The organism is Burkholderia sp. Bp8963 (assembly GCF_003854275.1).
Taxonomy (GTDB): Bacteria; Pseudomonadota; Gammaproteobacteria; order Burkholderiales; family Burkholderiaceae; genus Burkholderia.
The window spans coordinates 1-51692 of record NZ_QTQP01000052.1 but is presented as its reverse complement, the minus strand read 5'-3'; the positions used below and the strand labels follow the sequence as shown (position 1 = coordinate 51692).

The following is a 51692-nucleotide window of genomic DNA, read 5'->3' as shown; positions in this document are numbered from 1 at the left end:
GGATGGCCAAGGGGCTGTATCTCGGCACGCTGATGGTCGGGCTCGAGCAGAAGGTGATGGGCGGCAACGTGCCGTGGACGCTGCACCACAAGCACGCGGACCACGAGATGCTGAAGCCGGCGTCGCAGTGCGAGCCGATCGAGTATCCGAAGCCGGACGGCAAGCTGACGTTCGACCGGCTGTCGTCGGTGTTCATCTCGAACACGAACCACGAGGAGAACCAGCCGGCGCACCTGACGCTGAAGGATGCGAACGTGCCGGTGAACGTGAACCTGCGCACGTACGCGGGGCCCGAAGGCCGGTTCTGCCCGGCGGCGGTGTATGAATTCGTGAAGAACGACGACGGCAGCGACCGTCTGGTGATCAACGCGCAGAACTGCGTACACTGCAAGACCTGCGACATCAAGGACCCGACGCAGAACATCGTGTGGGTCACGCCCGAAGGCGGCGGCGGGCCGAATTACCCGAACATGTAACCTGCCGGAACGCGCCGCCACGAGCGGCGCGTTTTGCGTTGGTCACTGCGAAGCGCCGCAAACGAAACCGGGCGCTGCGTCACGCAGCGCCCCGCTTGCATTCATCGTTCGACGGTCGGGCGCTCCAACATCGAACCCGAATTCCCTGCATCGCCCGTTGCCAGCCTTGGCGACATGCCCGAGGCTGCAGGCTACTCGCACCCTCAGTCCTGGTTTCAACCCTTCTTCCCACCCCTTGTCGCCGAGAAAATCATCCTTTTGGTTGATTCAATCAATTTCCGCGGCTACCTAGAATCGGCTCGATCCTATTCGACAACACGATTCGAAGCACCCGTCGCTCCCTCCCTGGTCGCGCGTCGCCCAAATATCCGTTTCCCGTAGCGGGATCGATTGTGCGATCGAACAGGCACGTGCAGCGATTTCTACTTCAAGGAGGCCCCGTCATGGATTACAGCATTACCCAAGCCATCGAGAACCATCAGTTCGTTCCCGTCGAGCAATGGCCGACGCTCGAACAAATGGCCGACGGCTTCGCGGAGCACAAGTATCCGCGCACCTCGGTTCTGGCAGGCGTACGCGAAGTGTTCCGCTTCGACAATGGTTGGCTCATCGAGCACCACTTCCTTGACGAAAACACGCTCTCGTGGAAGCTGCTCGAAGGCGAAGGCGAAGGCGAAGGCGCGGGCGCGAGCGGCACGCACTCGTACGAAGCCATGGAAATCCGCCCGGGCGTGGTGTTTGTCGAATTCTTCAAGGACGGATTCGACGAAAGCGTGACCCTCGTCTGGAAGCTCGAGAGCGGCAACCTGTTCGCCGCGGTCTCGGGCTTCGTCGATCGGAACGGCGAGAAACGCACCACTACCGCCTATCAGACCGCGACTGTCGATGGAAAACCCGGCGACGCGCCTGTTCGCCAGTCCTCCTCCCTGGTCGGCAAGCGCGTGCTCTATCGCTACAGCTCGGACGACTGGTACGAACACGTCTATTTCGGCCGCGAGGTGATGGCCTGGCATTGCGTCAACGGCGCCGAAGTCGGTGTGGCAGACGTCGAGAAGTGCGCCTACTTCGATGTCGCACCGGACCTCTACATCCTGTTCTGGACAGAAACCATCATGCCGGTGGAATCGATCGTGGTGATCGATCTCCAGCACATGCGTTCCACTGGCCGGTTCTTTTGCTGGGATCCGAAGCCGAACCGGATGGTCCACCTCACGTTCGGCTCGAAAGCGACCGTCCTCAACGACACGGCCTATCCGACCACGTTCGCGGAGTGAGACTCGGGAACCGGCAGCGGCCCCTCGCGAATCAATGAACCGGTTCACCCGCCCGCTAACGTAAAGCGAACAACCCATACCATGCATGTAGACGAAACCGCGACCTACTACACCGCAACCACCAAGTACGCATTGAGCTTCCCGTCGCTGGAAGCCGATTTGGAAACCGACGTGGTCATCGTCGGCGGCGGGTTCTCGGGTATCCACACGGCGCTCGAACTCGCCGAGCACGGGCTCACGAATACGGTCGTGCTGGAAGCCCGCCATCTCGGATACGGCGGCTCCGGCCGCAACGGCGGCCACGTCATGGTCGGAGTCGGGCACGACCTGGACGGTATCAAGCATGACGTAGGCGAAGATGGCCTGAAGGCGATCTTCGCACTCAACGATCTGGGGCCGCAGATCATGCGCGAGCGTATCGCCAGGTACGACATCCAGGCTGACATTCGCAGCGGTTACGGTTATCTGGCCTTCAATGCGCGCCAGGCCCGCACACTGCAGCAATGGCAAGCCGAATTTTCGTCACCGGGATCGCCGCACGAAATCCGCTACCTCGAAGGCAGCGAAGTGAAGCAAATCATTGGCTCGGACGTCTATCATGCAGCGCTCCTGCATAATGGCTGCGGCCACGTTCATTCGCTGAACCTGCTGCTGGGCGAAGCACAGGTCGTATCGGAGCGCTACGGTGTGCGCATTTTCGAACACAGCCCTGCCCTGCAAGTCACCTATGGCGATCGTATCCATGTTCGCACAGCGAAGGGCAGCATTCGGGCGAAGCAACTGGTGTGGGCCGTGGACGGCTTCAACAACCGCATCGAGCCCGAACTGCATGGAAAAACACTCGATGTCTGGGCGTTCAATTCGGTTACCGAACCGCTGCCGGCCGCGCTGATCGAGCAAATCAGCCCGATCCGTGGTGCGTACAGCGACATCCGGCCCGTCATCGATTATTTCCGTGTCACCAACGACAACCGGCTGATGTTCGGCACCGCGCACCAGTTGCTCGAATACATGCCTGGCGACCTGTATGCCTTCTGCCGGGCTCGCATGCTGAAGATCTTCCCGTACCTGACCGACGTCAGGATCGACATGGCATGGGGCGGCCCCCTGCCCTGCAGCCTGAAACTCTTTCCGCAGCTCGGCACACTCGTCGATCGCCCCAATGTCTTCTACGTACAGGGCTACTCCGGATTCGGCGTCACGCCCAGCCAGCTGCTCTGCAAGATCCTGGCGGAAGGGATCATGGGCGGCTCCGACCGCTACCGCCTGCTGAGCTCGATCGGCCATGCGTCGATCCCCGGCAAGGATCATTTCCGCGCGCTGCTGGTCAGCCTCGGCAAGCTCGCCCATCAGACGTCCGGCTATTTCCACGGGCGCCGTTGAGCACCACTCGAACCTTTCCGTTCAGGAGTACAACATGTCCATGATTCCTCTCCAGCAAGGCAAAACCATCGCCGAACTCGCTTCGCTCGGCAGCCTGACGGCCCTCGGAGGCGAGATTCTCGAAGGCGGCGACGTGCAGGCATACGCACACAGTACCTACGGCACCTTCACGGACCCCGTCAATGCAGGCTATTTCGGCACGAGCAAGGGCAAGTACCGCCTCGTCTACCCGTTCTCGGAGCAGGCGACGATCATGCATGGCGAAGTGCGTATCACCGATGAATCGACGGGTGAGACCCGGCACTTCAAGGCCGGCGACTCCTGGTTCGTCACGAAGGGCACATCGACTGTCTGGGAAGTGCTGGGCGACAGCTACACGAAGCATTTCCTGCTGTTTGCCTGACGGCACACCGGTTCTTCGCACCCTTCATCAACATCCATTTTCGATGGGTTCCCATGACAGCGATTTCAACTCTGCCTGAAGTCACGGCCTTTCTTTCCCGCCCTCACGGGCACTACATCCACGGCCGTGCCGTCGAAAGTCGAGGTGACCGCATTGCGGTCGTGAACCCCTCGAACGAACAGGAAATCGCCGATGTTGCCGACGCGACGCGTGACGACGTCAATGCGGCGGTGGCGTCGAGCCGCGCCGCGTTCGAAGGCGCATGGGGACAGACTACGCCGGCCGGACGGGCGAATGTCCTGCTGCGGCTGGCGGATCTGTTCGAGAAGCATCGCGAGGAACTCGCGCAGATCGAAACCCTGCAGTCGGGGAAGATCATCCAGATTTCGCGCGCGTTCGAAGTCGATCAAGCGATCAGTTTTCTCAAGCATTATGCCGGCGCCGCCACGCGCATCCACGGCGAAACCATCACGCCCTCGCTGCCGTCGTTCAACGGCGAGCGATACAGTGCATTCACTCGGCGCGAGCCGGTTGGTGTGGTGGTCGGCATCGTGCCGTGGAACTTCTCGATCCTGATCGCAGTCTGGAAATTCGCGTCAGCACTGGCGACCGGCTGCACCGTCATCATCAAGCCGAGCCAGTTCACGCCATTGACGCTACTGCGCATCGCCGAACTGGCTACCGAAGCCGGTGCGCCGGCCGGAGCCTTCAACGTCGTCAGCGGCGGCGGCAATCCCGGGCGCTGGCTGATCGATCACGCAGGCACGGCCAAGGTCAGCTTTACCGGCTCGGTGCCGACCGGCATGGCAGTTGGCCGCAGCGCGATGGACGCCAAGCTCACGCGTGCGACGCTCGAACTCGGCGGCAAGAATGCCGTCGGATTTCTGAAGGACGTCGATGCCGACAAGACCGTGGCCGGCATCCTCGAATCGGGCTTCGTTCACCAGGGGCAAGTATGTGCCGCCGGCGAGCGTTTCTTCGTGCATCGCTCGTGTCTCGACGAGGTGCTCGAAAAGCTCAAGAGTGCGCTGGCAGGCCTGCAAATCGGCGATCCGATGGACGAGCGCACCCAGTTCGGTCCGCTCTCGAACCGCGCCCACTTCGACAAGATCGTCGGCTTCTTCGATCTGGCACGCAGCGAAGGCGGCACGATCGCATTCGGCGGCCAGCCGCTCGACCGCACCGGCTACTTCGTGACGCCGACCGCAATCCTCGTCGACGATCGCCGCGCGAAGATGCTCGGCGAGGAAACCTTCGGCCCGATCGCGACATTCCTGGCCTACGACGATGAGGCAGAACTCGTGGACCTGTTCAACGACACGCCGTACGGGTTGGCGGCGAGCCTGTGGACCGACGACCTGGGCAAGGCGATGAACCTGATTCCTCGCATCGAAGCAGGTACCGTGTGGGTCAACATGCACACGTTCCTCGATCCTGCGCTGCCTTTCGGCGGCGTCAAGGCATCGGGCATCGGCCGCGAGTTCGGCTCGGCCTTCATCGACGATTACACGGAACTGAAGTCGGTCATGATCCGGCACTGAAGAACACCGGGCATCATCCATTCAAGGGCCGGCGCGGCGAGGCGCCGGCCCTTTGCATTCGTGCCGCGATCAGAACATGTGCTTGATTCCAACCGATACGGCCACTTGCGACGACGCATTTGCGCTACCCACATAGGCCAACTGTGCGTAGTTGCGCATCGCGCCGGTCAGCGGGTCGATGCCCAGACCATCGCCGGCCATCTTTTCATAGTTCACCGTCGCGTACAGTGCGGTCCGCTTGGACAGGTTGTAGATGCCGCCCACACTCACCTTGTGAATATCGGTCCGCGAATCGGTGGTTGATATCTTCGCGAGCGTGTAGCTGTACGCGATGCCTGCCTGCAGCGCGGGCGTCACGTTATAAAGCGCGCTGGCTTCAGCCGTGTCGAATCGAATATCGCTGACCGGCCCTGCAATCGCCGTCAGGTAGCGGCTGCCCAGCAGCTTTGCCTGCGTGACTGTGGCCGACAGGGTCAGCTTGTCGAACGCATAGCTGGCGCCCGCTCCGAACGTGCGCAGCTCGTCGCTGTCGTGCATCCCGCAGTAACTCGACGGACTTTGCCCGCAACTCAGTTCGCCGATATACGCGGTATCTCCGCGCAGCCCGGCTGTCAGCGGATTACGCATCGACAGATAACCGGCCGCGGCCGAGAATGGACCGTTCGAATAGTTGATTGCCAACGCCCACGCGCGGTTTGTCGCGAATGCACCCGCCTGGTTGCCGAAGCTGAACGTACCGCCAAACGACAGACCGGAAAAGCTCGGGCTCAGGTATTTCACGGCATTGTTGACGTTGAAGGCTGCATTGAGATTGTCGATATCGCCGAAATGCGCGCCGGCAGGCCCCGCCCAAGTGTTGCTGACCGCGAACGGCGCCAACGCATCGGTATACGAATCGAACTGTCGCCCTAATGTGAGCGCACCCCATCGGTCCGATTGAATCCCGACGATGGCAGTCGCGTCGAACAATGCATTCTGCTCGAACAGCGCACCATTATTCGAGAGGAAATAGTTCCTCAGGTCGAAGACGGCGTTGTATCCCCCTCCCAGGCTCTCGGTACCTTTGAAACCGAGCGTAGTAGGGGCGACGTTTCCGCTTGTCATGCTCCACGCACGCTTTCCGGCGACGCCAGCCGCCACCGATTGCTGCTGATTGTTGACGTACGTGATGCCGGTGTCGATCACACCGTATAGCGTGACGCTGCTTTGTGCGTAGGAACTGCCGCAGGCAAGCATTGCCGCAACCGCGATCGCCCCACCCCTTCCTCCGTGACACGCCAGATCGAAAAGACATGCTTTCATAAGTAGTTATCCTTAACTTTTTTGGCGCGTGCCTGACAGCTTTTTGCCAGCCCCCGCCTGTCTGACTTTGCGGATTGACCGCACTATCTCGCGGCTAGCCGCCGGTTCCGCGGAACGGATAATCGTCCTGCCGAATCGATTGTCCTGCACCGATCCACAACGCCAACATCAACCGTTTGGTTGATTTCGCGACCTGGGCGGGTAAACACTTAAGGGGAATGGCGCGGAGAAGACCGCGAAAGCGGAAAGCCGATACAAACGTAGCGGAATGATGGAGCGCGGAAACTGATGAGTTGCATGTTGCTGCCGGGCGGCATGGGCCGCGGCAGCGAAAATCAATGGAAACCGTACTCGGACAATTTCGACACGAGTGTCGAACGATTCGACACCCCGACCTTGTGGAAGATCTTCAGTACATGGGTCTTGACTGTCGCCACGCTGATATTGAGGCTCGACGCGATATCGTTGTTCGTGGTCCCCCGCATCATCAGGTCGACCACATCGATTTCACGCGACGACAACAGGAAGCGTTGCGCCGCCTCCCGCTTGCGAGCCGGCGTACCACGATTGCGCGCCCGGCAAAGATTGAACTCGATGTACGGCTGCATCGCATCGACTGCGGACAGGATCGCCGCGTCGTCATCGCACTCGTGAAGCAGCAGCGACATGCCGCCAACCACGCGTCGTTCATTCCGAAACAACATCTCCACGACATCCGTATAACCATGCGCGCGGAGGAATCGAACATAGTGCTGATCCTCCGGACAGTGACCGACGCGCTGCGTCAGCCTCGCACTGCGCAAATCCGACAGGGCGACCCGATGAATCTCGAACGGGTCGTACTTGCACATACCGGTTTCGTATTGGCGATGGAACGTCTCGGGCACCTCGTGGCGCTGGAAATCGCAGTAGCCGGTATTGTCGTCGACGAAATAGAACGCCACCGTCCTGACCCCGGTCGTCCGCGCCACGAAGTGAATGGTCTCTTCCGCAAAGCGCGAGTCCGCCGAGAACTGATTCCGCCGCTCCGCATTCGTCAACTCGCACTCGCGCATTTCAACTAAACCTCGCTCAATAAACGCCCCAGATTCGCGTACAGCGCCGGGCGAGCCGACCTGAGCCACATCGCAAATGCGGCACCGACGACCGCAACCGCCAGGGTCGCGAACGGCACCAGACGCGCCACGATCGAGTCGCTGCCGCTGAGCAAGTCGATATGCGCAAATATCTGCCACAGACAGAAAAACAGCCCCAGCGACGCCAGCGCAGGCGCCACGAGACGCTGCCAGATCGACACGCCACGGCTATTCTTCCAGAAAAATCCCAACACGGCCAATGAAGCAAATCCCTGAACCGCAACGATGCCGACCGAGGCCACAACGCTCGACCAGGGGAGCACGCCCAGCAGCGGATCGACATGATTCACAGCACAAGCCGCCAGTACCACCAGCGCACAAGCCGTCTGCACCGCGCTGGCGACATAAGGCGTTTGCTGAGTTGCATGGGTACGCGCCAGGACGGGCCAGATCACGCCCTCGCGCGCGAGCGAGAAGAAGTAACGGGAAATCGTATTATGAAAGCTGATCAACGCGGCGAGCAGGCTCGTGATCATCAGCACGCCCATTACATCGGCCGCCCATCCGCCCACCAGCTTTCCCGTCATCGTGAACCACATGTTGCCCGGATCCTTACCGGATTGCACGATCGCGTCGGCCGGCCCGTAGGCGGTGATGATCATCCATACCGAGACGGCATACAGGCACATGATGGCGGTGATCGCCATGTACGTTGCGCGCGGGATACTGCGCACCGGATCTCGCGCCTCTTCAGCGTAGATCGCCGTGGTCTCGAAGCCCATGTACGAGCCGACGACGAATACCAGGGACGGTCCGAACCCTGCGGTGAACACTGTCGACGGGGCAAACGAACTCAGCGAGAATCCCTGAGGCCCTCCATGGCCGACAACCGCAGCATCGAAGATCACGATGATGGCGATTTCGCATCCCATGAGCACACACAGAAACTTGCCGCTGAATTCGACGTTGCGGTAGCCAAAGTAGTGCACGACAAGCACCACCGCTGCGGCCGAGACCCACCATGGCACATGCACCGCTAAGTGGGCTTCCAGCGACTGACTGATGAAGAAACCGACCAGCGCATAGCAAGCAAGCTGCATCGCGTTGTAGGCCAGCAGCGCGAGAAATGCGCCACCGACGCCTGCCGGCCGGCCAAGGCCCGTCGCGATGTAGGCATAGAACGCCCCGGCGTTTTTCACGTAACGGCTCATGGCGGCGTATCCGACACTGAATAGCAGGTAAATCAGGCCAGCGAATACGAATGTGCCGGGAACGCCAATCCCGTTGCCGAGACTGATGCTGACCGGTATCACGCCGACAAGTGCGGTCAACGGGCCGTTGGTTGCAATGACAAGAAATACGATCGACAACATGCCGAGCGCGTTTTTCCTGAGCGCAGGCTTGCTTTGGACGTTTCCATTCATTTTCGACTGTCTCCTGAATTCACGACCCTCTCAGCGAGGTCGGATGAAGACAATTCTTCAGAACCAAATCACCGTGCACAATCAACCGTTCGGCTGATTCTTTCTTTCAATTTCTATACATCGACCACCACCGCCCGCCTTCGTCAGTGGCAGCGGCAGCGCGCGAGCGATCAAAACGCGAACGACGACCAACCACCGGTCATACATTGGCGCGTTCACGACCCCGCACAACCCAGGCAAGGCCCCGGAGATTGTCTGAGATTTCGATCGGATCAGGACCGGGAACTGCTCCATAGCCGCTCTCCATCGTGTCAGGTGACCTGCCCCCTTCGGCAGCACGACGCGCGTAAGGAGCAAACCAGGCCATCGCGCGGAATCCGTGTCCGGTTATTTCTGTACATGTGTCGTAGCCGCGCCGACGCAGCGCGGCATTGATAGCGGCATCGCTCATCGGGTGATTCCGATCGCGCGCGCCAGGAAACAAGTAGCGACCGCCTCCGGTCAGCGAGTGCAACTCGCGGAGAATCGCGACTGCCTGAGTCGCAAGCGGCCCGAGAGAAATTTCCAGGTACAAGCCGCCACAGTCGAACAAGCGCGTAGGCTTCGCGGCAGGCTTGGCATTCTTGATAGCTGTATCGGTCAGCGGCATGGGGGCACCGAGACTCAGACAGGACACACTTCCATGTTGTCCCCAACTTGCCCCCAGCTTCAATCGGTACTACCCGGAACATCGCAGCATGAAAAAACCCGCGAAGCCTTTGGCTATCGCGGGTTTCAAGAGTTCTCGGGAACAAACCGGAACTTGAGTTGGTGCGTGAGGCCGGACTCGAACCGGCACACCCTTGCGGGCGTCAGGACCTAAACCTGGTGCGTCTACCAATTTCGCCACTCACGCGCATGCTCTGTCGCCTGACCGCACGGCGTGCATCGAGTGCTTGCGCCGCGCGCCCGGGACATCACGCCGGCATCGAAACCGGCTCAGCCCGATCAGGCGAGCGCGAGATTCTACCCGATCTGCGACGCGTTGTCTCCATCGGCAGGCGGCATTCACGTGCCGATGCTAGAATTCCGCGCTTGATGCTTCCGGCGGTGCGCAACCGCGCGTCCCCCCGATACCGCCTCCCCGACACGATCCCGCACGTGAATTTCGACGACTATTGTCAGCAGAAAGCCGCCCCCGCCGGCTCCAGCGTCTACTACGCGTTGCGGCAGGCGCCGTTCGGCGTCCAGCCGCGCCTCACGGCCCTCTTCGCGCTGCGCCGCGAACTCGAGGAAACCGTCAAGGAAACCAGCGACCCGACCGTCGGCCACACCAAGCTCGCGTGGTGGCACAAAGAACTCGCGGCGCTCGCGGCCGGCGAGCCGTCGCATCCGGTGACCAAGGCGCTCGCGCAGCATCACCCGTCGATCGCGGCCGAACACGACGCGCTACGCGCACTCGTCGGCGGCTACGGCATGGATCTCGAACAGGCGCGCTACCTCGACTTCGCGAACCTGCAGCGCTATATCACGCTGGTCGGTGGCGGCTTTGCGGCGCTCGTCGCGCGCGCAAGCGCTGCGCGCCCGTCAGAGCCGCAGCCGTGGGCCGAGCCCGTCGGCCACGCGCTGATGCTCGCACAGTTCGTTCAGGAACTCGGCAACGATGCGCGCCATGGCCGCATCTATCTGCCGATCGACGAACTGCAGCGCTACAACGTGACGGCCGCGGATCTGCTGAACCGGCGCTACAGCCCCGCCTTCACCGAACTGCTGCAATTCCAGACTGCACGGGCCCGCGACGCACTCACGGGCGCCGAAGCCGCGATCCCCGCCGCCGAGCGCCGTACGCAACGCACGCTGCGCGCACAGCTTGCGCTCGCGCGCGCGCTGCTCGACGAGATCGAACGCGACGGCTACCAGGTCCTGCACCAGCGCATCGCTCTGACACCGATCCGCAACCTGTGGATCGCGTGGCGCGCCGCGCGCCGGCGCTAACGCGCGGCTATGCCTTCAGCAGCGGCAGCGGCTCGAAGCGCTGCTGCAGCACGTGCGTCGCGTCGAGCCCCCACCAGGGCCCAAGCACGGTCGCATAGAGCTGACGAAAATCGACCGCGACCGGCAGATTGCCATTGCCGTCGAGCTGCCCGAGCGCGGGCGGCGCCCCGTACAGCCCGCCGGCGACGCGCCCGCCCATCACGAAATGCGGTGCAGCCGTGCCGTGATCGGTGCCGTTGCTCTGGTTCTCGCGCACGCGCCGCCCGAACTCCGCATACGTCATCACGAGCGTTTCGTTCCACCGTCCGAGCTCGATCAGCGCACCGCGCATCGCGCTCATCCCTTCGGCGAACTGCTTGAGCAGCGCCGCCTGCTGTCCCGGCTGGTTCTGGTGCGTGTCGAAGCCGTTGAGCGTGAGCCGCAGCACCGCCACGCCGTCCTGCGCACCCGGCCCCGACGCGTCGCACGCGGCGAGCACCTGCATCGCGGTCTTCACCGCGGTGCCAAACGCTCCCGCCGGAAACGCCGTCCGGAATTCGCGCATGCCGCCGCGCGGTCGCAGCCGGTCCGCCGCTTTCACGATGTCGTTCTCGACTTCGATGATGTGCGCGAGCGCCGGGTTCTGCTCGCGCAGCGACACAGGCTCCGCGAGCCGCGCGGCGCGGATGAACTGCGCCGGATTGACGAGCGCGATCGCGCGCGCGCCGTTCGCGAGCGGCCCCATCTCGGCGCTGCCGAGCACGACGCCGTCCGCCGCGAAGCCGGCCGGCACCGGCGCCTGCGCGAACGTGCGCGTGAGCCAGCCTTCGCGCAGGTATTGGTCCGAGCGCGATGCGGTGTCCCAGATCTCGATCGAGCGGAAGTGCGACAGGTTCGGCTGCGGATAACCGACGCCCTGCACGATCGCGACCTGCCGGTCGCGCCACATCGGCAGCAGCGGCGCGAGCGACGGATGCAGCCCCGTGCGCTCGTCGAGCTGCAGCACCTGGTCGCGCTTGATGCCGATGCTGCGCCGGAATAGGTAGTACTGCTGATCCGCATACGGCACCACGGTATTGAGGCCGTCGTTGCCGCCCTTCAGCTCGACGAGGATCAGCACGTTCGAATAGCCGGCCCTCGCCTTCGGCGCGGCGAGCGTGGCCGCGAGCGCACCCGGCTGCCAGAGCGACACGCCCGCCGTCGCGGCGGCGCCCGTGAGCGCGAGGAAATCACGTCGGTTCATCGTGCATCCTTTGCCGGCCGCGTCGCATGCAGGCCGCGTCGGCGACTCGTGTTCGGGTTCGTGTTCATTTCAATTGATAGGCGGGATCCATCAGCAGCGCCTCCAGATACGCGCTGCCGGTCGATCCGGTGTCGATCGCTGCGACGGGTGGCACCGCGAGCACTGCATGCTGCAGCTGCAGCTCGGTCGACAGGCCCGCGATCGCCTGCGGCCGCGCGCGATATTGCGCGAGCCAGCGCTCGAGGTCGAAGCGCAAGCCGCCGCGCGCGGGCTTCGCCGGCGTCGCGGCGGGACTGCCGTTGCCGGCCGCCGCCATCCCGCGGGAATTTCCGCTCGCCGCCACCGGACGCATGCCGGCCGTCTCGGTCGCCCGGAACAGCTGCTCGACGAACTGCTTGCGCGCAAGCAGCGTCGAGCTGTTGATCCACGTCGGGCCGCCCGGCCAGCCCTTCACGTTCGGCGGGTAGAACAGGTTCTGCCCGAGCGTGCGCACGGTGTTCGCGAGCATCTGCGGATCGCCGTAGCCGACGTCGAACAGCCGTACCGATCCGACGACGAATTCGGCCGGCGACTTGACAAGCACGCCGCGATTGCGCGGATCCCAGAACGCATCCGTCGACCACAACGCGCCGAGCGCCGCGCGAATCTCGTAGCCGCTTGCGCGAAAGCGGCCGGCAACCGTGTCGAGCGCGTCGGCGTCCGGGGTGTCCGACACGAACTCGCGCCACAGTTTCGTCGCGATGAAGCGCGCGGTTTCCGGTCGTTTCAGCAGGATGTCGAGGAACCCGTCGCCGTCGAACGGGCCCGTGTCGCCAAGGATCGTCTTGTCGCCGGTATCGTGCCATTCCGGACGCACGACGAAACGCAGCGTGTCGGGATCGATCGTCCAGCCGGTCATCGCGCGCGCGGCTTCCGTCACGTCGTGCTGCGTGTAGTGTCCTTCGCCGAGCGTGAACAGTTCCATCACCTCGCGCGCGAAATTCTCGTTCGGGCGGCCCTTGCGATTGCTCGCGCCGTCGAGATACTGCAGCATCGCCGGATCCCGCGCGACCGCATGCAGCAGCGTGCCGAAGTTGCCGAGCGCCTCGCTGCGCAGCAGCACGTTCTGCGCGAACATCGTCTGCGGGTACGGCACCTTGTCCTGACCCGACGTGAAGTGGCCGTGCCAGAACAGCGTCATGCGCTCGGTGAGCGGCGACGGCGTCACGACCATCTCGTTGACCCACGCAGCGCGTAACGCCTCGTAATGCAGGTTGCGCGTGCGCTGCTCGTCGCGCCGCTGGTCCGGCGTCAGCGCCTGCCGTTGGGCACGCGTTGGCGGCAGTTCGGCGAGCCACTCGGGCCAGGTCGTAGCAGGCTCGCGCCGGACGTTGCCGAGCGCGTCGGCCACCGCCTGCGCGCGCGTCATGCCGACGAGCCGCGCGACGTCGGCGGGCGCAGGCGTAAAGCCGGTGCGGCTCAGAAAAAACAGCGCATCGTCCACATCGAGCGGCATCTGCATCGCAGGCGATGGCGCCCGCGCAGCGGCGGCGTTCGCTTCACTCATCGTCTTCGGCTCCCGAAGCGCGCAATGCGCGCATGTGCCGATTCAACGGCATCCGGCAGGCGCAAGTTGACTGCAAAATTGCTACGGATTTTTTCGGCGTGGCGCGCGGGTCAGCGCTTGTACAGCTCGCGGACCGCGTCTTCGATGTGCTGGCGCAGCAGGTGGCGCTCCTCGGGCGTCATGTGCCCGTCGCGGCGGTGCTGCTCGAGATCGGGAGGCACGGCGGAGCGGGTGGCGACGTCGGCGCCGCGGTCCGCTTGCGGCGTCTTGCCTCGCGGCAGCTTGCGCGACGGAGCGCCCGGCTCGGCGCGTTGCGCATACGCGAAGTTCGACGCATACGGACCGGCGAGCACGATCGTCAACATCAGTGCAATCCGGGCAGATCGCATGACCGTCCTCGCTTCTTTGGTCGATTTGTTCCCTTCGTCACGCGGCAACCGGCTACCTCTGGTACTTGAAAAACCCTGCGGAAATCGGGTGTGCAAACCATGAAAGATTAAGTGCAGGGGAGTATCTACCGAATTTCGGTTTCGAGTAAAGGAATCTCTATAGCGTGCCTTTACTCCGCGCCACACCACGGGTAAATTTTGTAACTGACTGTAACGCGTCAAATTACCCGGCCGCGCGCCATTTCCCATTCGCGATAAGATGCCGTTCATGGAAACGAAAAACCCCTCCAAGATTCTCGTCGTCGACGACGACCCGCGCCTGCGCGACCTGCTGCGCCGCTACCTCGGCGAGCAGGGCTTCAACGTGTACGTCGCGGAAAACGCGACCGCGATGAACAAGCTCTGGGTGCGCGAGCGGTTCGACCTGCTCGTGCTCGACCTGATGCTGCCGGGTGAAGACGGCCTGTCGATCTGCCGCCGCCTGCGCGGCAGCAACGACCGCACGCCGATCATCATGCTGACGGCCAAGGGCGAGGACGTCGACCGCATCGTCGGTCTCGAGATGGGTGCCGACGATTACCTGCCGAAGCCGTTCAATCCGCGCGAGCTCGTCGCGCGCATCCACGCGGTGCTGCGCCGCCAGGCGCCGGCCGAACTGCCGGGCGCGCCGTCGGAAACGACCGAGGTGTTCGAGTTCGGCGAATTCTCGCTGAATCTCGCGACCCGCACGCTGACGAAGTCCGGCCAGGAAATTCCGCTGACGACCGGCGAATTCTCGGTGCTGAAGGTGTTCGCACGCCATCCGCGCCAGCCGCTGTCGCGCGAAAAGCTGATGGAGCTCGCGCGCGGCCGCGAATACGAAGTGTTCGACCGCAGCCTCGATGTGCAGATCTCGCGCCTGCGCAAGCTGATCGAACCGGATCCGGGCAGCCCGCGGTTCATCCAGACCGTCTGGGGCCTCGGCTACGTGTTCATCCCGGACGGCGCGGCCTGATCTTCCCCTCCTTCGGTTTCGCCCGTCTACGACCCGTCCCATGCGTATCGACCGGCGCCTTCTGCAGCTCGCCTTCGGCGGGCTGTTCTGGCGCACCTTCCTGCTGATCGCGCTGCTGATCTCGGTCAGTCTCGCCGCATGGTTCCAGAGCTTTCGCGTGATCGAGCGCGAGCCGCGCGCGCAACGCGTCGCGCTCCAGCTCGTCGCGATCGTGAAGCTCACGCGCACCGCGCTGCTCTACTCCGACCCCGACCTGCGCCGCGCGCTGCTGCAGGATCTCGAGAGCAACGAAGGCGTGCGCGTGTATCCGCGCGAGAAGACCGACAAGTTCAAGCTGCAGCCCGACGAGTCGCTGAACCGGCTGATCGAGCACGACATCCGCAGCCGGCTCGGCGACGATACGGTGATCGCGCAATCGGTCAACGACATCCCCGGCGTGTGGATCAGCTTCAAGATCGACGACGACGATTACTGGGTCGCGCTCGACCGCGACCAGCTCGACACCGTCACGGGCCTGCAGTGGGCCGGCTGGGGCCTGTTCGCGCTCGCGCTGTCGCTGTTCGGCTCCGCATTCATCACGAGTCTCGTGAACCGGCCGTTCTCGCACCTCGCGCTCGCCGCGCGCCAGGTCGGCTCGGGCCACGCGCCCGAGCCGCTGCCGGAGCGCGGGATGGGCGTCGCCGCCGAGACGAACCGCAGCTTCAACCAGATGGTGCGCGACCTCGAACAGCTCGAGGCCGACCGCGCGCTGATGCTTGCAGGCATCTCGCACGACCTGCGCACGCCGCTCGCGCGGCTGCGCCTCGAAACCGAGATGAGCCCGTCCGACCAGGCGACCAAGGACGCGATGGTCGACGACATCGAGCAGATGGACCGCATCATCGCTGCGTTCATCGACTACGCGCGGCCGACGCAGCGCAAGCCCGAGCCGATCGACCTGTCGACGATCGTGCAGGAAGTCGCCGCGCGCGTCGCGGGCGAGGACGGCGTGCAGATCCACACCCGGCTCGCACCCGCCGCCGTCATCGAGGCCGACGAGACCGACATGCGGCGCGTGATCGGCAATCTCGTCGAGAACGCGCGCAAGTACGGCCAGAGCCGTCAGGACGGCGTCGCGCGCATCACGCTCGAAACGCGCGTGTCGCACGCGCGCGTCGAGCTGTCGGTCAGCGACGAAGGCCCCGGCATCCCCGAGGATCAGCTCCCGCTCGTGATGCGGCCGTTCTACCGCGTCGACACCGCCCGCACCAAGGCGGACGGCACGGGCCTCGGGATGGCGATCGTGCAGCGCCTCGTCGGCCGCTATCGCGGCGCATTGCGCCTGCGCAACCGCAGCCCGGAACCCGGGCTCGAAGTCACGCTCGAATTCCCCGGCGGCAAGGCGCGTGCGGCCGCATGACGCGGGCACGCGGGTGTGCCGCGCGTCACACTATCGCGGCGGTTGAAAAAATCTATCGGCCTCGTTAGACAAAATCTATTGGTGCGCTCATTCAATAGTGTTAAGATTCGGCTCATGCTGTCACATCAACGTTGCAGCACCGAGGTAGCTTGACTCAAGTCTTCTTCCCAACTCACACAGGAGTAACCGCATGAAAACCGTCGGCGATAAACTCGAAGCCTTCACCGTTGGTGCTGCGAAGCCCGGCTTCAACCACCACGAAGAAAACGGTCAGTCGGCTTTCGAGACGATCACCGAAGCGTCGTTCCCGGGCAAGTGGAAGATCATCTACTTCTACCCGAAGGACTTCACGTTCGTGTGCCCGACGGAAATCGTCGAGTTCGCGAAGCTGGCGAAGCAGTTCGAAGAGCGCGACGCGATCCTGCTCGGCGGCAGCTCGGACAACGAATTCGTGAAGCTCGCATGGCGCCGTGAGCACAAGGACCTCGACAAGCTGAACCACTACGCGTTCGGCGACGTCAAGGGCGAGCTGATCGACCAGCTCGGCGTGCGCGACAAGGAAGCCGGCGTGGCCCTGCGCGCAACGTTCATCGTCGATCCGGACAACACGATCCAGCACGTTTCGGTGAACAACCTGAACGTCGGCCGTAGCCCGGAAGAAGTCCTGCGCATTCTGGACGGCCTGCAAACGGACGAACTGTGCCCGTGCAACCGTGCAGTCGGCGGCGCAACGCTGTAAGCGCATCGATGCACGAAGCCCGCGGCGCATGCCTGCCTGCGGGCTTTTTTAACGGCCAACCCATAGGAGATATCAATGGAATTCATCGACTCGATTAAGGCGCGCATTCCCGACTATGCGAAGGACATCCGCCTGAACCTCGACGGCACGATCTCGCGCTCGTCGCTCGAAGGCACCGACGCGGTCGGCGTCGCGCTCGCCGCGGCGGTTGCGGCGAAGAGCACGGTGCTCGTGAAGACGATTCGCGAAGCCGGCGTGCTGTCGCCCGAAGAGACGAACGCCGTGCTGACGGCGGCCGCGCTGATGGGGATGAACAACACCTGGTATCCGTATGTCGAGATGGCCGACGACGCCGATCTGAAGACCCAGCGCGCCGAGTTGCGGATGGGCGCCTATGCGACGCACGGCGGCGTCGACAAGCGCAAGTTCGAGATGTACGCGCTCGCCGCGTCGATCGTCGGCAAGTGCCACTTCTGCGTGAAGTCGCACTACGCGCTGCTGAAGAACGAGCAAGGCATGACCGTCACGCAGTTGCGCGACGTCGGCCGCATCGCGTCGGTGATCAACGCCGCCGCGCAGGTGATCGCCGCCGAAGGCGAGTAAGCATTGCCGCGCGCGCCGCACGATGCGCGCAACCAGCAAAAACGCCACGCGGGCCTGCCTCGCGTGGCGTTTTTCATTGCCGCAAGCGTTGGTGCGCGCGGCGCCAACCGGCACCATCCGGGGCACCATCCGGGGCACCATCCGGGGCACCGGCCACCGCCCGGTCGCGGCCCGTCAGCCGCCCTGCTTCACGAGCAGCGCGGCGGCCTGCGCCTCGATACCTTCACCGCGGCCCAGATAGCCGAGCTTCTCGTTGGTCTTCGCCTTCACGTTCACGCGCTCGAGCGGCAGGCCGAGATCCGCGGCGAGGTTCGCGCGCATCCCGTCGATATGCGGCGCGAGCTTCGGCGCCTGCGCGATCACGGTGCTGTCGACGTTCTGGATCGTGAAGCCCGCGGCCCTTACGCGCGCAACGCATTCGCGCAGCAGCACGCGGCTGTCGGCGCCCTTGAACGCGGCATCCGTATCGGAGAAATGCCGGCCGATGTCGCCGAGCGCCGCCGCGCCGAACAGTGCGTCGGTGATCGCGTGCAGCAGCACGTCCGCGTCCGAGTGGCCGAGCAGGCCGCGCTCGTACGGAATCGTCACGCCGCCGATGATGAGGGGGCGCCCCGGGACGAGCTGGTGCACGTCGTAGCCTTGTCCGATTCTGAAATCCATGCGTGTTCCGATTGAGATTGAGTGTGGGTCAGGACGATTGCGGCGCGCGCGCGAGGATCGCTTCCGCGAGCGCGAAATCTTCCGGATACGTGACCTTGAAGTTGCGCAGGCTGCCCTGCACGACGCGCGGCGTATGGCCGGCCCATTCGATCGCGCTCGCCTCGTCGGTCAGGTCGTGCCCTTCCCGCTGCGCCTGCAGGATCGCTTCGCGCAGCATGCCGATGCGGAACATCTGCGGGGTCTGCGCCTGCCACAGCGCGTCGCGCGACTCGGTGCGCGCGATCGCATCGCCGCCGGCCGGCACGCGCTTCAGCGTATCGGCCACCGGCAGCGCGAGGATGCCGCCGACCGGGTCATCCTTCAGCGTCGTGACCAGCGTGCGGATCAGCTGCGGCGTGATGCCGGGCCGCGCGGCGTCGTGCACGAGCACCCAGTCGCGATCGGTCGCGCCGAATTCGGTCAGCTCGAGCAGCCCGTTCAGCACCGACGCCTGCCGCGATGCGCCGCCGCAACGGCGCACCGCGAAGCGCAGGCCCGCGAAGCGGCGCGCGTCGAAATGCGTGTCGTCCGGCGCGAGGACGACGAGCGTCTGCGTGAATTCGCTGCACGCGTCGAACGCGGCGAGCGTGTAATGCAGCAGCGCGCGGCCCGCGACCGTGCGGTATTGCTTCGGCACGGCCGAGCCGGAGCGGCTGCCGGTGCCGGCGCAGGGAATCAGGGCGAAGAGTCGGGGAGTCACGAAGGGAAACGCCGGAAAGATGAAATCGAGAAGCGGATTTTATAATAGGTCTTTCGTCTCCACCGGCGCACTGCGATGCGCCTGCGCACGCCACCTCTGCCGTCCCTATGCCAGACAACGCTTCCAACCCGTCCGCCTCGCCCGTCGCGCGCGTCAAGCCCGGCCAGCGCTTCGCCTTCGACGGCACGCACGGCTCTGCCGACGCGCTCGCCATCGCCCGCTACCTCGCCGCGAATCGCAACGACGTGCCGCTCCTCGCGGTGATCTGCGCGAACGCGGTCGACGCGCAGCGCCTCGCCCAGGAAATCGGCTACTTCTCGCCGGACGCGCGCGTGCGCCTGCTGCCGGACTGGGAAACGCTGCCGTACGACACGTTCTCGCCGCACCAGGACCTCGTGTCCGAGCGTCTCGCGACGCTGCACGACCTCGGCGAAGGCCGCTGCGACATCCTGCTCGTGCCCGCGACGACCGCGCTGTACCGGATGCCGCCCGCGTCGTTCATGGCCGCGTACACGTTCGCGTTCGCGCAGGGCGAGCGGCTCGACGAGGCGAAGCTGAAGGCGCAGCTGACGCTCGCCGGCTACGAGCACGTAAGCCAGGTCGTGCGGCCCGGCGAATACTGCGTGCGCGGCTCGCTGATCGACCTGTTCCCGATGGGCTCGCCGCTGCCATACCGGATCGACCTGTTCGACGACCAGGTCGACTCGATCCGCGCGTTCGACCCCGACACGCAGCGCAGCCTCTATCCGGTGCGCGACGTGCGCCTGCTGCCGGGCCGCGAGTTTCCGTTCGACGAAGCCGCGCGCACCGCGTTCCGCAGCCGCTGGCGCGAGACCTTCGAAGGCGACCCGAGCCGCGCGCCGATCTACAAGGACATCGGCAACGGCGTGCCGTCGGCCGGCATCGAGTACTACCTGCCGCTGTTCTTCGACGAGACGGCGACGCTGTTCCACTACCTGCCGCAGGATGCGCATCTCGTGTTCACGGGCGACCTCGACGCGTCGATCCGCCGCTTCACCGCCGACACGAAGCAGCGCCACGCGTTCCTCGCGCACGACCGCGAGCGGCCGATCCTCGAGCCGCAGCGCCTGTTCCTGTCCGACGAGGATTTCTTCGCATTCGCGAAACCGTTCGCGCGCGTCGTGCTGCCCGCGCAGCCCGCGGGCGGCTGGGCGACCGGCCTGCCCGAACTCACGGTCGACCGCCATGCCGACGATCCGCTCGCCGCGCTGCGCACGTTCGTCGAATCATCGGGCAAGCGCGTGCTGCTGACCGTCGAATCGGCCGGCCGCCGCGAGACGATCCTGCAACTGCTCGCCGAGCACCATCTGCGGCCCGCGTCGAACGACCACTTCGCCGGCTGGCTTGCGAGCGACGAACGCTTCGCGCTCGGCGTCGCGCCGCTGTCGAGCGGCTTCGCGGTGCCGGGTGAAGGCTACGCGATCGTCACCGAGACCGAACTCTACGGCGCGCTCGGCCGCCGTGCGGGGCGCCGCCGCCAGGAGCAGGCGAGCAACGTCGACGCGATGGTGCGCGATTTGTCGGAGCTGAAGGTCGGCGACCCGGTCGTGCACGCGCAGCACGGCATCGGCCGCTACATGGGCCTCGTGTCGATGGATCTCGGCGAAGGCGAGACCGAGTTCCTGCATCTCGAATACGCAGGCGAAAGCAAGCTCTACGTGCCCGTCGCGCAGTTGCACGTGATCTCGCGCTACAGCGGCGCCGATCCGGACAGCGCGCCGCTGCATGCGCTCGGCTCCGGCCAGTGGGAGCGCGCGAAGCGCAAGGCCGCGCAGCAGATCCGCGATACCGCGGCCGAGCTGCTGAACCTGTACGCGCGCCGCGCGGCCCGCGAAGGCCACGCGTTCGCGCTCGAGCCGCGCGACTACGTGAAGTTCGCGGAAAGCTTCGGCTTCGAGGAAACGCCCGATCAGGCCGCGGCGATCGCGGCCGTGATCGGCGACATGACGAGCGGCAAGCCGATGGACCGCCTCGTGTGCGGCGACGTCGGCTTCGGCAAGACGGAAGTCGCGCTGCGCGCCGCGTTCATCGCGGTGATGGGCGGCAAGCAGGTCGCGCTGCTGTCGCCGACCACGCTGCTCGCCGAGCAGCACACGCAGACCTTCGCGGACCGCTTCGCCGACTGGCCGGTGCGGACCGTCGAGCTGTCGCGCTTCAAGACCGCGAAGGAAGTCAACGCGGCAATCGCGCAGATCAACGAAGGCAGCGTCGACATCGTGATCGGCACGCACAAGCTGCTGTCGTCGGACGTGCAATTCAAGCGCCTCGGCCTCGTGATCATTGACGAGGAGCACCGCTTCGGCGTGCGCCAGAAGGAAGCGCTGAAGGCGCTGCGCGCTGAAGTCGACGTGCTGACGCTGACCGCGACGCCGATCCCGCGCACGCTCGGGATGGCGCTCGAGGGGCTGCGCGACTTCTCGGTGATCGCGACGGCGCCGCAGAAGCGGCTCGCGATCAAGACCTTCGTGCGCCGCGAGGAAGAAAGCGTGATCCGCGAGGCGATGCTGCGCGAGCTGAAGCGCGGCGGCCAGGTGTACTTCCTGCACAACGAGGTCGAGACGATCGAGAATCGCAAGGCGATGCTCGAGGAGCTGGTGCCCGAGGCGCGCATCGCGATCGCGCACGGCCAGATGCACGAGCGCGAGCTCGAGCGCGTGATGCGCGATTTCGTCGCGCAGCGCGCGAACGTGCTGCTGTGCACGACGATCATCGAGACCGGCATCGACGTGCCGAGCGCAAACACGATCATCATGCACCGCTCGGACAAGTTCGGCCTCGCGCAGCTGCACCAGCTGCGCGGCCGCGTCGGCCGTTCGCACCACCAGGCGTACGCGTACCTACTCGTGCACGATCCGCAGGCGCTGACCAAGCAGGCGCAGCGCCGGCTGGAAGCGATCCAGCAGATGGAAGAGCTCGGCTCGGGCTTCTACCTCGCGATGCACGACCTCGAGATCCGCGGCACCGGCGAGGTGCTCGGCGACAAGCAGTCGGGCGAGATCCACGAGATCGGCTTCCAGCTGTACACGGACATGCTGAACGACGCGGTGAAGGCGCTGAAGAACGGCAAGGAGCCGGACCTCACCGCCCCGCTCGCCGCGACGACCGAGATCAACCTGCACGCGCCCGCGATCCTGCCGGCCGACTACTGCACGGACGTGCAGGAGCGGCTGTCGCTGTACAAGCGGCTCGCGAACTGCGAGCACGGCGACGCGATCGACGGGATCCAGGAAGAACTGATCGACCGCTTCGGCAAGCTGCCGCCGCAGGCGCATGCGCTGGTCGAGACGCACCGCCTGCGGCTCGCGGCGAAACCGCTCGGCATCGTGAAGATCGACGCGAGCGAAGCGGCGATCGGGCTGCAGTTCGAGCCGAATCCGCCGATCGACCCGATGCGCATCATCGAAATGGTGCAGAAGCATCGGCACATCAAGCTCGCGGGCCAGGACCGGCTGCGGATCGAAACGCGTTCGCCGGATCTCGCGATCCGCGTTTCGACGATCAAGGAGACGCTGCGCGCGCTCGGCCATGCGCCCCGGCAAGGCACGGCCGCCGCGTCGCGTTGATGTTGCAGACGTTGTGTTGACGTTGCATTGACGTCGATTTGACGCAGCGTTGACGTCGCATTGACGTCGATTTGACGCAGCGTTGACGTCGCGTTGACGGGTTCGACGCTGCAACGCAAAGGCGCGCGGTGATGCTGCACCGCACTGCGGCCCGCGAGAGCGGGCCGCACCGTTTTTGAGTATGATTTTCCCATTCATCAGACGGAGTTCAGCCATGCCCACACTCGACGCGACCGCGCCGTCCGCCACCGACCAAGGCGACGCGTCGCTCGTCAGCCTGCCCTGGATCACGCAACTCGTGTCGATGGACACGACGAGCCGCGTGCCGAACCTCGGCCTGATCGAAACGGTGCGCGACGCGCTCGCCGCGAAAGGCATCGCGTCGACGCTCACGCACGATCCGCGCGGCGGCTGGGCGAACCTGTTCGCGACCGTGCCCGCGCACGACGGTGCAACGAACGGCGGCATCGTGCTGTCCGGGCATACCGACGTCGTGCCCGTCGATGGCCAGCAATGGGACAGCGATCCGTTCCGGCCGGAAATCCGCGATGGCCGCCTGTATGGCCGCGGCACCTGCGACATGAAGGGCTTCATCGGCACGGCGCTCGCGCTGCTGCCCGACATGCAGGCGACGAAGCTCGCGAAGCCGATCCATTTCGCGCTGTCGTACGACGAGGAAATCGGCTGCGCCGGCGCGCCGCTGATGATCGAGGATCTCGTCAGGCGTGGCGTGAAGCCGTCCGGCTGCATCGTCGGCGAGCCGACCAGCATGCGGCCGATCATCGCGCACAAGGGCATCAACGCGTACCGCTGCTGCGTGCGCGGTCATGCGGCGCATTCGTCGCTGACGCCAAAGGGGCTGAACGCGATCGAATACGCGGCGCGCCTCATCTGCCACATCCGCGACATCGCGGATCGCTTCCGTGCCGAAGGCCCGTTCGACGAACTTTACGACGTGCCGTTCACGACCGCGCAGACGAGCACGATCCAGGGCGGCAATGCGATCAACACGGTGCCGGCCGAATGCCGGTTCGATTTCGAGTTCCGCAACCTGCCGACGCTCGACCCCGACCAGATCTACGCGCGCATCGAAGCGTATGCGCGGGAAACGCTGCTGCCGCAAATGCGCCGCGAGCATCCGAACGCCGCGATCGAGTTCTCGAAGATCGCTGCGGCGCCGGGCCTCGACGCGACCGAACAGGCCGCGATCACGCAGCTCGTGCGCGCGCTGACTGCCGACCAGGACAAGCGCAAGGTCGCATACGGCACCGAGGCCGGCCTGTTCGAACGCGCAGGCATCCCGAGCATCGTATGCGGGCCCGGCGACATCGAGCAGGCGCACAAGCCGAACGAATATGTCGAACTCGCGCAGCTGGCCGCATGCGAGCAGTTCCTGCGGAAGTTCATCCGCAGCATGTCGGTCGACGCGCACTGACCGTTCCCCGCCACGCCGGCCTGCGTGTGCGGGCCGGTTCACTCCCCCACACGCCAGGCCATGTCGACTACACAACAGGGCACCGCCCACACGATCGACGGCGAGCCGATCCCGACGCTCGACGAAATCGCCGCGCAGCATTTCGCACTGTCGCCGTGGGTCGCGCGCACACCCGTCTTCGAACGTGCCGACCTGCCTTCGCTCGAAGGCACCCACGTCAACTTCAAGTTCGAGCTGCTGCAGGTGAGCGGCAGCTTCAAGGCACGCGGCGCATTCACGCATCTGCTCGCGCTCGACGAGGCGCGCAAGAGCGCCGGCGTCACCTGCGTGTCGGCCGGCAACCATGCGGCCGCAGTCGCGTTCGCGGCGATGCGGCTCGGCAGCAGCGCGAAGGTCGTGATGTTCCAGACCGCAAGCCCGACGCGCATCGCGCAATGCAAGCAGTACCGCGCGGAAGTCGTGCTGGCCGGCAGCGCATCGCAGGCGTTCGACCTCGTGCGCCGCATCGAGGCCGAGGAAGGCCGCTTCTTCATCCATCCGTTCAACGGCTATCACACGATACTCGGCACCGCGACGCTCGGCTACGAATGGGCGACGCAGACGCCCGACCTCGACGCGGTGATCGTGCCGATCGGCGGCGGCGGGCTCGCGGCCGGCGTGTCGACCGCGCTGCGGCTCGCGAACCCGCGCGTGCGCGTGTACGGCGTCGAGCCGGAAGGCGCCGACGCGATGAGCCGCAGCTTTGCGGCCAACCATACGGTCAAGATGACCGCGATGCATACGATCGCCGATTCGCTGATGGCGCCGCACACCGAGGAATACAGCTATCAGCTGTGCCGGCGCCACATCGAGCGCATCGTCACCGTGTCCGACGATGCGCTGCGCGCGGCGATGCTGTTCCTGTTCTCGTACCTGAAGCTCGCGGTCGAGCCGGCCTGCGCGGCCGCGATGGCCGCGCTGCTCGGGCCGCTGCGCGAAACGCTGCAGGGCAAGCGGGTCGGCGTGCTGCTGTCGGGCACGAACACCGATCCGGTCACGCTCGGCATGCACCTCGCGCACGCGAAGCTGCAGCGCTGACGCAGGCCCGGTTATCCACGGTTCGTGTTGAAGAGCCTGTTGAAAAGTTTCTGGAAACTGCGCCAACCCATTGATCGGATTCGACTTTCCCGGCGCGATGCCGATTGCGGCAACGGCCGGGTCGCTCGGGCCACGGACCCTCGGGTTATCCCCAATTCCTGTTGACAGAATTGTGGAGAACTTTCCAACAAGCGCGGCAAGCTATTGTTTTCATTGAATAAAACACAATCACCCCCGGTTGCATCGCAGATTGGGCAGCGCCTGCCGTTGCCGCAAGTTATCCACAGATTCTGTTGACAGCCATGTTGATAAGGGCGGGATCGGCAGGCCAAGTCGTTGATGCGAAAGGATTCGTTCGGCCCGCACGCATCGCGGGCCCACGCACGGCGGCGCCGTCTGCATAAAAAAACGGCGGCCGCATCACGCGGCCGCCGTTCGTCGTTGTGCCGGGCGCAATCAGGCCCGGGTTCACCGATCAGGGCTTGCTGGTCTCGAACATGTCCATGATCTGCTGCTTCTCCTGCGCCGTCACGGGCGGCGGCGTGAGGCCCGCCGCGCCGGCCGAGCCGAGCGCATCGTTCGCGCTGATCGCGTTCGCGGCCGGGTTGATGTCGACGCTCTCGACGAAGCCCGCGCCCGGCGTGCGATCCGCGTAGTACAGTTCGCCGTCGACCGTCGTCAGCCCGTCGGGCATCGGCATCGGCTGATCGGGCACGCCGTTGAGCGCGGTGCGCATGTAGTTCACCCAGATCGGCAACGCGAGCTGCGCGCCGAATTCGCGACTGCCGAGGCTCTTCGGCTGGTCGAAACCCATCCACGCGACCGCGACGAGCGACTGCTGGTAGCCGGCGAACCAGCCGTCCTTCGCATCGTTCGTCGTACCGGTCTTGCCCTGCAGGTCGCTGCGGCCCAGCGCGTTGGTGCCCGCACCCGTGCCGGCCGTCGCGACCGTATGCAGCAGGCTGTTCATCACGTACGCATTGCGGCCTTCGATCGTGCGCGGCGCGGTGTTGCCCGCGATCACCGGCTGCGCCTTCTGCAGCGGCTGGCCGTGCGCATCGTCGACCTCGGCGATCAGGTACGGATCGACCTTGTAGCCGCCGTTCGCGAATACCGCATAGCCGGTCGCAAGCTGCAGCGGCGTCACGAGGCCCGCGCCGAGCGCCATCGGCAGGTACGGCGGCGTCTTCGCCGGATCGAAGCCGAAGCGCTGCGTCACGTACTCCTGCGCGTACTGCGTGCCGATCGACGCGAGAATGCGGATCGACACGAGGTTCTTCGAGCGCTGCAGGCCCGTGCGCATCGACATCGGACCGTCCGGCTGGTCGTCGTCCTTCGGCTCCCACGCGGTGCCGCCCGGCACGCTCGGCGGGAAGTACAGCGGCGCGTCGTTGATGATCGTCGCCGGCCCGAGGCCCTTGTCGAGCGACGCCGAGTAGACGAACGGCTTGAACGACGAGCCCGGCTGGCGCCAAGCCTGCGTCACGTGGTTGAACTTGCTCTTGTTGAAGTCGAAACCGCCGACGAGCGAACGGATCGCGCCATCCTGCGGCGCGATCGCGACGAGCGCGCCCTCGACCTGCGGCAGCTGCACGACCTGCCAGCCGGCCTTCGTGTCCTTCATCACGCGCACGACCGCGCCCGGCTTGATGCGCAGCGCGTTGTTCGCGCGCGGGCCGAGCGCCGCGGCGACGAAGCGCAGCCCGCCCGGGCCGATCGTCGTCGTCGCGCCGCCGACGAACTGCACCTCGACCGCGTTCGGCGACGCGGACAGCACGACCGCCGACTGCAGGTCGCCATTGTCCGGGTGATCGGCGAGCGCGTCGTCGATCGCCTCGTCGCGGTCGTCGCCGGCCGCCGGCAGCGTGATGAAGGCTTCCGGCCCGCGATAGCCGTGGCGGCGCTCGTAGTCGAGAATGCCGCGGCGCACAGCCTGGTAGGCCGCTTCCTGGTCGGCCGCGTTGATCGTCGTCGTGACGGTCAGGCCGCGCGTATAGGTCTCGTCCTTGTACTGCTGGTACATCATCTGCCGCACCATCTCGGCGACGTACTCGCCGTGCACCGCGTACTGATTGCCGGGCGTGCGCACGTGGATCTCTTCCTTGATCGCCTGATCGTATTGCGGCTGCGTGATGTAGCCGATCTCGAGCATCCGCTTCAGGATGTACTCCTGGCGCACCTTCGCGCGCTTCGGATTGACGACCGGGTTATACGCGGACGGCGCCTTCGGCAGGCCCGCGAGCATCGCGGCTTCCGCCAGCGTGATGTCCTTCAGGTCCTTGCCGAAATACACGCGCGCGGCCGCCGCGAAACCGTACGAGCGCTGGCCGAGATAGATCTGGTTCATGTACAGCTCGAGGATCTGGTCTTTCGTCAGCGCCTTCTCGATCTTGTACGCGAGCAGCATCTCGTAAATCTTGCGCGTGTAAGTCTTCTCACTCGACAGGAAGAAGTTGCGCGCGACCTGCATCGTGATCGTGCTCGCGCCCTGGCGTGCGCCGCCGTGCATCAGGTCCGCGACGCCCGCGCGCAGGATGCCGAGGAAGTCGACGCCGCCGTGTTCGTAGAAGCGGTAGTCCTCGATCGCGAGCACCGCCTTCTTCATCACGTCGGGAATCTCCTGGAAGCGCACGAGGCTGCGGCGCTCCTCGCCGAACTCGCCGATCAGCACGTGATCGGCCGAGTAGACGCGCAGCGGCACCTTCGGCTGGTAGTTCGTCAGCGCGTCGAGCGACGGCAGCTGCGGCGCCATCACGACGAGCGCGTAGCCGACGATCAGCGCACCGACGATGGCCAGCGTGATGAACAGGCCCGCGAACCACAGCGCGACGCGCGAACCGAACGAGCGGCGCCCCCGGCCGCCCCCGCCGCCATCGCGCGGTGCGCGGTGTGCGTCGCGGTCGTCGTCATCGGTGTAATAGGCTCCCGACGGCGAACGGCGCAGCGTGTAATGGGGCTCGTTCCGCGGGGAAGAAGAAGACGGTCGTTTGATAATTGGCATGTCGGAATGTCGGACGCGCGTGGCGCCCACGGACGCATGCGGAATGCAAGCGGATGAATCAGAGATGGGTGCTTCGTGGCTACTGTCACGTCGACAGACCCCGTCGCGCGGCGATCCGTTCCCGCGACGTGACAGCGCATTTTAATGAAATCAACCGATTGGCTTCGCGATTTTTTGTAAAAATTCCCTCGCCCGCTGTATTGGCGCGATTTTTTGTCCGCCTGCACGGCCTATCATGAACACGAAACGCGGCATGCGTATTACGCGCAAGCTTTCAATGGCGAAAGGCTGGTCGCGATGCGCGCGCAGCTGCGCGGTCACGCGATTCGCTGCGCTTGATATCGCGGGTTTAAGCCGTATTTAAGTGACCCGGTGGTGTAATATCCGCCGGCACTGGCGGACCGGAACCGGCCCCGCTACAGGCCATGCCGCACCACGCGGCGCCTTTCAAACACGGAGGATTTCATGTCGCTTTTCGACTCTGTTTCGCGCACGATCAAAGGCCTGCTGAACGACGCGGCCGATTCGGTGCAGGATCCGTCGCGCGATGCACGCCAGATCGTGCGGGAGCTCGACGACAGCATCAGCCGCGCCGAAAACTCGCTGATCGAGATCGAGGCGCAAGTCGCGACCCAGCGCAGCAAGCGCGATGCGGCCGACGACAAGGCGAAGAAGTACGAAGACGGCGCGAAGCGCGCGCTGCAGGCCGGCGACGAAGCGCTCGCGCGCGAGGCGCTCGGCGCGCAGGCGAACGCCGAAGCGGAACGCAACGCGCTCGCGGGCGAACTCGCGACGCTCGAGCCGTCGGTCGACAAGCTGAAGGGGCAGATCGCCGACATGCGCCAGCGCCGCAACGACCTGAACGCGCGCTCGAACATCCTGCAGGCGAAGCAGGAAATCGCGCAGGCGAAGGACGTCGCGGCTACCGCGCTCGGCGGCATCGGCGGCAAGAACCTGTCCGAAGATTTCCAGAAGCTCGAGGACAAGGTCGCACTGCAGAACGCGCGTTCGGACGCCCGCCTCAATTCGGCCGACACGTCGAGCGGCAAGGCGCTCGACGACAAGCTCGACGCGCTGAACAAGGGCCCGTCGGTCGAGGATCGTCTCACCGCGCTGAAGAAGCAGCTCGACACGCCCGCGCAGTAACCGGCATGCGCCGCCGCCCTGCCCGGGCGCGCGGCGCGGACCGATCGCAAGGAGACGGGCGCACGCGCCCGGTTCGACCATGAAGAAATCCCTCGCCGCTCTCGGCTTCTCGCTGATGATGCTGTCGTCTGCCGCGTTTGCGGTGCCGTCGCTGCAGCAGGTCGAGCAGTCGATCGCGCAGCGCGACTGGCAACGCGCCGACACGCAGCTGTCGCAGGTCATCGACGCCCATCCGAACAACGCGCACGCACACTATCTGTACGCACAGGTACTCGATCGCGAAGGCCGCTCGGCCGACGCGCTCGCGCAGTTGCAGCGCGCCAAGACGCTCGATCCGCAGCTCCGCTTCACCGATCCATCCCGCTTCGCACAGACGGAAGCGCGCATCCGCGCGGACGCCGCGCGCGTGAGCAACGTTCAGCCAGGCACCGGAACCGGCACGCTGCAGTCGTCGCTCGCGCCGGCCGTGCCGCCGGCTGAAAAGCACGGCCCGTCTGCCGGCATGTGGATCGGCCTCGGCCTGATCGTCGCGGTGATCGCGCTGGTGCTGCGCTGGACGCTGCGGCGCGCGCGCTCGACCGACGACCGCCGCACCGAAGACGAACGCCGCGCACAGCTGAAGCGCGCGACCGACGTGCTGAACGACGTCCGCCCGCTGAAGCTCGATGCGCGGCTGTCGACGGCGCCCGGCGCCACTGCGCTCACGAGCGAGATCGAAGCGATCGAAACCGATGCGCGCGAACTCGTCGAAGCGTTGTCGAACGGCAAGAATCCGGTGCCGCCGTACCGCGTCGAGGAACTCGAGAAGCGCCACGCGAGCGTGAAGGCGCGTGTCGAAGGCCGGCCCGATCCGGCCGCGCAGCCCGCCGCACCCGCCGGCGGCTCCGTGTTCGCGCAGGAAGCCGATCGCGTGACGGGCGCGCAAGGTCAACCGTATCCGCCTCAGTATCCGCAGCAACAGCAGCCGCCCGTCGTGATCCAGCAAGGTGGCGGCTTCGGCGGCGGCATGGGTGGCCTGCTGACCGGCGTGCTGCTCGGCGAGGCGATGTCGGGCGGCCGTGAGCGCGTGGTCGAACGCGACGTGATCGTCGACGGCGAGCGCCACCGGCGCGACGCCGATCCGGGCATCGATCTCGGCCGCGGCGACGACTCGAACTGGGACAATGGCAGCAGCGGCGGCGGCGTCGATGTCGGCAGCAACGACGACGACTGGACCGACAACACCTGAGCGGCACGCTCCGGGGTGTCGACGCGCGACGACCGACACCCCGGACACTTTCTCCTTGAAATGATTCGTTGGCATTCCCGACCGCGTCCGCGGCGCGGCGCCCATTTGTCAATCATTTCAAGATGGGCTATCAGCAATGGGGCACGTTCGCTATCATGCGGCCATCGGCGTGCCACCGACCCTCAATTCGACGCGATCGCGTCGCGGCACGCCTCCCTTTGCCCCAACCAGGAGAAAGCCGCTCATGAGCATCATCAAGGAATTCAAGGAGTTCGCCGTCAAGGGCAACGTGATGGATCTCGCCGTCGGCGTGATCATCGGCGGCGCATTCTCGAAGATCGTCGACTCGATCGTGAAGGATCTGATCATGCCGGTCATCGGTGTCCTGACGGGCGGCCTCGACTTCTCGAACAAATTCGTCCAGCTCGGCACGATTCCGCCGTCGTTCAAGGGTAATCCCGACTCGTTCAAGGATCTGCAGGCCGCCGGCGTTGCCGTGTTCGGCTACGGTTCGTTCATCACCGTGCTGATCAACTTCATCATCCTCGCGTTCATCATTTTCCTGATGGTCAAATTCATCAACAAGCTGCGCAAGCCCGCGGAAGCCGCGCCTGCTGCAACGCCGGAAGACACCGTGCTGCTGCGCGAGATCCGCGATTCGCTGAAGCAGCGCTGAGCGCCAGCCCGCCGGAAACATTCCAGCCCGCCCTCGCGCGGGCTTTTTCATGTCTGCGCGGGCCCGGCTGCCGCGCGATGCCTATCGCATTTTTTTGTGACGAGCGAATGCACGCGCCCGCGAAGCGGGTCTATGATGGAGACTAAATGACAGTGCAGGCGCCAGGCGCTGACTGTGTCGATCGTGGCGAGCGGGTCGATCGGAGACGTCGATCGTCGCACCGCACGAAGCTAGCATTTTCGTGTGCTATAAAGGATCGACATGCGGCGCGCATAGCCGGGAGTGGGTCGCATGAAAGTGCCGCATTTCTTGCAATTGTTTTTGAGGCGAGTGTTTATGTCCTTCCCGAAAAAACGTCGACGCGCGCAGCAGGATGGCCAGGAATCGTTCCTCGCGGTCTTGCGCCACTCGAAGCCGTTCGCCCAGCTTGATACCAAGATTGCGCGCGCTCGCGCGCAGGACGAACCTGTACTGTACGCGCATGTGCTTCCCGGCCTGGACGTGCTCCTGTGCAGCGTGCGCGGCGCACAGCCGCCGTATCCGGCGATCGCCGAATTGCGAAAACGCTGCATCGAGTCGATCGCCAACGCGCTCGAGCAGCCGCTCGACGGTCTCGAAAACGGTGGCTACTGGTACGAAGCGAACGGCTTCGGCTTCCTCGTGTTCGCGAGCCGCGCCCGTGCGCGCATCCTGCCCGAATTTGGTGCGGGCACCAAAGCGTCGGTGCGCAGCGGGCTCGGACGGCAGAACGCCGGCGACACGACACCGCGCTCGCTCGGCTGATTCGACGCCGACCATCGATGGGCCGCCCGAGCGCGGCCCATCTGCCATTCACGCATTCCGTTCGTTGCAGCGACGCCCACACCGCCATCAAGCCTGACGGCGTCCGTTCCCCGGCCTGACGATGTCGATGAACGCGGCGAAATCCGCGTCGGCGAGCCCTTGCGCAGCGCCAAGCCGCAGCACCTGCTGCACGGTCGCCGACACCGGCATCACCGCGCCCGTCTCGCGCGCCGCGTCGGCAATTGCATCGACGTCCTTCTGAAACGTGCTGAGTGCGCCGATCGGCGGATGGCCGCCCGACGTCATCCGCGGCACGAAGGTCTGCAGCAGCACCGAATCGGCCCAGCCGCCGGCGAGTGCCTGCGCGAGACGCGCGGCATCGATGCCGCTCGCCTGTGCGAGGCCGACCGCCTCGGCAATCGCCGTGACCGTCGCGGTGACGATCGCCTGGTTGCACAGCTTCGCGGTCTGGCCCGCGCCCGCGTCGCCCATGTGCGTGATGCGCGCCGCGTATGTGTCGATCAGCGGACGCGCCGCGTCGAGATCCGCTGCGCGGCCGCCCGCCATCACCGCGAGCGTGCCGGCCTGCGCGCCGGGCACGCCGCCCGACACGGGCGCATCGACCCAGCCGACGCCAAGTTCCGCCGCGCGCGCTGCATACGCGCGCGTCACGCCGGGCGGAATGCTCGAATGATCGACGATCCGGCGCACGCGCCGCGCCGCTGCAGCACCGGACAGCAAGCCGTCCGGGCCGAACACGACGTCGCCGACCGCGCGCGCGTCGAGCACGCACAGCAGCACCGTCTCGACCTGCTCCGCGAGCGCACGCGGCGAGTCGACGACATGGGCGCCGTCGGCGACCAGCGCGTCCGCCTTCGCGCGCGTGCGGTTCCATACGCCGACCCGGTGGCCCGCCGCCAGCAAATGCCGAATCATCGGCGCGCCCATCAATCCCGGTCCGCAAAATCCGACTTCCACGATATGCCTCGTCTCCGATATGGGTTGAACTTGCCGGCCATCATACCTATCACTCAATTAGCCGGGCGCACTCCGTACCCTATTCGGCACCCCATTCTGCACCCGCGCCAGAACCCGACACGACACAGGGAGCGCATCATGAGCGACCACGTCTACAAGCTGATCGAACTGACCGGCTCGTCGCAGCAATCGAGCGACGACGCGATCCGCAATGCGATCGCGAAAGCCGCCGCGACGCTGCACAACCTGCACTGGTTTCAGGTGACCGAGACGCGCGGCCACATCGAAGGCAACCAGGTGATCCACTGGCAGGTCACGCTGAAAGTCGGCCTGCGCATCGACGACTGACGCGCACGACTGACGCGCGCGCCGCGTCACGCCCGGAACGCGCGCGCGGATACGCGCAACGCGTATCCGCGCGCCTGCCCGCACACCCTTCCCGCCGCGGTCAGCGCCACGCCGGCGGACACGTGCGGGTAACCATCTCTTGACGCTGCCTTTCGTTCATATTAAAAATCATATACCCCCACCATCCCTCGATCAGCCCGGACATATAAACGGAGAAATCATGAGTCAGCAACGCGAGGCGATCGACACGTACCTCTTGCGCGTCTTGCACACCCTGTTGATGGAGCGCAGCGTCACGCGCGCGGCCGTCAAACTGAATCAGTCGCAACCGGCGATCAGCGCCGCGCTGCGGCGCCTGCGCGACATCACCGGCGATCCGCTGCTCGTGCGCGGCAAGTCCGGCATGGTGCCCACCGAATACGGGCTGCGTCTGCTCGAGCCCGTACAGAACGCGCTGCGCGAGATCGAGCGCATCAAGTTCCAGCAGCACAACTTCGACCCGGCCACGTCGATCCGCTGCTACCGGATCGGCTGCCCCGACTACCTGAACGTGCTGTTCGTGCCGACCGTCGTCGAGCGCTTCCGCCAGGCCGCGCCAAACGCGACGCTCGAATTCCACTCGCTCGGGCCGGCGTTCGACTACGAACTCGCGCTCGAGGACGGCAAGCTCGACATCGTCGTCGGCAACTGGCCGGAACCGCCGGAGCAGCTGCACCTGTCGAACCTGTTCGTCGACCAGATCGTCTGCCTGATGAGCAACACGCATCCGTTCGCGAAGCGCGGCGGCCTCACGCTCGACCAGTACCTGAACGCGCCGCACCTCGCGCCGACGCCGTACTCGGTCGGCCAGCGCGGCGCGATCGACGTGCATCTCGCGCGCGAGCGCCTCAAGCGCCACGTGGTCGTCACGTTGCCGTACTTCAACCTCGCGCCGTACGTGCTTGTGAAGTCCGACCTGATCTTCACGACGACGCGCCTGTTCGCCGATCACTACGCGAAGTTCCTGCCGCTGTCGGTCGTGCCGGCGCCGCTCGACTTCCCGCCGATGCAGTACTACCAGCTCTGGCACGAACGCTGCCATTACTCCGACGAAGTGCGCTGGTTGCGCAGCCTCGTCGCCGAGGCCACCCGCACGCTGATCGAGTCTTGACGACGCGCGATGGCGCGCGATGGTGCGACGGCGACGACCGGCGCCGTGCATCGCCATGGCGCGGCGTCCGCGCCGCTCAGCGCGACGCTTCGACGAGCGCTTGCGCGAGCGCGTTATGGCGTTCGATGACGGGCGGCAGATCGAGCGTCGCGAGCCGCCCCTCACGCACGACAACCTTCCCGTTCACCACCGTGTACGCCGTCTGCGACGGCGCGCAGAACACCAGCGCCGCGACCGGATCGTGCAGTGCGCCGGCAAACAGCGGCTGACGCAGGTCGAACGCCGCGAAGTCGGCCGCCATGCCGGGCGCGAGCGCGCCGATGTCGTCGCGGTTCAGCACCTTCGCGCCGCCGAGCGTCGCGATCTCCAGCGCGTCGCGCGCGGTCATCGCATCCGGCCCGAAGCCGACCCGCTGCAGCAGCAGCGCCTGGCGCACCTCCGCGACCATCTGCGCGCCGTCGTTCGACGCGGAGCCGTCCACGCCGAGCCCGACCGGCACGCCGGCGAGCCGCATCTTCTTCACCGGCGCGATGCCCGATGCGAGCCGCATGTTCGAGCACGGACAGTGCGCGACGCCCGTGCCCGTGCGCGCGAACAGGCCGATGCCGGCGTCGTCGAGCTGCACGCAATGCGCATGCCACACGTCGTGCCCGACCCAGCCGAGATCCTCTGCGTATTCGACGGGCGTCATCCCGAACTTCTCGCGGCTGTATGCGATGTCGTTGACGTTTTCCGCGAGGTGCGTGTGCAGCGACACCCCGTACTCGCGCGCGAGCACGGCGGCATCGCGCATCAGTTCGCGGCTCACCGAAAACGGCGAGCACGGCGCAACGACCACCCGCAGCATCGCGTAGCGCCCTTCGTCGTGGTAGGTCTCGATCAGCCGCTGCGCGTCGCGCAGGATGTCAGGCTCGCGCTCGACGACCGAATCCGGCGGCAGTCCGCCGTCGCGCTGGCCGACGCTCATCGCGCCGCGGCTCGCGTGAAAGCGCATGCCGATCCGCTGCGCGGCCGCGATGCTGTCGTCGAGCCGGCTGCCATTCGGATAGATGTACAGATGATCGCTCGACGTCGTGCAGCCCGACTGCAGCAACTCGGCCATCGCGGTCAGCGTCGACACCTCGATCATCTCCGGCGTCAGGTGCGCCCAGATCCGGTACAGGTTCGTGAGCCAGCCGAACAACTCGGCGTTCTGAGCGGCCGGAATCGCGCGCGTCAGGCTCTGGTACATGTGGTGGTGCGTGTTCACGAGCCCGGGGATCACGAGATGGCCGCGCAGGTCGAGCACTTCATCGGCCGTGTCCGGCAGCTCGGCGCTCGGGCCGACCGCGACGATCCGGTTGTCTTCGATGTAGAGCCCCGCGTCGCGTAGTTCGCGGCGCGTGTCGTCCATGGTCACGAGCACGTCCGCGTGCTTGACCAGCAGGGTCCTGGGGCGGGATGGGGAATGGTGCGGCGCGCGTGCTTGCGTGCCGGGATGCTGCTCGAATGTCATGCGTTCTCCGCGTCGGTCAGCCCTTACGGGCAGTCGCAAAGCCGTTCGAACGCTGATTCGCGGCACGCCCGGTGCCTGCGTCCGTTCGAACGCCCTGGCCCGGTTACCCGGCGTGCTCGCCGTCTTCGGGGTACGCGCCGGCCGGAGCCGACGTGCAAGGCGGCAGGATCGCGCAAGCGCGTGCGGCACACAATGCGCGATCCCGAATACCCACGTTCACGGTTTCGATATGGTACGTGCGCAGCCCGCGCGCCGTGGCGTCCGGCCGCGGATGGAGGTGGGTGAAAGCGCGTTGCGACCGCGTTTTTTTCGCGCCGTCGACAGCCGCTCATGCGCGGCGCATTATCTTTGCTATCGCTCGCGGTTTTGCACGAGGAACCTTCTTACAATGCGTGCACGGCGCTCGCTTCAACTCGCCGACGGGTATGTAGCCACGTGACGTGGAGCCTCGATCCGCCGCACAGTCATTGGATCGGGCCGCCGCCGAACCTCGCATTCACACAAGGACAAAGCGAATGGGCAAGCTCACTACCCACGTACTCGATACGGCGCACGGCCGCCCCGGCGCCGCGCTCAAGGTGGACCTCTACGCGCTGGACGGCGATTCGCGCCGCGCGATCAAGACCGTGCTGACCAATAGCGACGGCCGCTGCGACGAACCGCTGCTCGAAGGTGCCGCGCTCGCCGCCGGCGAATACGAACTCGTGTTCCACGCGGGCGATTACTTCGCGGCGATCGGCGTGAAGGTGCCCGAACCCCGTTTCGTCGATCGCGTCGTGCTGCGCTTCGGCATCGCCGACCCGGCCGCGCACTACCACGTGCCGCTGCTGGTATCCCCGTGGTCGTACAGCACCTATCGCGGCAGCTGACACCGTATCGGCCGCCCGCATCACGACAACGATCCGAGATTGGAGGAGTTCCATGGAAGGCTTCATCACCGACTGGCTGAACCTCGCGCTTCGCTGGCTGCATGTCATCGCCGCGATCGCGTGGATCGGCGAGTCCTTCTACTTCGTCGCCCTCGACAACAGCCTGAAACCGCCGACCGACCCGAACCAGCGCAAGCGCGGCGTGTTCGGCGAGCTGTGGCACGTGCACGGCGGCGGTTTCTACAACATGCAGAAGTACACGGTCGCGCCGCCCGAAATGCCGGACGACCTGCACTGGTCGAAGTGGCCGTCGTACACGACCTGGATGTCGGGCTTCTCGCTGTTCTTCGTGCTGTACCTGCTCGCGCCGAACACGTACCTGATCGACAAGAGCGTGCTCGACATGGGCCCGGTGGTCGCGGTTGCGTCCGCGCTCGGCTTCCTGATGGCCGGCTGGATCGTCTATGACACGTTGTGCCGCGTGCTCGGCACCAACGACCGTGTGCTCGGGATCTGCGTCGGCATCTACGTCGTCGTCGCCGCGTACCTCGCATGCCACATCTTCGCCGGTCGCGCCGCGTACCTGATCGTCGGCGCGATGCTCGCGACGATCATGTCGGCAAACGTGTTCTTCGTGATCATCCCCGGCCAGCGCAAGATGGTCGACAAGATGCTGAAGGGCGAAGAGCCGAACCCGATCTACGGCAAGCGCGGCAAGCAGCGCTCGGTGCACAACACGTACTTCACGCTGCCGGTCGTGTTCGCGATGCTGTCGAACCACTACGCGATGACTTACGCGAACAAGTACAACTGGATCGTGCTCGTGCTGATCATGCTGGCCGGAGCGCTGATCCGCCAGTTCTTCGTGATGCGTCACCGCGGCCAGCAGCTGTGGTTCCTGCCGATCGGCGGCGTCGCACTGATGGCGGCCGCACTCGTATGGACGATGCCGAAGCCGGTCGCACCGGAAGCGCAGGCCGCGAACGCGCCGAAGGTCGTGATCAACGACATCATGCCGATCCTGCAGCAGCGCTGCGTCGAGTGCCACTCGTCGAAGCCGACGCTGATGGGCAGCGCGCCCGCCGGCGTGATGTTCGACACGCCGGACGAAGTGTCGAAGAACGCGCAGCGCATCTATGAGCAGGCCGTGCGCCTGAAGGCGATGCCGATCGGCAACGTCACGCACATGACCGACGACGAGCGCACGAAGCTCGCCGCGTGGTTCGAAGGTGGTGCGGTGAAGTAACGCCGCCTGGTAGCGCCGGACGCCGGCGCTGTCCCTTTCCGTTCGCGGGCCCGTTATCGGGTCCGTTTTTTTTGCGTGCGCCTGATGCTCTTCGTGCGTTAGCCGCGCATCGCGTCGCGCTGAAGCGCGACGAGTGCATCGCGTGCGCGCGGGCCGTCGTCGAACGGGACGAAGATGTGATCGTGGTACGCGGCGGCCATCACGTTGCAACTGATGCCGGCCGCGCCGAGTGCCCGTGCGAATGCCGCGGTAAGACCAACGGCCGCAAGGTCGGAATGCACGTTCGGATAACGACACGTCTGCATTGGTCGGCAGCGATACGAATGCGAACGCACCCGGATGCAGTTCGGGCTGGTCAGGCATGCACCATCGCGACTTCGTCCGCGAGCCAGTCGCGCAATGCGACGATGCGCGGATCGTCCTGCGTGTGCTCCGGATACACGACGTGATACGCGAGCGCCGGCGCCACCTCGACGCTCACGTCGAACAGCCGCACGAGGCGCCTGTCCGCGAGATCGCGCGCAATCATGTGCGGCTCCGCCAGCCCGACCGCCGCGCCGTCCGCCACCGCCTGCACGACGTGGCTCGAATCCGGAAACGCGACGCACCGGCTGTCGTCGAAACCGTCGACGCCGGCCGCGGCCATCCACGCCGACCAGCGCGGCCAGATCACGCCATCGATTTCGCAGTCGGCGTGGCAAAGCGTGTGGCGCAGCAGGTCGCGCGGCACGCGTGGCGGCCGCCCGCCCGACAGCAGCGCCGGGCTGCAGACCGCGACGACGGACGTGCCGAACAGGCGCTGCGCACATGCGTCCCGGTAACGCCCGGTGCCGAAGCGGATCGCGACATCCACATCGTCGTCATCGAAATCGCGCAGGCGGTCGGTGATGTCGAACGTGAGTTCGAACGCCGGATACGCAGCCCTGAAACGCGGCAGGCGCGGCAGCAGCCAGTGCGTCGCGAAGCGCGCGCCGACCGACACGCGCAGTTCAGTCTGCTCGCGCGCGATGCGGCGTGCCCGCGCGGTCGCACGCTGCAGGCTTGCCAGCGCATCGGTGGCAGCCGCAGCCAGCACGACGCCCGCCGGCGTCAGCCGGATGCTGCGGCTCGTACGGACGAACAGTTCCATGCCGAGCTGCGCCTCGATTTCCTTGATCTGGTGACTGACGGCTGCCGGCGTCAGTCCGACCTCGTCGGCCGCCCGCGAGAAATTCAGGTGCCGCGCCGCCGCATCGAACGTTCTCAGCGCGCGCGTACCGGGCCACATGCGTTCCATCGATCTTCAAACAGGATTTGATGACCGTTTGAAAACTACTCGTTTTTCATGACGCCATCAATCGGCAAACAATAGCCTTTCTTGAAGATGCCGCGCGCCGCCCCGTGCCTGCGGCCGAACCCGGAGATTCGCCGATGACCGTTACACCGTTCCCGTCCGTCGCCCAGATCAATGGCGTCGCCGCTGCGCCGGACGCGCTCGCCGCACTGGCTTTCGCGGGCCATGCGCACTTCACCGCGATGCAGGTCCGCGACGCACGCGTGTGCGGCCTCGACCTGCACCTCGCACGGCTGCGCGATGCGTCGAACGCGCTGTTCGGGCACGCGCTGCCCGACGCGCGGATTCTCGCGTTTCTGCGTGCCGCGCTCGATCGCGCGCCGTCGGCGCTGTCGCTGACCGCGACCGTTCATGCGACGACAGGAGAATTCGTCGCACCGCGCGACGACGAAGCGCTCGACGTGCTGGTCCGCACCGCCGCACCGTCGTCGGGGCCGGCGGGCCCGCTCGATCTCGCGCTGTTCGACTACGAGCGCGTGCTGCCTGACATCAAGCACGTCGGTGAAGTCGCGAAGACGCACTTCCTGCGGCGCGCGGTCGCGCAGGGTTTCGACGATGCGGCATTCGTCGATCGTCATGGGCGCATCAGCGAAGGCTCGATCTGGAATCTGGCGTTCCGGGCCGGCGACGCGGTCGTGTGGCCGGTGGCCGGCATGCTCGGCGGCGTCACGATGCGCATCCTGCGGCGGCAACTGGCGCGCCTTGGCATCGCGCAGCACGACCGCGAAGTGGCGCCGGCCGACCTGCCGTCGATGAGCGGCGCCGTCGTGATGAACTCCTGGACGCCCGCGATCGCCGTGCGCCGGCTCGGCACGGCGACGCTGCCCGATTCGTCGTCGCTCGCCGCGCTGCTGCATCGCGCGTATGAACAGGAGCCACCCGTCGCGCCGTGACACGCGCGGCCACGAAGCACGGGCGCCCGGCTCACGCGTCGGCAGTGTCCGGCAGCCGCGCGATCGCCTTGATCTCGCACTGGAAGCCGTTCGAGCGCAACGCCTCGCGAGAAAACGACCGCGCATAAAAAAACCCGCGCAAGTTGCGCGGGTTTCGACAGGCAGTCAATCGCGAGAACGCCGGCGACTCACGCCGTCAGCACATGCAGCGCCTCGTCGGTGAGCCAAAGCGATTCCGCCAGATCCTGCTCGTTGAGATTCAGCCCCTCCCCGCCGCGATCGACGACGATGAAGTCGCTGACGTCACCGAGCGCGATCAGCGGGTGATGCCACACGCCCTTCGCGTAATTGACGCCCTGCCAGCCGCTCGTCACGAACGCGCGGATCTTCGCCGGGTCGAGCTCGCCCACGGGTGCGACGACGACAAGATATGGCTGGTCGTTCAGCGGCACGAACGCCTGGCTGCCGAGCGGATGCCGCTCGAGCATCTTCACCTCGAACGGCAGCGTGCGCGGCTGGCCACGAAACAGGTTCACGAGCGTGCGGCCGTCTTCGTCGTCGACGTCGACCTTCGCGAGATCGTGAAAGCGGATCGTCGTGCCGAGGTTGATCGGGATCTGCTTCGCGCCTTCCGTCTCGATCACGTCGCCGAACGGCGCGAATGCCTCTTTGGTCAGCGGTTCGATGGCAAGCGTCTTCATTTGTCGAGCGTCCCCCACAGGCGCAGGCGCGACACGCCGCCGTCCGGAATGATGTTCAGCCGCACGTGCGTGACGGGGCCAAGCGACGCGATGTCCTGTTCGAAGTAATGCTGCTTGTCCATCTGCAGCTTCTGCTCGCCGAGCAGCGCCGGCCAGAACATCGACTGAGTGATCAGCGAGCTGTCGGTGCCGCCCGTCACGTACGCGGCCTGGATCGAGCAGCGGTCCGGATAGTTGCCCTTGAAGAACGCGGTGTCGACTTCGATCTTGCGGATCACGCCCGGCTGCGCGAGCGCGATGATCGCCCAGTCGTTGCCCGGCTCGCGGCGGCGGCGGGTTTCCCAGCCGTCGCCCATGTTCACGCCGCGGCCCGGCAGCAGCAGGTTCGTGGCGACGCCGAAATGCTGGTTGTTCGCGGCGACCACGTAGCCGCCGTTCTCCATCGCCGCGAGATCGAACTGCTCGGTCGCACTCGCGCCCGCCCAGTCGAGCTGAGGCTGGCCGTACACGCGAAGCCGCGCGATGCCGCCGTCCGGGTAGATGTTCACGCGCAGGTGTGTGAACGCACGCGCGTCGCTCGCGTCGACGTAGTGATGGCTGTTGCCCTGCAGCGTCGTCGACGGCACGATCTCGACCCACTCGGTCGCATGCGTCGGCGCGCCGTCGGCCACGTACGCGCCCTCGATCGACGCGGCCGGCGGGAAGTTGCCGGTGAAGTGGCTCGTGTCGATGTCGAAGCCCTTGATCACGCCCGGGCGCGCGAGCTTGACGATGCACCAGTCGTAGCCGGTCGTGCGCTTGCGGCGCGTTTCCCAGCCGTCCATCCACTTGCCGTGGTCGTCGTACTTGCCGGGGATGAACACCGCCGGCTCGGGGTTCAGCATGCGCTCCTTCGGCGCGAAGAAATCGTCGCTGGCCTCGAGCGCCTGCGCACCGAGACGCGGGTCCGCGAGATTCACGTAGCGCCGCGTGAAGTCAGGTGCGTTGGGGTCGAGAAGCGGGATTGCCATGATGTGTCCTTGGTCAGTATTGCGAAATTGCCGCTGCCACGCAGCAGGCCGTATTGCGGTGTCACGCGTCGATCAGGTCGTCGAGCCGGAAACGTGCGATCCGGTAGATCTGGTCGAGGCTCGCGCGCATTTCCTCCGTGCGCGTATGGTTCACGCGCGACTCGAAGTTCGCGATGATGCCGTGGCGATCGTAGCCGCGCACCGCAAGGATGAACGGGAATCCGAACTTCTCGCGGTAGGTGCGGTTCAGCGTCAGCAGCTTGTCGAACTCGTCCTGCGTGCACTGGTCGAGCCCCGCGCCGCTCTGCTCGCGCGTCGATTCGGCGGTCAGCTCGCCACGCACCGCGGCCTTGCCCGCGAGCTCCGGGTGCGCGTTGATCAGCGCGAGCTGGCGCGCAACGCCTGCCGCCTCCACCGCGCCCGACATCGTCTGGTGCAGCGCGTCGATGCTCGCGTACGGCCGCGCGAGCGCGGCCGCCTCGGCGACCCACGGCGAATGTTCGAAGATCCCGGACAGCGCCGCGACGAATGCGCCCGGCGCCATCGTGTTCAGTTGCTCCAACGTGTAGCGCATCGCCTTCATGCTTTCCCTTCGTTCCGTTGATTAGCCTGGTACGGATGATGTTCACGCCAGTGTTGCGCGATATCGACACGCCGCGTCACCCATACGCGATCGTGCTTCGCGATGTGATCGAGGAAACGTTGCAACGCGCGGAAGCGGCCCGGGCGACCGAGCAGGCGGCAGTGCATGCCGATCGACAGCATCTTCGGCGCCTCGTCGCCTTCCTCGTACAGCACGTCGAACGCGTCGCGCAGGTAGTGGAAGAAGTGGTCCGCCGTGTTGAAGCCCTGCGGCGTCGCGAAGCGCATGTCGTTGGTGTCGAGCGTGTACGGGACGATCAGCTGCGGTGTCGTGCCGCCGCCCGACACTTCGACGTCCATCCAGAACGGCAGGTCGTCGCCGTAGTTGTCGGAGTCGTACAGGAAGCCGCCGTATTCGGCGACGAGCCGGTGCGTGTTCGGGCTGTCGCGGCCCGTATACCAGCCGAGCGGCCGCACGCCGGTCACGCGCTCGATCGCCTCCATGCCGAGCCGCATGTGCTCGGCCTCGAGCTCGGGCGTCATGCTCTGGTAATGAATCCAGCGCCAGCCGTGGCACGCGATTTCATGGCCGAGCTCGACGAACGCGCGCGCGAGCTCCGGATGCCGCTCGATCGCCATGCCGACGCCGAACACGGTCAGCGGCAATCCGCGCTTCTCGAATTCGCGCAGGATGCGCCACACGCCGGCGCGCGACCCGTATTCGTAGATCGACTCCATGCTCATGTGGCGGTCCGGATACGCGGCCGCGCCGACGATTTCCGACAGGAACTGCTCGGAGCCCGGATCGCCGTGCAGCACGCAGTTCTCGCCGCCCTCCTCGTAGTTCAGCACGAACTGCACGGCGACGCGCGCCCGCCCGGGCCAGTTCGCCTGCACGGGGTGGCGGCCGTAGCCGATCAGATCGCGTGGGTAGTTGGAATCGAGTGACATGGTTCGATGTGCGACGAAAACTTGCTGAAATAATGGGTTTCGATCGGCCCGACCAGCGGGCCGCCGCGCTCCACCGGCTGCGCGGCGGCTCCGCGAGCCGATTCGAACGACGGCCCAGTGTAGCGAAAACGCCCATACGCGCCCATACAGCGGCGCAGATAGTGCGTGTCAGACGGTGTGTATGTGCGGGTGCGGCAAAGTGGGGAGCGGCTCTGCTGCGGCGGCGGCTGCGGCCCCGGCGGCGTCGCTGCGCGCCGCGGCCGCGGCCGCGGCCGGGGCCGGGGCCGCCGCGCACGGGCTGAAGCGTGCGAATTCGCCGTCGTAGCGCTTCGGCAGCGGCCGCGCGTAGTCGCCGCGCTTTGCGGTCGCGAGCCGCAGCGCGACGAGCGCCTCCGCCCATTTGACCGCCGCCGTCACGCCCTCGACCACCGGCGCGCCGATCTGCTGCTCGATCTCGTGCGCGAATTCGGCCATCCCCGCGCAGCCGAGCACGATCGCGTCGGCGCCATCCTCGTCGAGCGCGCGCCGACATTCGTCGACGATGACCCGGCGCGCGGCCGAGCCCGGGCGGTCGAGTTCGAGCACCGCGACGTCGGTCGCGCGCACGTTGCGGCAGAACCGCTTCATCCCGTAGCGTTCGGCGAGATGCCACGCGATCCCGCAGGTGCGCGCGAGCGTCGTGACGACCGAAAAGCCTGGCGCGAGCACGCTCGCCGCATGCATCGCCGCTTCCGCGATGCCGATCACGGGCCCGCGCGCGAGCTCGCGCGCCGCATACAGCCCCGGATCGCCGAAACAGGCAATCACGTACGCGTCGAAACCGTCGCGCTCGCCTTGCGCGATTTCGGCGAGCAGCCCGGGCGTCGCGAGCGCCTCGTCGTAATACCCTTCGATCGACGGCGGCCCCATCGGCGGGCTGACCGCGACCACCGCGGTGCCGGCGCCCGCGACCTCGCGCGCGCAGCGGCCCATCGCGTCGGTCATCCGCTGCGTCGTGTTCGGGTTGATCAGCTTGATCTTCATGGCGCGCCCCTCAGGCCTTGCGGTTGGCGAACAGCCGGTAGAACCCGAAGCCGAGCGCCGCGCCGATGAACCACGAGAAATTCGCGACGCCCTGCCAGCCCGGCATCATCACGCAGACGATCGCGATCAGCGCGGCCGGCAGCAGCGCGCCGAGCGCGCGGCGGTTGACGCCGCCCGTGTACCAGTACGCGCCGTGCTCGGACATCGTGTACAGATCGTCGCGCACGAGCCTGCCGCGCCTGACGAGGTAGAAGTCGGCGATCAGCACGCCATACAGCGGCCCGATGAATGCGCCGAGCACGTCGAGCGTGTAGTGGATCACGGCCGGGTTGTTGAACAGGTTCCACGGCGTGATGAACACCGATGCGACCGCCGCGAGCATCCCGCCTGCGCGCCAGCTGATGAGCCGCGGCGCGACGTTCGAGAAATCGAACGCAGGCGACACGAAGTTCGCGACGATGTTGATGCCGATCGTCGCGATCGTGAACGTCAGCGCACCCAGGATGACCGCGGTCGGATGATCGATGCGCCCGACCGTCTCGACCGGATCGGTGATCAGTTCTCCGAACACCGGCAGCGTCGCGGCGGTCGTGATTACCGTGACGAGCGAGAACGCGAGGAAATTGACCGGCAGCCCCCAGAAGTTGCCGCGCTTCACGTCGCCGAAGGTCCGGCAATAGCGCGAGAAGTCGCCGAAGTTGAGCATCGGCCCGGAGAAATACGACACGACGAGCGAGATCGCGGTGATCATCACCGGAATCACTTCGGCGCCGTGATACTTGACGCCGCCGAGGTTGATCCCGATGTTGCGCCAGCCGGCGCGCCACACCATGTAGCCCGCGAGGATGAACATCACGACGTAGACGGCCGGGCCCGCGAAGTCGATGAATTTCTTGATCGTCTCCATCCCGTTCCAGAACACGAACGCCTGTAGCACCCACAACAGCATGAAGCCCGCCCAGCCCACGGCCGACAGGCCGAGAAAGCCGTAGCGGTGCACGTCCGCATACGGCAGCCATTGCGGGAAGAACTTCAGCACGACGATCACGAGCGCGCTCGACGCGAGATAGGTCTGGATCCCGTACCACGCGATCGCGATCAGGCCGCGGATCACGGCCGGCACGTTCGCGCCGAGCACGCCGAACGTCGCGCGGCACGCAACCGGATACGGCACGCCGACCTGCTGGCTCGGGCGCGCGATCAGGTTGCACAGCACGTTGACGAGGCCGATGCCGACGATCAGCGCGATCAGCACCTGCCAGCTCGTCAGCCCGAGCGCGAACAGGTTGCCCGCGAACACGTAGCCGCCGACGCTGTGCACATCCGACATCCAGAATGCGAAGATGTTGTATGCGCCCCATGTCTGATTTTTCAGGGGTGCCAAATCTTCGTTGTACAGGCGTTCACTGAAACCACTCGGCACTGTCGCCCCGCTCCCGTTCTCGCCGCCTTCCGCCGGATACGCGCTGTCGTGCGCCACACTGACCTGAGCCATGACCTCTCCTTGACCGCGGCCGGACGGCCGCTCCATCGTCATCGAAATCGCCCCGGACGTTGCCCGGAGTCGGACCCGCGACCCGCGGCTTGCGTCGCGGGTCGGCATTGCTTCGGTTCTCGTGGCGGACGGGTTCGGGTCGCCGCTCAGGCGGCGCCGCCGAACACCTCGCGCAGGTCGACCGCCCCTTGCGCGGGGCGGTCCAGCATTCTCAGTTCGACGTGCTGCAGGTGATGCGCCATCAGCGCCGCGGCACGCTTCGCGTCTCCGGCCTCCAGCGCAGCGAGAATCTCGTCGTGGTCGTCGAACGAACACGGGCTGCGCCCGTGCGATTCATACAGCGCCGACATCAGCGTCGAGCGCGCAACGAGCCCGTCGAGGCACGCGCTGAGCGTCTCGTTGCCCATCAGCGCCGCGAGCGCCGTGTGGAACTCGCCCGACAGGCGGATCCACGCAGGAAAATCACGCCGCTCGAACGCGTTGCGCTCCTTGTCGATCAGCGCGGCGACACCCTTCAGGCGCTTCGCGCCCGGCCCGGTCGCGAGCCGCTCGACGACGGCCAGCTCGATGATCCGGCGCATCTCGAACACCTCGTGCACGTCCTGCAGCGTCGGGCTCGCGACAAATGCGCCGCGATTCGGCTCCAGGTCGACGAGCCGATCGGTCGCGAGCAGCGCGAGCGCCTGCCGGATCGTTCCGCGCTTGACGCCGAACACGTCGCAGAGCTGCGCCTCGGTCAGCTTCGCGCCGGGCGCGAGCCGATGCTCGAGGATCGCCGTGCGGATGCGTTCGGCGATCGCTTCGGGACCGGGCGCGCCGGACGGGACGGATTCGGGTTCGTTCATGATCTGCATCGTGTGATGGTCCCCATCGTAGAACGGACATAAAGATTGTCAACAATTCTTTTGCAGGATTTTGCACAATCCGGGCGCATCGTGATGGTTCGATCTGGTGCGCATCGCATCGAAGCGACGCACGACAAGTGTGAATCGCCCGCCCACGGCCGATCTGCCGAACACGTTGGCCACGAATTTTGTTGACAAAAATGGTGCAGAGATCGGCCGGTCCACAGCAGAAAACAGCAAATTTATCGACCGTTAGTTGCGCACTTACTTAAAGAAAAAGACGGGAGAACCCGCCTTTCTCATTCGTGCGCCGCCTGCCGTCAGCCGAGATGCGGATAGTCGGACAGCGTCAGCCGGAAGCCGTGCGCGTTCGCGACGAGCTGCGCGTGCGCGCCGAACGGCAGCGTCACGAGGTCGGGCACATGGCCGAACTGCAGCCCGGTAACGACCGGAATGCCGATCACCGCGCGCACCTGCTCGAGCATCGCCTGCATGTCGTAGCCGTTGTCGTATTCGAACGGCCGCCCGCCGGTGAACTGGCCGATCACGAGCGCCTGCTGGCGCGCGAGCAGCCCCGACAGGTGAAGCTGGTAGATCATCCGCTCGATCCGGAACGGCTGTTCGTTGACGTCCTCGATGAACAGGATGCCGCCGTCGATATCGGGCATGTACGGCGTGCCGACGAGCGACGTGAGGATCGCGAGATTGCCGCCCCACAGTGTGCCGGACACGTTGACGCTCTGCACCTGCGGCGCCTCCGCGACGATCGTCGTGGACGGCTGCGCAATCGTCTGCCAGAAGTGCTTCATCGTGAAGTCGCTCGGCGTCTCCGCGCCGAAATCGGCGGACAGCATCGGGCCGCCGAACGTCTTGATCCGCGCCTTCGCGTACAGCGCGAGCTGGATCGCCGTGAAATCGCTGTGGCCGACGAGCGCGATCGGCTGGTCGCGCAGCCGGCGTTCGAGGCCGCGGTAGTCGAGCCCGTGCAGGATGCGCGCCGCGCCGTAGCCGCCGCGCACCGCGAGCCCGATGTCGGGCAATGGCCGCTCGGGGTCGGCGAGCCGGTTCAGATCCCCCGCCCGCTCGCCGTCGGTGCCGCCGAAGCGCTGGTAGCGGCGCTGCGTCGCCTCGATGTTCTCGATGCGGTGCTGCGCGCCGCTCAGGCGTTCGAGCGCGCGGTTGATTGCGTCGGGATCGTGCGGGTAGCCGGACGGCGCCAGCAGGCGGATGGAATAGGATGCGTCGGACGGGACGGACATGGGCGGGACGTGTCGGTGATCAAACCAGCTTAGAGGGCCGGAACCGCGCCGGGTTCACGCCGACGCCGCACCGGGTCACGATGGGTCGGCCGCCTGATCGCGCGCGAGCCGGGCCTCGCGCAATGCACGGCGGCGCTCGGCGAAGAACGACTTCAGCGCGGCGCCGCACTCGTCGGCCAGCACGCCGCCGACCACCTCGGTGTGGTGATTGAGCTGCGGATTCGCGAATGCGTCGATCACGCTGCCGCATGCGCCCGTCTTCGGGTCCGGCGCGCCGTACACGACGCGCGCGATCCGTGCATGCATGATCGCGCCAGCGCACATCAGGCACGGCTCGAGCGTCACGTACAGCTCGCAGCCGGGCATCCGGTAATTCTGCATATGCTGGGCCGCCATCCGCAGCGCGGCCATTTCAGCATGCGCGGACGGATCGTGCCCGCCGATCGGATGATTGAAGCCGCGTGCGATCACCTCGTCGCCGCGCACCAGCACCGCGCCGACCGGCACTTCGCCGGCAGCACGCGCCTCCTCGGCGGCGGCCTGCGCGAGGCGCATGAAATGCGTGTCGCGCACCGATACCGGCGCGGCGGCGGAGGATACGGGAGTCTCGGTCGTGGATTCGGCAGGCGCGCTCGGCAGCAGGTCGGACGTCACATCGGCCCCGCTTCGGCGGCCGCGTCGTCGAGCCCGCGCTCGCACAGGCGCTCGGCGATGCGGCGGCAGTATTCTCGCGGCATCGTCATCGGGCCGCCGCGCAGCGATTCGAGCGCCATGTCGAGTGCCAGCATCTTCGCCTGCAGCCGGCAGCGCGTCGCGCGGTCGCTGACCGCACGCAGTTCGTCAGGCAGATTGCGCAGCGCGCGCAGTTGTTCGACGGCCGGCGGCACGAAGCCCGCATTCTTCAGAATACGGTTGGCCACCCGCACCTCCTCGGGCACGAGAACGTCGTCGTCCAGCGCCTGCGGCGCGCCGGTACCTGGCAAATCGTCGAACTCACCCCGCGCGGCGGCGGCGGCAATACGCTGTTCGACCAGGGCGTCAAGCAATCTCATCAGTCAATCGAAACAATGCGGCAGCCGAATTCTAGCAGGGTGACGCGCGTGTGACAGGCCCTTCGAACGAATGCTCGACATTGGATTGACGGCACGCTCGCGGCGTGCTTGTACGCTGATTGTTCCTCCCCTGTTTACGGCGGTGCACCTGCATCTGTGCCGGCATGCGTGAACGTGCCCCATCACGACGCGTCGCCCGATACCGGACGCCAGCAAGCAATGCGGCCGCGTATTGCAGCGGCCGCGCTACACCGTCACGTCGGTCTCCCGCTAACTGCCGCCATAGAAGCGGTTGAGGCGATCGAGCTCGCCCGACTTCCGTGCACGGAAGAGTTCTTCCTTGACCTGCGCACGCGTGAGCCCGGCCGGGCTGCCCGCCTGCGTACCGGCACTGGGCATGCCGCCCACCGACGTTGCACTGATCGCGGAATCGGATGGCGTCGTCGACGCCGGTGCGCTCCCTTCCTGCGCCTGGGCGAGCCCCACCGCGCCCAGCACGCAAACCGCGGCCAGCGCCGCGCTATACATGGCCTTCATCGTGGCACCTCACATGAAGCAGCAATGCGACACATACGACGCGAGCGGCGCTGGTGTCTCGCCGTCCGCGCATCTCGACGCCCCGCGTTCGTGCCGCTGCGCCCGGCGCTGTCACCTCGATCGTGACCTGCGCCGCGCCGGCACCGCGATCGACAGGTCCGCACCGGTCGGCTCGCATGCACGCAGTATCGTCGCTCATCCGTGATTTGCCCCTCCTCCGTTTCCCCCGGGTCAGCGCTTCGTCATGCGCGCAATCGCGATGCAGCCATGTCGCGTGTTTCGAGTCGTGTTGCTCGCGCGTGTCGCCGCATTGCGAATCGGATACTCCTGCCGCCATCGCGTTGCATCGGACGATTTCCGCACGCGGGTCCCGACGACGCGTCCGTGGCGTGAATGCGGCTGGAATGGGGCAATGATAGGGATCGCTTGACGAATTGACGCCCCCTTGAAAGGGGGCAATTGCGGCAGTTGTCATGTTGGGCGTCTAAGCTGGACAGACGTTGAGGAACGCGCGAACGGCCGCCCCACTACCTGCTCGAAAGCGCTTCCGAAGCACGGTCGAGGAGCGCCTTCATGTCTGACAAGCACGTCGCGCTGGCGAGTCACATTCGACGGCTCTGTTCGCTCGGCGTCGAGCCGCGCCTCGTGATTCCTCATGTGATTGAAGCCGCGCGGCATATCGTCGGCGCCGACTGGGGCATGTTCTTCTACGCCGACGAGCAATACGCACTGACGGACGTGTACAGCGAGAACGATACGGTCTACACGAAGCTGCCCGCGTATTTCGCGGACGTCCACAACACGACGCGGCAGGAAGTGCTCGGCGTCACGTTCACCGATGCGATGCGCCGCGGACGCGGTTTCGACAACAGCGTCCACTACGACGATGCGCTGCTGTCGAGCGCGATGTATGCGGACCTGTGGCAGCCGGTGTCGATGCGCCACTGCCTCGAACTGACCGCGACCGACGGCACGCGCGGCTGGGGCAGCCTGCAGCTGTCCCGATCGCCCGGCAGTCGTCCGTTCTCCGAAAAGAATCACCGCGACCTCGAGCCCATTGCGCGGCATCTCGCGCATGCGCTGTCGCGGCCCGTGCAAGCGCCGCTTCACGAAGCGGAAGGCAGCCTGTCCGCGATCGTCGTCGTCGACGAAACGGGCCGGCTGCTGCTGCACAACGCAGACAGCATCCGGATGCTGTCGCTCGCGGCCGGCGAGCCGCTTGCGTTCTACCATCACGACCGCTTGCCGGACTGGCTCGTGCCGCTGCTGTCGAACGTGAACCGGATCTGGCACGGCTGCCCCGCGCCGCCCGCGATGCTCGAACGCCGCAATACGGCCGGCCGCTTCCGCTTCAAGGCCTATCGCTTCGCCGACGCGGGCGCCTTGCGGCGCGATTTCGCGATCGTCGTCTACATCGAGCACTTTCCGCCGCTCGAGCTGGAAATCGAACGGCTTGGCTTCCGGTTCGGTTTGACCGAGCGGCAGCGCCAGCTTTGCACGCAACTCGTGCTCGGCCATTCGCACAGCGAGATCGCCCGTGACTTCGCGCTACGCGACAGCACGGTCGTCGATCACGTGCGCAAGATCTATCGCAAGCTCAACGTACACAATCACGACGAGCTGCGCAGCGTATTCCGGCTCGGTGCGCACGATTAGTGCGGCGGGCGCGATGCTTTCTCCGCGCCGGCTCCACGATTCCGAACGAGTCACGCAAACGAGATGCGCTAGTACAACATCCCTCAAATAAGTTTAATAATTATCGGGCTGTAAATATGGCTGCAGGAGCGTGACGATCACATCGGCCATTTCGTCGAGTGAACCCATGCCCGGCAGCGGCTCCCAACGCCCACT

The 51692-nt window shown here is 65.8% G+C and carries 47 protein-coding genes, 1 tRNA gene and 2 pseudogenes; 23 read left to right on the top strand and 27 right to left on the bottom strand.

Annotated elements, in window-relative coordinates; all coding sequences use genetic code 11:
- The 5 genes from DID96_RS30575 to DID96_RS30555 form a co-directional block, all read left to right on the top strand.
- Window positions 1–476 (top strand): 4Fe-4S dicluster domain-containing protein (locus DID96_RS30575; RefSeq protein WP_185732414.1); only part of this gene is annotated, 476 nt, incomplete at its 5' end.
- A 410-nt stretch (window positions 477–886) separates the two neighbouring features.
- Window positions 887–1750 (top strand): molybdenum cofactor biosynthesis F family protein, encoded by an 864-nt coding sequence (locus tag DID96_RS30570; RefSeq protein WP_124602957.1) that lies wholly within the window; start codon window positions 887–889, stop codon window positions 1748–1750.
- An 81-nt stretch (window positions 1751–1831) separates the two neighbouring features.
- Window positions 1832–3133: an FAD-binding oxidoreductase gene (locus DID96_RS30565; RefSeq protein ID WP_124602956.1), complete on the top strand. Its 1302-nt coding sequence runs from the start codon at window positions 1832–1834 to the stop codon at window positions 3131–3133.
- Window positions 3134–3167: 34 nt separating this feature from the next.
- Window positions 3168–3536, top strand: coding sequence for a cupin domain-containing protein (locus DID96_RS30560; RefSeq protein ID WP_124602955.1), 369 nt, complete (start codon window positions 3168–3170; stop codon window positions 3534–3536).
- A gap of 53 nt (window positions 3537–3589) precedes the next feature.
- Entirely contained in the window at window positions 3590–5077 is a 1488-nt protein-coding gene (locus DID96_RS30555; RefSeq protein ID WP_124602954.1) for an aldehyde dehydrogenase family protein, read from the top strand.
- Window positions 5078–5146: 69 nt separating this feature from the next.
- Here DID96_RS30555 and DID96_RS30550 read toward each other — a convergent pair whose 3' ends face one another.
- The 5 genes and pseudogenes from DID96_RS30550 to DID96_RS30530 all read right to left on the bottom strand — a co-directional run bounded on the left by DID96_RS30550 (window position 5147) and on the right by DID96_RS30530 (window position 9774).
- Window positions 5147–6379, bottom strand: coding sequence for a porin (locus DID96_RS30550; protein ID WP_124602953.1), 1233 nt, complete (start codon window positions 6377–6379; stop codon window positions 5147–5149).
- Window positions 6380–6714: 335 nt separating this feature from the next.
- Complete coding sequence (locus DID96_RS30545) at window positions 6715–7419, bottom strand: LuxR C-terminal-related transcriptional regulator (RefSeq protein ID WP_185732413.1); 705 nt, start codon at window positions 7417–7419, stop codon at window positions 6715–6717.
- A gap of 20 nt (window positions 7420–7439) precedes the next feature.
- Window positions 7440–8879 carry an APC family permease gene (locus DID96_RS30540; protein ID WP_124602951.1) on the bottom strand — a complete coding sequence of 480 codons (1440 nt, stop codon included), beginning with the start codon at window positions 8877–8879 and terminating at the stop codon, window positions 7440–7442.
- 361 nt (window positions 8880–9240) lie between these two features.
- Window positions 9241–9435 (bottom strand): annotated as a pseudogene (locus tag DID96_RS30535) (integrase); the annotation flags it as partial.
- A gap of 252 nt (window positions 9436–9687) precedes the next feature.
- Window positions 9688–9774 (bottom strand) — tRNA-Leu (locus DID96_RS30530).
- A gap of 245 nt (window positions 9775–10019) precedes the next feature.
- Here DID96_RS30530 and hpnD point away from each other — a divergent pair.
- A complete protein-coding gene (gene hpnD, locus DID96_RS30525) occupies window positions 10020–10853 on the top strand; it encodes a presqualene diphosphate synthase HpnD (protein ID WP_185732412.1) in 834 nt (277 codons plus the stop codon).
- A gap of 7 nt (window positions 10854–10860) precedes the next feature.
- On the opposite strand, the gene DID96_RS30520 is transcribed toward hpnD, so the two are convergent.
- The 3 genes from DID96_RS30520 to DID96_RS30510 form a co-directional block, all read right to left on the bottom strand.
- Window positions 10861–12075 (bottom strand): DUF1501 domain-containing protein, encoded by a 1215-nt coding sequence (locus tag DID96_RS30520; RefSeq protein WP_124602950.1) that lies wholly within the window; start codon window positions 12073–12075, stop codon window positions 10861–10863.
- A gap of 64 nt (window positions 12076–12139) precedes the next feature.
- Entirely contained in the window at window positions 12140–13621 is a 1482-nt protein-coding gene (locus DID96_RS30515; protein ID WP_124602949.1) for a DUF1800 family protein, read from the bottom strand.
- 110 nt (window positions 13622–13731) lie between these two features.
- Window positions 13732–14010, bottom strand: a complete 279-nt coding sequence (locus DID96_RS30510; protein WP_124602948.1) for a hypothetical protein — start codon at window positions 14008–14010, stop codon at window positions 13732–13734.
- A gap of 259 nt (window positions 14011–14269) precedes the next feature.
- On the opposite strand from DID96_RS30510, the gene ompR reads away from it, so the two are divergent.
- From ompR to DID96_RS30485, 4 genes are all read left to right on the top strand, one after another.
- Complete coding sequence (ompR, locus tag DID96_RS30500; protein WP_370542727.1) at window positions 14270–15004, top strand: two-component system response regulator OmpR; 735 nt, start codon at window positions 14270–14272, stop codon at window positions 15002–15004.
- Between the two features lie 40 nt (window positions 15005–15044).
- The gene (locus DID96_RS30495; protein ID WP_124602947.1) at window positions 15045–16403 is read left to right on the top strand and encodes an ATP-binding protein; all 1359 of its coding nucleotides are present in this window, start codon (window positions 15045–15047) and stop codon (window positions 16401–16403) included.
- Between the two features lie 190 nt (window positions 16404–16593).
- Window positions 16594–17142, top strand: coding sequence for a peroxiredoxin (locus DID96_RS30490; RefSeq protein WP_124602946.1), 549 nt, complete (start codon window positions 16594–16596; stop codon window positions 17140–17142).
- 75 nt (window positions 17143–17217) lie between these two features.
- Window positions 17218–17745 (top strand): carboxymuconolactone decarboxylase family protein, encoded by a 528-nt coding sequence (locus DID96_RS30485; protein WP_124602945.1) that lies wholly within the window; start codon window positions 17218–17220, stop codon window positions 17743–17745.
- A gap of 174 nt (window positions 17746–17919) precedes the next feature.
- Here the strand turns inward: DID96_RS30485 and ispF are convergent, their stop codons facing one another.
- On the bottom strand, window positions 17920–18405 hold the full coding sequence (ispF, locus tag DID96_RS30480) for a 2-C-methyl-D-erythritol 2,4-cyclodiphosphate synthase (RefSeq protein WP_124602944.1): 486 nt from the start codon (window positions 18403–18405) through the stop codon (window positions 17920–17922).
- Window positions 18406–18433: 28 nt separating this feature from the next.
- Window positions 18434–19144, bottom strand: coding sequence for a 2-C-methyl-D-erythritol 4-phosphate cytidylyltransferase (gene ispD, locus DID96_RS30475; RefSeq protein WP_124602943.1), 711 nt, complete (start codon window positions 19142–19144; stop codon window positions 18434–18436).
- 107 nt (window positions 19145–19251) lie between these two features.
- Between ispD and mfd the strand changes: the two genes are divergently transcribed.
- The 3 genes from mfd to DID96_RS30460 all read left to right on the top strand — a co-directional run bounded on the left by mfd (window position 19252) and on the right by DID96_RS30460 (window position 25240).
- On the top strand, window positions 19252–22728 hold the full coding sequence (gene mfd, locus DID96_RS30470) for a transcription-repair coupling factor (RefSeq protein ID WP_124602942.1): 3477 nt from the start codon (window positions 19252–19254) through the stop codon (window positions 22726–22728).
- A 214-nt stretch (window positions 22729–22942) separates the two neighbouring features.
- Complete coding sequence (gene argE, locus DID96_RS30465; RefSeq protein WP_124602941.1) at window positions 22943–24163, top strand: acetylornithine deacetylase; 1221 nt, start codon at window positions 22943–22945, stop codon at window positions 24161–24163.
- 60 nt (window positions 24164–24223) lie between these two features.
- Entirely contained in the window at window positions 24224–25240 is a 1017-nt protein-coding gene (locus DID96_RS30460; RefSeq protein WP_124602940.1) for a threonine/serine dehydratase, read from the top strand.
- 475 nt (window positions 25241–25715) lie between these two features.
- Here DID96_RS30460 and DID96_RS30455 read toward each other — a convergent pair whose 3' ends face one another.
- On the bottom strand, window positions 25716–28241 hold the full coding sequence (locus DID96_RS30455; protein WP_124602939.1) for a penicillin-binding protein 1A: 2526 nt from the start codon (window positions 28239–28241) through the stop codon (window positions 25716–25718).
- A gap of 150 nt (window positions 28242–28391) precedes the next feature.
- Entirely contained in the window at window positions 28392–28562 is a 171-nt protein-coding gene (locus DID96_RS38485; RefSeq protein ID WP_185732411.1) for a hypothetical protein, read from the bottom strand.
- 144 nt (window positions 28563–28706) lie between these two features.
- On the opposite strand from DID96_RS38485, the gene DID96_RS30450 reads away from it, so the two are divergent.
- The 4 genes from DID96_RS30450 to DID96_RS30430 all read left to right on the top strand — a co-directional run bounded on the left by DID96_RS30450 (window position 28707) and on the right by DID96_RS30430 (window position 32074).
- On the top strand, window positions 28707–29387 hold the full coding sequence (locus DID96_RS30450) for a PspA/IM30 family protein (protein ID WP_124602938.1): 681 nt from the start codon (window positions 28707–28709) through the stop codon (window positions 29385–29387).
- 79 nt (window positions 29388–29466) lie between these two features.
- A complete protein-coding gene (locus DID96_RS30445) occupies window positions 29467–30615 on the top strand; it encodes a tetratricopeptide repeat protein (RefSeq protein ID WP_124602937.1) in 1149 nt (382 codons plus the stop codon).
- Between the two features lie 244 nt (window positions 30616–30859).
- Complete coding sequence (mscL, locus tag DID96_RS30435) at window positions 30860–31291, top strand: large conductance mechanosensitive channel protein MscL (RefSeq protein WP_124602935.1); 432 nt, start codon at window positions 30860–30862, stop codon at window positions 31289–31291.
- A 336-nt stretch (window positions 31292–31627) separates the two neighbouring features.
- The gene (locus DID96_RS30430) at window positions 31628–32074 is read left to right on the top strand and encodes a hypothetical protein (RefSeq protein WP_185732415.1); all 447 of its coding nucleotides are present in this window, start codon (window positions 31628–31630) and stop codon (window positions 32072–32074) included.
- Between the two features lie 87 nt (window positions 32075–32161).
- On the opposite strand, the gene DID96_RS30425 is transcribed toward DID96_RS30430, so the two are convergent.
- On the bottom strand, window positions 32162–33052 hold the full coding sequence (locus DID96_RS30425; RefSeq protein WP_124602933.1) for an NAD(P)-dependent oxidoreductase: 891 nt from the start codon (window positions 33050–33052) through the stop codon (window positions 32162–32164).
- 138 nt (window positions 33053–33190) lie between these two features.
- On the opposite strand from DID96_RS30425, the gene DID96_RS30420 reads away from it, so the two are divergent.
- A complete protein-coding gene (locus DID96_RS30420; RefSeq protein WP_124602932.1) occupies window positions 33191–33400 on the top strand; it encodes a dodecin in 210 nt (69 codons plus the stop codon).
- Window positions 33401–33620: 220 nt separating this feature from the next.
- Complete coding sequence (locus DID96_RS30415; protein WP_124602931.1) at window positions 33621–34550, top strand: LysR substrate-binding domain-containing protein; 930 nt, start codon at window positions 33621–33623, stop codon at window positions 34548–34550.
- A 76-nt stretch (window positions 34551–34626) separates the two neighbouring features.
- Here DID96_RS30415 and DID96_RS30410 read toward each other — a convergent pair whose 3' ends face one another.
- On the bottom strand, window positions 34627–36045 hold the full coding sequence (locus DID96_RS30410; protein ID WP_124602930.1) for an 8-oxoguanine deaminase: 1419 nt from the start codon (window positions 36043–36045) through the stop codon (window positions 34627–34629).
- A 515-nt stretch (window positions 36046–36560) separates the two neighbouring features.
- Here DID96_RS30410 and uraH point away from each other — a divergent pair.
- Window positions 36561–36914, top strand: a complete 354-nt coding sequence (gene uraH / locus DID96_RS30400) for a hydroxyisourate hydrolase (protein WP_124602929.1) — start codon at window positions 36561–36563, stop codon at window positions 36912–36914.
- A gap of 52 nt (window positions 36915–36966) precedes the next feature.
- The gene (locus DID96_RS30395; protein ID WP_124602928.1) at window positions 36967–38160 is read left to right on the top strand and encodes a urate hydroxylase PuuD; all 1194 of its coding nucleotides are present in this window, start codon (window positions 36967–36969) and stop codon (window positions 38158–38160) included.
- Window positions 38161–38258: 98 nt separating this feature from the next.
- On the opposite strand, the pseudogene DID96_RS30390 reads toward DID96_RS30395, so the two are convergent.
- Window positions 38259–38523, bottom strand: a pseudogene (locus DID96_RS30390) (ACT domain-containing protein).
- Window positions 38516–39436, bottom strand: coding sequence for a LysR substrate-binding domain-containing protein (locus tag DID96_RS30385; RefSeq protein WP_124602927.1), 921 nt, complete (start codon window positions 39434–39436; stop codon window positions 38516–38518). Before DID96_RS30385 ends, DID96_RS30390 begins: the two are co-directional and overlap by 8 nt.
- A 134-nt stretch (window positions 39437–39570) precedes the next feature.
- Between DID96_RS30385 and DID96_RS30380 the strand changes: the two genes are divergently transcribed.
- Window positions 39571–40386, top strand: coding sequence for an aminotransferase class IV family protein (locus DID96_RS30380; RefSeq protein WP_124602926.1), 816 nt, complete (start codon window positions 39571–39573; stop codon window positions 40384–40386).
- A 188-nt stretch (window positions 40387–40574) separates the two neighbouring features.
- Here the strand turns inward: DID96_RS30380 and DID96_RS30375 are convergent, their stop codons facing one another.
- From DID96_RS30375 to DID96_RS30325, 11 genes are all read right to left on the bottom strand, one after another.
- Window positions 40575–41087 carry an ureidoglycolate lyase gene (locus tag DID96_RS30375; protein WP_124602925.1) on the bottom strand — a complete coding sequence of 171 codons (513 nt, stop codon included), beginning with the start codon at window positions 41085–41087 and terminating at the stop codon, window positions 40575–40577.
- On the bottom strand, window positions 41084–42097 hold the full coding sequence (gene alc / locus DID96_RS30370) for an allantoicase (protein WP_124602924.1): 1014 nt from the start codon (window positions 42095–42097) through the stop codon (window positions 41084–41086). The genes DID96_RS30375 and alc overlap by 4 nt, the downstream gene beginning before the upstream one ends.
- Window positions 42098–42158: 61 nt before the next feature.
- On the bottom strand, window positions 42159–42680 hold the full coding sequence (uraD, locus tag DID96_RS30365) for a 2-oxo-4-hydroxy-4-carboxy-5-ureidoimidazoline decarboxylase (RefSeq protein WP_124602923.1): 522 nt from the start codon (window positions 42678–42680) through the stop codon (window positions 42159–42161).
- Window positions 42677–43630, bottom strand: coding sequence for an allantoinase PuuE (gene puuE, locus DID96_RS30360; protein ID WP_124602922.1), 954 nt, complete (start codon window positions 43628–43630; stop codon window positions 42677–42679). The genes uraD and puuE overlap by 4 nt, the downstream gene beginning before the upstream one ends.
- Window positions 43631–43798: 168 nt before the next feature.
- Window positions 43799–44653 (bottom strand): aspartate/glutamate racemase family protein, encoded by an 855-nt coding sequence (locus DID96_RS30355; RefSeq protein ID WP_124602921.1) that lies wholly within the window; start codon window positions 44651–44653, stop codon window positions 43799–43801.
- A 10-nt stretch (window positions 44654–44663) separates the two neighbouring features.
- A complete protein-coding gene (locus tag DID96_RS30350) occupies window positions 44664–46148 on the bottom strand; it encodes an NCS1 family nucleobase:cation symporter-1 (protein WP_124602920.1) in 1485 nt (494 codons plus the stop codon).
- A gap of 146 nt (window positions 46149–46294) precedes the next feature.
- A complete protein-coding gene (locus DID96_RS30345; RefSeq protein ID WP_124602919.1) occupies window positions 46295–47002 on the bottom strand; it encodes a GntR family transcriptional regulator in 708 nt (235 codons plus the stop codon).
- A gap of 311 nt (window positions 47003–47313) precedes the next feature.
- The gene (gene ldcA / locus DID96_RS30340; RefSeq protein WP_124602918.1) at window positions 47314–48252 is read right to left on the bottom strand and encodes a muramoyltetrapeptide carboxypeptidase; all 939 of its coding nucleotides are present in this window, start codon (window positions 48250–48252) and stop codon (window positions 47314–47316) included.
- A 75-nt stretch (window positions 48253–48327) separates the two neighbouring features.
- A complete protein-coding gene (tadA, locus tag DID96_RS30335; protein ID WP_124602917.1) occupies window positions 48328–48906 on the bottom strand; it encodes a tRNA adenosine(34) deaminase TadA in 579 nt (192 codons plus the stop codon).
- Window positions 48903–49304, bottom strand: coding sequence for a DnaJ family domain-containing protein (locus DID96_RS30330; protein ID WP_124602916.1), 402 nt, complete (start codon window positions 49302–49304; stop codon window positions 48903–48905). Before DID96_RS30330 ends, tadA begins: the two co-directional genes overlap by 4 nt.
- A gap of 270 nt (window positions 49305–49574) precedes the next feature.
- A complete protein-coding gene (locus tag DID96_RS30325; protein ID WP_124602915.1) occupies window positions 49575–49841 on the bottom strand; it encodes a DUF4148 domain-containing protein in 267 nt (88 codons plus the stop codon).
- Between the two features lie 573 nt (window positions 49842–50414).
- Between DID96_RS30325 and DID96_RS30320 the strand changes: the two genes are divergently transcribed.
- Window positions 50415–51497: a LuxR C-terminal-related transcriptional regulator gene (locus tag DID96_RS30320; protein ID WP_124602914.1), complete on the top strand. Its 1083-nt coding sequence runs from the start codon at window positions 50415–50417 to the stop codon at window positions 51495–51497.
- Window positions 51498–51692 lie beyond the last annotated feature (195 nt).

What these genes read in the sequence shown, in the direction of transcription:
- DID96_RS30540 (WP_124602951.1), bottom strand. Translation starts at nt 8,879, where the DNA reads ATGAATGGAAACGTCCAAAGCAAGCCTGCGCTCAGGAAAAACGCGCTC.
- DID96_RS30415 (WP_124602931.1), top strand. Translation starts at nt 33,621, where the DNA reads ATGAGTCAGCAACGCGAGGCGATCGACACGTACCTCTTGCGCGTCTTG.
- DID96_RS30320 (WP_124602914.1), top strand. Translation starts at nt 50,415, where the DNA reads ATGTCTGACAAGCACGTCGCGCTGGCGAGTCACATTCGACGGCTCTGT.
- DID96_RS30385 (WP_124602927.1), bottom strand. Translation starts at nt 39,436, where the DNA reads ATGGAACGCATGTGGCCCGGTACGCGCGCGCTGAGAACGTTCGATGCG.
- DID96_RS30510 (WP_124602948.1), bottom strand. Translation starts at nt 14,010, where the DNA reads ATGCGATCTGCCCGGATTGCACTGATGTTGACGATCGTGCTCGCCGGT.
- DID96_RS30395 (WP_124602928.1), top strand. Translation starts at nt 36,967, where the DNA reads ATGGAAGGCTTCATCACCGACTGGCTGAACCTCGCGCTTCGCTGGCTG.
- puuE (WP_124602922.1), bottom strand. Translation starts at nt 43,630, where the DNA reads ATGTCACTCGATTCCAACTACCCACGCGATCTGATCGGCTACGGCCGC.
- DID96_RS30495 (WP_124602947.1), top strand. Translation starts at nt 15,045, where the DNA reads ATGCGTATCGACCGGCGCCTTCTGCAGCTCGCCTTCGGCGGGCTGTTC.
- DID96_RS30375 (WP_124602925.1), bottom strand. Translation starts at nt 41,087, where the DNA reads ATGAAGACGCTTGCCATCGAACCGCTGACCAAAGAGGCATTCGCGCCG.
- DID96_RS30350 (WP_124602920.1), bottom strand. Translation starts at nt 46,148, where the DNA reads ATGGCTCAGGTCAGTGTGGCGCACGACAGCGCGTATCCGGCGGAAGGC.
- DID96_RS30515 (WP_124602949.1), bottom strand. Translation starts at nt 13,621, where the DNA reads ATGAGTGAAGCGAACGCCGCCGCTGCGCGGGCGCCATCGCCTGCGATG.
- DID96_RS30325 (WP_124602915.1), bottom strand. Translation starts at nt 49,841, where the DNA reads ATGAAGGCCATGTATAGCGCGGCGCTGGCCGCGGTTTGCGTGCTGGGC.
- uraD (WP_124602923.1), bottom strand. Translation starts at nt 42,680, where the DNA reads ATGAAGGCGATGCGCTACACGTTGGAGCAACTGAACACGATGGCGCCG.
- mscL (WP_124602935.1), top strand. Translation starts at nt 30,860, where the DNA reads ATGAGCATCATCAAGGAATTCAAGGAGTTCGCCGTCAAGGGCAACGTG.
- DID96_RS30355 (WP_124602921.1), bottom strand. Translation starts at nt 44,653, where the DNA reads ATGAAGATCAAGCTGATCAACCCGAACACGACGCAGCGGATGACCGAC.
- uraH (WP_124602929.1), top strand. Translation starts at nt 36,561, where the DNA reads ATGGGCAAGCTCACTACCCACGTACTCGATACGGCGCACGGCCGCCCC.
- DID96_RS30445 (WP_124602937.1), top strand. Translation starts at nt 29,467, where the DNA reads ATGAAGAAATCCCTCGCCGCTCTCGGCTTCTCGCTGATGATGCTGTCG.
- DID96_RS30380 (WP_124602926.1), top strand. Translation starts at nt 39,571, where the DNA reads ATGACCGTTACACCGTTCCCGTCCGTCGCCCAGATCAATGGCGTCGCC.
- DID96_RS30345 (WP_124602919.1), bottom strand. Translation starts at nt 47,002, where the DNA reads ATGCAGATCATGAACGAACCCGAATCCGTCCCGTCCGGCGCGCCCGGT.
- ispF (WP_124602944.1), bottom strand. Translation starts at nt 18,405, where the DNA reads ATGGATTTCAGAATCGGACAAGGCTACGACGTGCACCAGCTCGTCCCG.
- alc (WP_124602924.1), bottom strand. Translation starts at nt 42,097, where the DNA reads ATGGCAATCCCGCTTCTCGACCCCAACGCACCTGACTTCACGCGGCGC.
- DID96_RS30330 (WP_124602916.1), bottom strand. Translation starts at nt 49,304, where the DNA reads ATGAGATTGCTTGACGCCCTGGTCGAACAGCGTATTGCCGCCGCCGCC.
- DID96_RS30490 (WP_124602946.1), top strand. Translation starts at nt 16,594, where the DNA reads ATGAAAACCGTCGGCGATAAACTCGAAGCCTTCACCGTTGGTGCTGCG.
- DID96_RS30560 (WP_124602955.1), top strand. Translation starts at nt 3,168, where the DNA reads ATGTCCATGATTCCTCTCCAGCAAGGCAAAACCATCGCCGAACTCGCT.
- argE (WP_124602941.1), top strand. Translation starts at nt 22,943, where the DNA reads ATGCCCACACTCGACGCGACCGCGCCGTCCGCCACCGACCAAGGCGAC.
- DID96_RS30455 (WP_124602939.1), bottom strand. Translation starts at nt 28,241, where the DNA reads ATGCCAATTATCAAACGACCGTCTTCTTCTTCCCCGCGGAACGAGCCC.
- DID96_RS30460 (WP_124602940.1), top strand. Translation starts at nt 24,224, where the DNA reads ATGTCGACTACACAACAGGGCACCGCCCACACGATCGACGGCGAGCCG.
- ompR (WP_370542727.1), top strand. Translation starts at nt 14,270, where the DNA reads ATGCCGTTCATGGAAACGAAAAACCCCTCCAAGATTCTCGTCGTCGAC.
- DID96_RS30420 (WP_124602932.1), top strand. Translation starts at nt 33,191, where the DNA reads ATGAGCGACCACGTCTACAAGCTGATCGAACTGACCGGCTCGTCGCAG.
- DID96_RS30520 (WP_124602950.1), bottom strand. Translation starts at nt 12,075, where the DNA reads ATGAACCGACGTGATTTCCTCGCGCTCACGGGCGCCGCCGCGACGGCG.
- DID96_RS30430 (WP_185732415.1), top strand. Translation starts at nt 31,628, where the DNA reads ATGTCCTTCCCGAAAAAACGTCGACGCGCGCAGCAGGATGGCCAGGAA.
- DID96_RS30410 (WP_124602930.1), bottom strand. Translation starts at nt 36,045, where the DNA reads ATGACATTCGAGCAGCATCCCGGCACGCAAGCACGCGCGCCGCACCAT.
- DID96_RS30555 (WP_124602954.1), top strand. Translation starts at nt 3,590, where the DNA reads ATGACAGCGATTTCAACTCTGCCTGAAGTCACGGCCTTTCTTTCCCGC.
- DID96_RS30450 (WP_124602938.1), top strand. Translation starts at nt 28,707, where the DNA reads ATGTCGCTTTTCGACTCTGTTTCGCGCACGATCAAAGGCCTGCTGAAC.
- DID96_RS30485 (WP_124602945.1), top strand. Translation starts at nt 17,218, where the DNA reads ATGGAATTCATCGACTCGATTAAGGCGCGCATTCCCGACTATGCGAAG.
- DID96_RS30565 (WP_124602956.1), top strand. Translation starts at nt 1,832, where the DNA reads ATGCATGTAGACGAAACCGCGACCTACTACACCGCAACCACCAAGTAC.
- mfd (WP_124602942.1), top strand. Translation starts at nt 19,252, where the DNA reads ATGCCAGACAACGCTTCCAACCCGTCCGCCTCGCCCGTCGCGCGCGTC.
- ldcA (WP_124602918.1), bottom strand. Translation starts at nt 48,252, where the DNA reads ATGTCCGTCCCGTCCGACGCATCCTATTCCATCCGCCTGCTGGCGCCG.
- DID96_RS30550 (WP_124602953.1), bottom strand. Translation starts at nt 6,379, where the DNA reads ATGAAAGCATGTCTTTTCGATCTGGCGTGTCACGGAGGAAGGGGTGGG.